The 57671-nt window shown below is 57.6% G+C and carries 52 protein-coding genes (1 of these 52 running past the window's edge); 30 read left to right on the plus strand and 22 right to left on the minus strand.

From position 1 onward, the window contains the following. Nucleotides 1-175: 175 nt before the first annotated feature. Nucleotides 176-778: a transcriptional repressor LexA gene (lexA, locus tag JNM42_RS07290; protein WP_294268023.1), complete on the plus strand. Its 603-nt coding sequence runs from the start codon at nt 176-178 to the stop codon at nt 776-778. Nucleotides 779-792: 14 nt separating this feature from the next. Here lexA and JNM42_RS07295 read toward each other — a convergent pair whose 3' ends face one another. Next, nucleotides 793-1437, minus strand: coding sequence for an ankyrin repeat domain-containing protein (locus JNM42_RS07295; RefSeq protein WP_294268024.1), 645 nt, complete (start codon nt 1435-1437; stop codon nt 793-795). A gap of 156 nt (nt 1438-1593) precedes the next feature. Between JNM42_RS07295 and JNM42_RS07300 the strand changes: the two genes are divergently transcribed. The 4 genes from JNM42_RS07300 (at nt 1594) to ftsB (ending at nt 5878) form a co-directional block, all read left to right on the plus strand. Next, complete coding sequence (locus JNM42_RS07300) at nt 1594-3228, plus strand: CTP synthase (protein WP_294268025.1); 1635 nt, start codon at nt 1594-1596, stop codon at nt 3226-3228. Beyond that, on the plus strand, nt 3225-4061 hold the full coding sequence (gene kdsA, locus JNM42_RS07305; protein WP_294268026.1) for a 3-deoxy-8-phosphooctulonate synthase: 837 nt from the start codon (nt 3225-3227) through the stop codon (nt 4059-4061). Before JNM42_RS07300 ends, kdsA begins: the two co-directional genes overlap by 4 nt. A 103-nt stretch (nt 4062-4164) precedes the next feature. After that, nucleotides 4165-5448 (plus strand): phosphopyruvate hydratase, encoded by a 1284-nt coding sequence (gene eno / locus JNM42_RS07310; protein WP_294268027.1) that lies wholly within the window; start codon nt 4165-4167, stop codon nt 5446-5448. Nucleotides 5449-5530: 82 nt separating this feature from the next. Next, nucleotides 5531-5878, plus strand: a complete 348-nt coding sequence (gene ftsB, locus JNM42_RS07315) for a cell division protein FtsB (protein ID WP_294268028.1) — start codon at nt 5531-5533, stop codon at nt 5876-5878. 20 nt (nt 5879-5898) lie between these two features. Here ftsB and JNM42_RS07320 read toward each other — a convergent pair whose 3' ends face one another. Continuing rightward, the gene (locus JNM42_RS07320) at nt 5899-6579 is read right to left on the minus strand and encodes an SIMPL domain-containing protein (RefSeq protein ID WP_294268029.1); all 681 of its coding nucleotides are present in this window, start codon (nt 6577-6579) and stop codon (nt 5899-5901) included. A 215-nt stretch (nt 6580-6794) separates the two neighbouring features. Between JNM42_RS07320 and JNM42_RS07325 the strand changes: the two genes are divergently transcribed. Both JNM42_RS07325 and JNM42_RS07330 read left to right on the plus strand, forming a co-directional pair. Continuing rightward, on the plus strand, nt 6795-7265 hold the full coding sequence (locus tag JNM42_RS07325) for a peroxiredoxin (protein WP_294268030.1): 471 nt from the start codon (nt 6795-6797) through the stop codon (nt 7263-7265). After that, complete coding sequence (locus tag JNM42_RS07330; protein WP_294268031.1) at nt 7262-7756, plus strand: peptidylprolyl isomerase; 495 nt, start codon at nt 7262-7264, stop codon at nt 7754-7756. The genes JNM42_RS07325 and JNM42_RS07330 overlap by 4 nt, the downstream gene beginning before the upstream one ends. 69 nt (nt 7757-7825) lie before the next feature. Here JNM42_RS07330 and JNM42_RS07335 read toward each other — a convergent pair whose 3' ends face one another. The 3 genes from JNM42_RS07335 to JNM42_RS07345 are packed head-to-tail and all read right to left on the minus strand — an operon-like array spanning nt 7826 to nt 12158. Further along, nucleotides 7826-8743 carry a hypothetical protein gene (locus tag JNM42_RS07335; protein ID WP_294268032.1) on the minus strand — a complete coding sequence of 306 codons (918 nt, stop codon included), beginning with the start codon at nt 8741-8743 and terminating at the stop codon, nt 7826-7828. Then, nucleotides 8740-11304, minus strand: a complete 2565-nt coding sequence (mutS, locus tag JNM42_RS07340; RefSeq protein WP_294268033.1) for a DNA mismatch repair protein MutS — start codon at nt 11302-11304, stop codon at nt 8740-8742. Before mutS ends, JNM42_RS07335 begins: the two co-directional genes overlap by 4 nt. Before the next feature lie 44 nt (nt 11305-11348). Continuing rightward, the gene (locus JNM42_RS07345) at nt 11349-12158 is read right to left on the minus strand and encodes an inositol monophosphatase family protein (protein ID WP_294268034.1); all 810 of its coding nucleotides are present in this window, start codon (nt 12156-12158) and stop codon (nt 11349-11351) included. 78 nt (nt 12159-12236) lie between these two features. Between JNM42_RS07345 and JNM42_RS07350 the strand changes: the two genes are divergently transcribed. From JNM42_RS07350 to JNM42_RS07410, 13 genes are all read left to right on the plus strand, one after another. Then, a complete protein-coding gene (locus JNM42_RS07350; RefSeq protein WP_294268035.1) occupies nt 12237-13016 on the plus strand; it encodes an RNA methyltransferase in 780 nt (259 codons plus the stop codon). 104 nt (nt 13017-13120) lie between these two features. Continuing rightward, nucleotides 13121-13873 (plus strand): serine O-acetyltransferase, encoded by a 753-nt coding sequence (cysE, locus tag JNM42_RS07355; RefSeq protein WP_294268036.1) that lies wholly within the window; start codon nt 13121-13123, stop codon nt 13871-13873. Between the two features lie 57 nt (nt 13874-13930). Next, on the plus strand, nt 13931-14422 hold the full coding sequence (gene iscR, locus JNM42_RS07360) for a Fe-S cluster assembly transcriptional regulator IscR (RefSeq protein ID WP_294268037.1): 492 nt from the start codon (nt 13931-13933) through the stop codon (nt 14420-14422). A gap of 5 nt (nt 14423-14427) precedes the next feature. Next, nucleotides 14428-15585 carry a cysteine desulfurase family protein gene (locus JNM42_RS07365; protein ID WP_294268038.1) on the plus strand — a complete coding sequence of 386 codons (1158 nt, stop codon included), beginning with the start codon at nt 14428-14430 and terminating at the stop codon, nt 15583-15585. Between the two features lie 29 nt (nt 15586-15614). Continuing rightward, nucleotides 15615-16823, plus strand: a complete 1209-nt coding sequence (locus JNM42_RS07370; protein WP_366504421.1) for an IscS subfamily cysteine desulfurase — start codon at nt 15615-15617, stop codon at nt 16821-16823. Between the two features lie 91 nt (nt 16824-16914). Then, the gene (gene iscU / locus JNM42_RS07375; protein ID WP_294268040.1) at nt 16915-17298 is read left to right on the plus strand and encodes a Fe-S cluster assembly scaffold IscU; all 384 of its coding nucleotides are present in this window, start codon (nt 16915-16917) and stop codon (nt 17296-17298) included. A 30-nt stretch (nt 17299-17328) separates the two neighbouring features. Further along, entirely contained in the window at nt 17329-17652 is a 324-nt protein-coding gene (gene iscA / locus JNM42_RS07380; protein WP_294268041.1) for an iron-sulfur cluster assembly protein IscA, read from the plus strand. 134 nt (nt 17653-17786) lie between these two features. Next, a complete protein-coding gene (gene hscB, locus JNM42_RS07385) occupies nt 17787-18314 on the plus strand; it encodes a Fe-S protein assembly co-chaperone HscB (protein WP_294268042.1) in 528 nt (175 codons plus the stop codon). 30 nt (nt 18315-18344) lie between these two features. Beyond that, nucleotides 18345-20249, plus strand: coding sequence for a Fe-S protein assembly chaperone HscA (hscA, locus tag JNM42_RS07390; protein WP_294268043.1), 1905 nt, complete (start codon nt 18345-18347; stop codon nt 20247-20249). Next, nucleotides 20246-20587, plus strand: a complete 342-nt coding sequence (gene fdx / locus JNM42_RS07395) for an ISC system 2Fe-2S type ferredoxin (RefSeq protein ID WP_294268044.1) — start codon at nt 20246-20248, stop codon at nt 20585-20587. Before hscA ends, fdx begins: the two co-directional genes overlap by 4 nt. A gap of 11 nt (nt 20588-20598) precedes the next feature. Next, nucleotides 20599-20793 (plus strand): Fe-S cluster assembly protein IscX, encoded by a 195-nt coding sequence (gene iscX, locus JNM42_RS07400; protein ID WP_294268045.1) that lies wholly within the window; start codon nt 20599-20601, stop codon nt 20791-20793. Further along, the gene (locus tag JNM42_RS07405; RefSeq protein WP_294268046.1) at nt 20790-21179 is read left to right on the plus strand and encodes a DUF2237 domain-containing protein; all 390 of its coding nucleotides are present in this window, start codon (nt 20790-20792) and stop codon (nt 21177-21179) included. The genes iscX and JNM42_RS07405 overlap by 4 nt, the downstream gene beginning before the upstream one ends. A gap of 175 nt (nt 21180-21354) precedes the next feature. Beyond that, the gene (locus tag JNM42_RS07410) at nt 21355-21777 is read left to right on the plus strand and encodes an Hsp20/alpha crystallin family protein (protein ID WP_294268047.1); all 423 of its coding nucleotides are present in this window, start codon (nt 21355-21357) and stop codon (nt 21775-21777) included. Nucleotides 21778-21818: 41 nt separating this feature from the next. Here JNM42_RS07410 and JNM42_RS07415 read toward each other — a convergent pair whose 3' ends face one another. Both JNM42_RS07415 and JNM42_RS07420 read right to left on the minus strand, forming a co-directional pair. Beyond that, nucleotides 21819-24002, minus strand: coding sequence for a bifunctional diguanylate cyclase/phosphodiesterase (locus tag JNM42_RS07415; RefSeq protein ID WP_294268048.1), 2184 nt, complete (start codon nt 24000-24002; stop codon nt 21819-21821). After that, nucleotides 23995-24897 (minus strand): HDOD domain-containing protein, encoded by a 903-nt coding sequence (locus JNM42_RS07420; protein ID WP_294268049.1) that lies wholly within the window; start codon nt 24895-24897, stop codon nt 23995-23997. The genes JNM42_RS07415 and JNM42_RS07420 overlap by 8 nt, the downstream gene beginning before the upstream one ends. Nucleotides 24898-25302: 405 nt before the next feature. Here JNM42_RS07420 and zapE point away from each other — a divergent pair, with 405 nt between their 5' ends. Together zapE and JNM42_RS07430 are read left to right on the plus strand one after the other, a co-directional pair. Further along, nucleotides 25303-26415, plus strand: a complete 1113-nt coding sequence (gene zapE, locus JNM42_RS07425) for a cell division protein ZapE (RefSeq protein WP_294268050.1) — start codon at nt 25303-25305, stop codon at nt 26413-26415. 45 nt (nt 26416-26460) lie between these two features. Next, entirely contained in the window at nt 26461-27315 is an 855-nt protein-coding gene (locus tag JNM42_RS07430) for a secretin N-terminal domain-containing protein (protein WP_294268051.1), read from the plus strand. Between the two features lie 22 nt (nt 27316-27337). Here the strand turns inward: JNM42_RS07430 and JNM42_RS07435 are convergent, their stop codons facing one another. The 5 genes from JNM42_RS07435 to prfB all read right to left on the minus strand — a co-directional run bounded on the left by JNM42_RS07435 (nt 27338) and on the right by prfB (nt 33439). Beyond that, a complete protein-coding gene (locus JNM42_RS07435; RefSeq protein WP_294268052.1) occupies nt 27338-28249 on the minus strand; it encodes a GGDEF domain-containing protein in 912 nt (303 codons plus the stop codon). A 107-nt stretch (nt 28250-28356) separates the two neighbouring features. Continuing rightward, the gene (locus JNM42_RS07440) at nt 28357-29628 is read right to left on the minus strand and encodes an aminotransferase class I/II-fold pyridoxal phosphate-dependent enzyme (protein ID WP_294268053.1); all 1272 of its coding nucleotides are present in this window, start codon (nt 29626-29628) and stop codon (nt 28357-28359) included. 147 nt (nt 29629-29775) lie between these two features. Then, the gene (locus tag JNM42_RS07445; protein ID WP_294268054.1) at nt 29776-30537 is read right to left on the minus strand and encodes a glycine zipper 2TM domain-containing protein; all 762 of its coding nucleotides are present in this window, start codon (nt 30535-30537) and stop codon (nt 29776-29778) included. Nucleotides 30538-30766: 229 nt separating this feature from the next. Further along, nucleotides 30767-32281: a lysine--tRNA ligase gene (lysS, locus tag JNM42_RS07450; protein WP_294268055.1), complete on the minus strand. Its 1515-nt coding sequence runs from the start codon at nt 32279-32281 to the stop codon at nt 30767-30769. 53 nt (nt 32282-32334) lie between these two features. Next, a protein-coding gene (gene prfB, locus JNM42_RS07455) for a peptide chain release factor 2 (protein ID WP_294268056.1) occupies nt 32335-33439 on the minus strand; the annotation gives its coding sequence in 2 pieces (ribosomal slippage) (nt 32335-33357 and nt 33359-33439; 1104 coding nt in all). Nucleotides 33440-33633: 194 nt separating this feature from the next. Between prfB and JNM42_RS07460 the strand changes: the two genes are divergently transcribed. Continuing rightward, nucleotides 33634-33855, plus strand: coding sequence for a hypothetical protein (locus tag JNM42_RS07460; RefSeq protein ID WP_294268057.1), 222 nt, complete (start codon nt 33634-33636; stop codon nt 33853-33855). A 31-nt stretch (nt 33856-33886) separates the two neighbouring features. Here the strand turns inward: JNM42_RS07460 and JNM42_RS07465 are convergent, their stop codons facing one another. From JNM42_RS07465 to JNM42_RS07500, 8 genes are all read right to left on the minus strand, one after another. Further along, a complete protein-coding gene (locus tag JNM42_RS07465) occupies nt 33887-34246 on the minus strand; it encodes a GIY-YIG nuclease family protein (RefSeq protein ID WP_294268058.1) in 360 nt (119 codons plus the stop codon). A 22-nt stretch (nt 34247-34268) separates the two neighbouring features. Then, nucleotides 34269-35168 (minus strand): recombination-associated protein RdgC, encoded by a 900-nt coding sequence (locus tag JNM42_RS07470; RefSeq protein WP_294268059.1) that lies wholly within the window; start codon nt 35166-35168, stop codon nt 34269-34271. A gap of 549 nt (nt 35169-35717) precedes the next feature. Further along, nucleotides 35718-36353: a TonB family protein gene (locus JNM42_RS07475; RefSeq protein ID WP_294268060.1), complete on the minus strand. Its 636-nt coding sequence runs from the start codon at nt 36351-36353 to the stop codon at nt 35718-35720. Between the two features lie 11 nt (nt 36354-36364). Beyond that, entirely contained in the window at nt 36365-38446 is a 2082-nt protein-coding gene (locus JNM42_RS07480) for a TonB-dependent receptor (RefSeq protein WP_294268061.1), read from the minus strand. Nucleotides 38447-38887: 441 nt separating this feature from the next. Next, on the minus strand, nt 38888-39352 hold the full coding sequence (gene nikR / locus JNM42_RS07485) for a nickel-responsive transcriptional regulator NikR (RefSeq protein ID WP_294268062.1): 465 nt from the start codon (nt 39350-39352) through the stop codon (nt 38888-38890). A 126-nt stretch (nt 39353-39478) separates the two neighbouring features. Next, nucleotides 39479-40198: a DNA polymerase III subunit epsilon gene (gene dnaQ, locus JNM42_RS07490; RefSeq protein ID WP_294268063.1), complete on the minus strand. Its 720-nt coding sequence runs from the start codon at nt 40196-40198 to the stop codon at nt 39479-39481. Between the two features lie 24 nt (nt 40199-40222). Next, on the minus strand, nt 40223-40690 hold the full coding sequence (rnhA, locus tag JNM42_RS07495) for a ribonuclease HI (protein ID WP_294268064.1): 468 nt from the start codon (nt 40688-40690) through the stop codon (nt 40223-40225). Further along, nucleotides 40680-41405, minus strand: coding sequence for a class I SAM-dependent methyltransferase (locus JNM42_RS07500; RefSeq protein ID WP_294268065.1), 726 nt, complete (start codon nt 41403-41405; stop codon nt 40680-40682). Before JNM42_RS07500 ends, rnhA begins: the two co-directional genes overlap by 11 nt. Nucleotides 41406-41432: 27 nt before the next feature. Here JNM42_RS07500 and gloB point away from each other — a divergent pair, with 27 nt between their 5' ends. Continuing rightward, nucleotides 41433-42194 carry a hydroxyacylglutathione hydrolase gene (gene gloB, locus JNM42_RS07505; protein ID WP_294268066.1) on the plus strand — a complete coding sequence of 254 codons (762 nt, stop codon included), beginning with the start codon at nt 41433-41435 and terminating at the stop codon, nt 42192-42194. Nucleotides 42195-42345: 151 nt separating this feature from the next. Here gloB and JNM42_RS07510 read toward each other — a convergent pair whose 3' ends face one another. Then, nucleotides 42346-43308, minus strand: a complete 963-nt coding sequence (locus JNM42_RS07510; RefSeq protein ID WP_294268067.1) for a diguanylate cyclase — start codon at nt 43306-43308, stop codon at nt 42346-42348. A gap of 190 nt (nt 43309-43498) precedes the next feature. On the opposite strand from JNM42_RS07510, the gene JNM42_RS07515 reads away from it, so the two are divergent. The 6 genes from JNM42_RS07515 to JNM42_RS07540 all read left to right on the plus strand — a co-directional run bounded on the left by JNM42_RS07515 (nt 43499) and on the right by JNM42_RS07540 (nt 56996). Continuing rightward, nucleotides 43499-46933, plus strand: a complete 3435-nt coding sequence (locus JNM42_RS07515) for a DUF748 domain-containing protein (RefSeq protein ID WP_294268068.1) — start codon at nt 43499-43501, stop codon at nt 46931-46933. Between the two features lie 138 nt (nt 46934-47071). After that, nucleotides 47072-48418, plus strand: coding sequence for a DNA recombination protein RmuC (gene rmuC / locus JNM42_RS07520; RefSeq protein WP_294268069.1), 1347 nt, complete (start codon nt 47072-47074; stop codon nt 48416-48418). Then, nucleotides 48415-48858, plus strand: a complete 444-nt coding sequence (locus JNM42_RS07525; protein WP_294268070.1) for a DUF3293 domain-containing protein — start codon at nt 48415-48417, stop codon at nt 48856-48858. The genes rmuC and JNM42_RS07525 overlap by 4 nt, the downstream gene beginning before the upstream one ends. 70 nt (nt 48859-48928) lie before the next feature. Next, nucleotides 48929-51328 carry a serine/threonine protein kinase gene (locus JNM42_RS07530; RefSeq protein ID WP_294268071.1) on the plus strand — a complete coding sequence of 800 codons (2400 nt, stop codon included), beginning with the start codon at nt 48929-48931 and terminating at the stop codon, nt 51326-51328. Nucleotides 51329-51709: 381 nt separating this feature from the next. Then, entirely contained in the window at nt 51710-56254 is a 4545-nt protein-coding gene (locus JNM42_RS07535; RefSeq protein WP_294268072.1) for an EAL domain-containing protein, read from the plus strand. A 52-nt stretch (nt 56255-56306) separates the two neighbouring features. Continuing rightward, a complete protein-coding gene (locus tag JNM42_RS07540) occupies nt 56307-56996 on the plus strand; it encodes a glutathione S-transferase (protein ID WP_294268073.1) in 690 nt (229 codons plus the stop codon). Between the two features lie 238 nt (nt 56997-57234). Here the strand turns inward: JNM42_RS07540 and JNM42_RS07545 are convergent, their stop codons facing one another. Further along, a protein-coding gene (locus JNM42_RS07545) for an outer membrane protein assembly factor BamD (protein WP_294268074.1) crosses the window boundary here: on the minus strand, nt 57235-57671 show its 3' portion. 358 nt of this gene lie beyond the right edge of the window; the window shows 437 of its 795 coding nt (coding positions 359-795); its start codon lies beyond the right edge, outside the window; the stop codon is at nt 57235-57237.

Here is a 57671-nt window from a genome sequence, read left to right on the forward strand (position 1 = left end):
TACAACAAGCGGTCGTGACCGCACCGGTGACGTACCGGGATGTGGTGAAAAAGGCTTGACTGTTTGCCTCACTGGCATATCATTCAATACTGCTTATTTATCCAGTACTCGCGATAACTGGAGCTAAGTGGATACCCCATACGAACATACAGTTAATGAACAGGAGGCCGCTGCCATGCTCAAACTCACCCCGCGACAACAGGAAATTCTCGATTTCATCAGGAACACCCTGGAGGTTCTCGGCGCGCCACCAACGCGGGCTGAAATCGCCAATGCCTTCGGTTTTGCTTCACACAATGCGGCTGAAGAGCATCTCAAGGCGCTGGCCAGGAAGGGGGTGATCGTTCTCGAGCCCGGCTCGGCACGCGGTATCCGGCTGGTCGAACAACTTGGACTGCCGCTGATCGGCAGCGTGGCGGCCGGCAGCCCGATCCTCGCGGTGGAAAACGTTCAGGGGCGTTATGCGCTCGATGCCAGCCTGTTCAAGCCGCGCGCTGATTTTCTGTTGCGCGTGCGCGGTCTGTCGATGATCAATGCCGGCATTCTGGATGGTGACCTGCTGGCCGTACATCGTTGCAGTGAAGCCCGCAACGGTCAGATCGTCGTCGCCCGACTCGACGACAATGTAACCGTCAAGCGCTTTCGCCAGTTCGGAAACATTGTCGAACTGATTGCCGAGAATCCCGATTTCGACCCGATCATTGTCGATACGCGTGAGCAGTCCGTGGAGATTGAAGGCATTGCCGTCGGGCTGATTCGCGGAGGTGCTGCGATGTAGGGCTGACGCTCTGCTTAGTCGGTGTATTCCTCAAGCAGGGCGCTAGTTTGAGGATGTTTGTTCTGTTTTGCGTAGAACAGGGGTGTTTTTCCATGTGCATCCTTGCTATCCGGGTCGGCACCGCTCTCGATCAGGAATTTCGAGAGCCTGGGCTGCCCGGTAGCGGCGGCAAGGTGAAGTGCGGTCTGGCCGGCATCCGATTTGATATTGATGTCCGCATTTTTCTCCAGCAACAATTCGACCTCCTGCCTGCCGCCCGATAGCACCGCTGCGTGGAGTGGTGCCATGCCGATACGGTCCCTGGCATTGATATCCGCACCACTGCCAATCAGGAGTTCGGTAGTTTTCGGGCGTCCGTAAAACGCCGCCATGTGCAGCGGCGTTCTGCCCAGCGCATCTCTGGAGTTGATTTCAGCGCCGGCTTCCAGCAGCGCCTTGATCGTCGCCAGATCGCCCTGTATAGCGGCTTTGGCGAGGGGGGATTCGGCTACCGGTGGTGCTTCACTATTGACCGGGGCGCCGACATTTTCATCCTGCCTGTTGCATGCGATGATGTTCAGCGCAAGTCCGCCAAAAGCAATCACTGCTGCCAGTCGGAAGACTTCTGCGAGGCGGTGCGTACGGCCGTCGGCGCGAAAAGTTTTGTCAAATCGTTTCATGGGTGTCCAAGTGTTGCGCTTTGTCTTTAATCAGGCGTTAATCATAAACGATTGTAAGCAGGATGACAGACGAAGCTGTTCCGGCATTCCAGCTACAGCTTTTTGGCACTTCCTGTTTTTCGGCTACAATTCGACTTTCCCGCTGCAGATATATCCATGACCAAATACGTCTTCGTCACCGGCGGTGTGGTGTCCTCCCTCGGAAAAGGTATCGCCGCCGCATCACTGGGTGCGATCCTCGAATCCCGTGGCATCAAAATCACCCACATCAAGCTTGATCCCTACATCAACGTTGATCCTGGAACGATGAGTCCGTTTCAGCACGGCGAGGTGTTCGTTACCGAGGACGGCGCCGAAACCGACCTTGATCTGGGACATTACGAGCGCTTTACCAGCGCCAAGATGAGCCGGCGCAACAACTTCACCACCGGCCAGATTTACGAGACGGTGATCAAAAAAGAACGGCGCGGCGAATATCTCGGCAAGACGGTGCAGGTCATTCCGCACATCACCGACGAGATCAAAGCGCATATCCGGCGGGGTGCCGAAGGCGCCGATGTAGCCATTGTTGAAGTCGGCGGCACCGTGGGCGACATCGAGTCGCTCCCTTTTCTCGAAGCCATTCGCCAGATTGGCTTGCAGGAGGGACGCAGCAACGCCTGCTATATGCATCTTACGCTGGTGCCCTACATCCCGACTGCGGGCGAACTGAAAACCAAGCCGACCCAGCACTCGGTGAAGGAGTTGCGCGAAATCGGTATCCAGCCCGATGTTTTGCTCTGCCGCGCTGACCGCCATATACCGGAAGACGACAAGGCGAAGATTGCACTCTTCTGCAATGTGCAGCGCGAGGCGGTGATCGAGGCGCTCGATTCCGATTCGATCTACAAGATTCCGGCCATGCTGCATGACCAGATGCTCGACGAGATCGTTTGCCACAAGCTGAACATTCTGGCCAGGGCCGCTGACCTCACGGTGTGGAAGAATCTGGTCAATGCGCTTGAACACCCGGAATACTCGATTAACATCGCATTTGTCGGAAAGTATGTTGACCTGACCGAGTCGTACAAATCGTTGACCGAAGCGCTGGTTCATGCCGGGATTTACACCCGAAGCAAGGTCAGGATCAACTACATCGACTCCGAAGAAATCGAGAGCAAGGGCTGTGATTGTTTGCAGGACATGGATGCCATTCTGGTGCCGGGTGGTTTTGGCCGGCGCGGCACCGAGGGCAAGATTGAAGCGATTCGTTACGCCCGCGAAAAAAAGGTACCGTATCTGGGCATCTGCCTCGGCATGCAGCTTGCTGTCATTGAATATGCCCGCGATGTGGCTGGCATGACAGGTGCGCATAGCACCGAGTTCGACCAGGAGTCGCCCTTTCCGGTGATCGCCCTGATTACCGAATGGCAGGATGTTTCGGGCAAGCTCGAAAGGCGCGACGAGAACTCTGATCTCGGCGGCACCATGCGCCTTGGCGGTCAGATTTGCCATCTTTCTGAAGGTACTCTGGCGCGTGAGATTTACGGCAAGGCCGATATCGTCGAACGGCACCGCCATCGTTACGAAATCAATAACAACCTGCTTGGCGCGCTTGAAGCCAAAGGCTTGATTGTGTCCGGACGGGCGCCGGTCACCCATTTGTGCGAGATGGTCGAATTGCCCAAAGCGATACATCCATGGTTTGTCGGCTGTCAGTTCCACCCGGAATTCACCTCGTCACCGCGCACCGGCCACCCGCTGTTTACCTCGTTTGTCCGTGCGGCAATCGACAGCAAGGCCTGGGCATGAGGCTGTGCGGTTTCGAGGCCGGGCTGGAGCAGCCATTGTTTCTGATTGCCGGTCCGTGCACTGCGGAGTCTTTGGCGCTTTGCGTCGATGTTGCCGGGCAGATGAAAGAAATTTGCGCCCGACTGGGCGTGCACTATATTTTCAAGGCCTCCTACGACAAGGCCAATCGAAGTTCCGGCCAGTCGGCGCGCGGACCGGGGGTCGAGGGTGGCCTGCACATTCTGGCGGAAGTCCGTCGGCAGATCGGCGTGCCGGTGCTGACCGATGTTCATGCCGAGGAAGATATCGCGTCCGTCGCGTCCGTCGTTGATGTGCTGCAGACGCCGGCCTTTTTGTGCCGGCAAACCGATTTCATTCATGCCGTGGCTGCCTGCGGCAAGCCGGTGAATATCAAGAAAGGTCAGTTCCTGGCACCGGGCGACATGAAGAATGTCGTCGCCAAGGCAAAGGAAGCCAATGGTGGAGCTGATTCCATCATGGTTTGCGAGCGTGGCGCCACATTCGGCTACAACAATCTGGTTTCCGACATGCGCAGTCTGGCCATCATGCGCGAGACCGCTTGTCCGGTCGTATTTGACGCAACGCATTCGGTGCAGTTGCCGGGCGGGCAGGGTACCATTTCCGGTGGTCAGCGCGAGTTCGTACCGGTGCTGGCGCGAGCAGCGGTGGCGGTGGGCATTGCCGGGCTGTTCATGGAAACCCATCCGTGCCCTGAAAAGGCCTTGTCCGATGGTGCCAACAGTTGGCCGCTTGATCGCATGGAAAGCCTGTTGCAAACGCTGGTCGCGCTGGATCGTCTGGTCAAGAGCACCGGTTTCGAGGAAATGCGATAATCTCAACTGTTATCTGACGCGCGACAACCTGGGAGACCAGGGTCATAGCGGTGTCGGGTCATCGATAGTTTGCAGTAATTATCTTTAAGCCAAAGGAAGATTTATGAGTTCTGTCGTTGATGTCGTTGCCCGTGAAATTCTTGATTCTCGTGGCAACCCCACGGTCGAATGCGATGTGTTACTGGAATCTGGCGTCATGGGGCGTGCCGCCGTGCCTTCCGGCGCGTCCACCGGTTCGCGCGAGGCCATTGAACTGCGTGATGGCGATGCCACGCGCTATCTTGGCAAGGGCGTCATGCAGGCCGTTGAAAACGTCAATACCGAGATCGCCGAAGCGATCATCGGCCTTGATGCGCAAGAGCAGGCGTTTATCGACCAGACGCTGATCCAGCTTGATGGTACCGAGAACAAGGCCCGTCTGGGTGCCAACGCCATGCTGGCGGTGTCGATGGCTATTGCCAAGGCCGCTGCCGAAGAATCCGGTCTGCCGCTCTATCGCTATTTCGGTGGTTCCGGCCCGATGCAGATGCCGGTGCCGATGATGAACATCATCAACGGTGGCGAGCACGCCAACAACAGTCTGGATTTCCAGGAATTCATGATCCTGCCGGTCAGCCAGAATTCCTTCCGCGAAGCACTGCGTTGTGGTGCCGAGGTCTTTCATGCGCTGAAGAAATTGCTCGACAAGAAAGGCTTTTCAACCGCGGTCGGCGACGAAGGCGGCTTTGCCCCCAATCTCGGCAGCCATGCCGAGGGATTGCAACTGGTGGTGCAGGCCATTGAAGCGGCGGGTTACTTCCCTGGCGAAGATGTGCTGATCGGCCTTGATTGCGCAGCGTCCGAATTCTACAAGGATGGAAAATACCATCTGGCCGGCGAAGGCTTACAACTCACCTCTGCGCAACTCGTTGATTATCTGGCGAATCTCGCTGATACCTTCCCGATTATTTCGATCGAGGACGGGATGGCCGAAGGCGACTGGGATGGCTGGAAGCTGCTGACCGAGCGTCTGGGCAAGAAAATCCAGATCGTCGGCGATGACGTTTTTGTAACCAATACACGAATCTTCAAGGAAGGTATCAAGCAGGGCATTGCCAATTCGATCCTGATCAAGATCAACCAGATCGGCACGCTTTCGGAAACCTTCGCCGCCATTGAAATGGCCAAACGCGCCGGTTACACCGCCGTCATTTCTCATCGCTCAGGCGAAACCGAAGACAGTACCATCGCCGACATTGCCGTCGGCATGAATGCCTTGCAGATCAAGACCGGCTCGCTGTCGCGTTCGGACCGTATCGCCAAATACAACCAGTTGCTGCGCATCGAAGAAGACCTTGGCGACACGGCCGGTTATCCCGGTCGCGAAGCGTTCTACAACCTCAAGTGAGGAATGAGGCGTGAGGAGTCAGGTGAAAAGCCGGCGCAACGTTCGTCGCCTTTCCTCCTCACCCTGATCGCTGGCTGAATTTATGCGCTGGCTCTCTGTTGTGCTGGTCGCCGTGCTTTTGCTGTTGCAGTATCCGCTGTGGCTGGGCAAGGGCGGCTGGTTGCGGGTCTGGGATGTCGACCGTCAGTTGCACGAGCAGAAAGAAGTCAACAAAAAGCTCGAAGTGCGCAATGCAGGGCTGGATGCCGAAGTACGTGATCTCAAGCAGGGATACGACGCCATCGAAGAGCGCGCGCGTTTCGAACTGGGTATGATCAAACAGGATGAGGTCTTCGTCCAGATCCCGGAAAAATCCCTGCCGGAGAAATCGATGCCGGAGAAATCGATGCCGGAGAAACTCCCCGAGAAACCTGCTTCTGAAAAAAAATAGAAATAGCAGGTTGTCGAACCCTATTCGAGTTCGATTTGTCCGGAGACAGTTGCACTGACCTGCGACTCGCCGGCTTCCATCGGCATCGGGGCCGCGTCCGCTACCATGGCTTTGGCCGCGGCACGGAACATCGGCTGAACGAATCTTCCGCTGGTATTCACCGAGAGCTGCTTGATGCGATAGGGTTTGCCCAGGGCGTCTGCAATCACCTTGGCGCGCGCCTTGAAAGCCGTGATGGCGTCAAGCATTGCTTCGTTTTCAGCCTTCTTGCGGGTTTCGGGAGAAGGTTGCAGGACTAGATTGGAGACAGCGAGCGAGGTCTGGAGTTTGCCAAGCAGTTCGGACAAAGCGGCGCTGTCGCCGGATTCCAGCGAAAGCTCCGAACGCATGCGCCACGCTTCGATCTTTCCGCCTTTCGAGTAGATCGGGTAAGTATTGGTGCCGCCGCTCTGCGTTTTTACGCCGGGGTAGGCCCTGGCGGTTTTCAGGGCGTCCGCGATCAAACTGTTGACCTGTCTGGACAACTCGCCCGGCGTTGTTCCGGTGGCTTCTGCCGAGACCGTCACATGAACCAGATCGTTGACGGCGGGGCGGCTAGTTTCGGCTGAAAGTTCAACGATCATCGGTGCTGCAAATGCCGGTACGGCGAGTATCAGGGCCAGCACGGGTAGCGTGCGCATTGATCGTAGAAGGGGTGTCATGAATTTTCCTTGTCTGGATACTCGAATCATTTCCGTTGCCTGCAGTCTATGGTTAGGTTTGATAAATTGCTCTGAAAGAAAAGCTTGCGTTTCCGTGTGGCTATTGTAGCGTGATGAAGGCTTCGATTTCTTCTAGTCAGATGCAGGAAGCTTGGTTAGAATCCGACTGCCCCTTTCGCTTTGCTGTGGATGAGTTGGTTCATTGAGGAGTCAAAATGCTGAAAGTTGGTCAGGCGGCACCGATGTTCGTCCTCCCTGATGCGGATATGGTGCCCATTGATATTGCCCAGTTTCAAGGCAAGAATAATGTCATTCTATTTTTTTACCCGAGAGATGACACACCGGGCTGTACGCTTGAAGCAACCGATTTTTCCGATCATGAGGATGAGTTTTTGCGTCACGATTGCACCGTCATCGGCATCAGCCGTGACGAGTGCATCAAGCACGCCGAGTTTCGCGACAAGCATGGTATTTCCGTTAGCCTGTTGTCGGATTCCGAGGGCGCGGCGTGCAAGCAGTATGGTGTGTGGCAGGCGAAAGAAGTTGATGGTGTCAAAAGACACGGCATCGTGCGTTCGACTTTCGTCATCGACAAACAAGGCATTCTCCGCATCGCGCTTTACGGAGTCAATGCCAAAGGCCACGCGCTGGATATTCTTCGCGTGGTGAAGGAACTCAATTCATGAATAGGCAAGTTGTAAGAAACACCGTCGTTACCCTCGACTACAGTGTAACCGACCCCGATGGTGAACTCGTCGATGCCGGTCAGGAACCGCTGGTATATCTGCACGGCGGTTACGATGATATTTTCCCGTTGATTGAAGAAGCCGTTCAGGAGAAAAGGATTGGTGAGTCGGTCGTTGTAAAAATGCAGCCGGACGATGCTTTCGGCGAGTACGATGCCGAACTGGTCCAGATTGAACCTCGTACAGGTTTCCCCGAGGAGTTGCAGGTCGGCATGCAGTTCGAGGGCGTACCGGACAGTGGTGACGAGGACGATGTCATGATCTATCGCGTTACCGAAATTGCCGATGACAAAGTGGTGCTCGACGGCAATCATCCGTTGGCCGGTATGGCCCTGGTGTTTACCTGTACGGTGACTGATGTGCGCCCGGCCAGTGCGCAGGAGATCGAGCACGGGCATATCCACGAGGGTGATTGCGAGCACGACGACTGATCGGGAAAAGTGTCCGGCAACAAGGCAGAACAATGGCCGAGTTCCTGTTCAACACCAGGTTCTGAACAATCAGTTTGTCTTGTAAGGCCGCGCTTCGAAGTGAAAGAGCGTCGGGGACTCACTGTCGATGATGACTTTCACCCACCCCATGACGGGATAGCCAAAGCTTTCGACGCGGGTGAAATTGGCGATTGGCTCTTTTTTATCAGGGTGGCGTAAGGGATGGTCAATACGATGCCAGTGCGTGTCGCCGTGCAGGAGCAGTACCTGGCCCGGGAAGGCTAGCGTTTCGCTACGCAGGACATCAAGCAGTTCGCGATAGCCATTGTGGGCAAAGCCGGCAGTGAAGTGTTTGAAGCCGGGGTTGCCTTGCATGACGATGACGATGCCTGCGGATTTTTCGCGCCGTGCCTGGGCAAATCCCTGTTTGAGCCAATCGATCACCTTCGGATTGCGCGACCGGTATTCATCGCCCGGCTCCTTGCTCACGCCAAAATTGTTGTTCGGACCGGGAACATTGAGCGATACGAAGAGTACCGGCCCCAGCCGCCAGCGAAGATGTTCCGGGAATGCAGCGGATTGCCGTTCGACCGGTATCCTGGTTTTTCCAAGGGAGAGCGGCTCGGCGAAGAAGATCTCGCGCAACTTGCCCAGGCGCTCCAGTTCAGCGTAATGACCGGCATCCAGCAGTGTGCAGTCCGTCCACTCGTTGTCGCCAGGAACGAAGATGAACGGTAGCCTGGAGGCATTGAAAAGAGCATGGCGATCAAGAAAAATCTCGTCGCTGCATCGTTCATTGCTGCGCTTGAAATCTCCGGCATGGACAATGAGCTCGAGGTGTTCGGCGCCGATGTTGTCGATCATCGAGGGCAATTCGTGCCGCTCGTAGTCGCTGTAGGGTACGTCGCCGATCAGGGCAAAGCGCCAGGTTTCGGCGTGCACGCCGAAAGCCATAAGAAAACCAAGTGCAGCCAGAAGACCTTTCAACGGTACAGCGCCTTGAGTTCGTAGAGTGCGTCGAGTGCCTGCTTCGGCGTCAACTCGTTGGGGTCGATGGTGGCCAGGTGTTCCAGGACCGGATCCGGCTTCGCTTCAGCCGGCTCCGGAATCGATGCAAAGAGATCCGGCTGCAGCGGATTGATCGACGCGCGCTGCTCGAATTCACGCAATTGTCGTCGTGCCGCCTTGACCACCGATGCCGGAATGCCGGCCAGCGCGGCCACCTGGATACCGTAGCTCTGATTGGCCGGGCCTTCCTCGACGGCATGCAGGAAAACGATACGTTCGCCGTGTTCAACCGCATCGAGATGCACGTTGGCCAGATCGGAGTATTCGTTGGCGAGCAGGGTGAGCTCGAAGTAGTGCGTGGCGAACAGCGTCAGGGCGCGGTTTTTTTCGAGCAGATGGCGGCAGATGGCGAACGCCAGCGCCATGCCGTCAAAGGTCGAGGTGCCGCGCCCGACTTCATCCATCAGCACCAGGCTGTACTCGGTGGCATGGTGCAGGATGACCGCCGATTCAGTCATCTCGACCATGAAGGTCGAACGTCCGGAAGCGAGATCGTCGGAGGCGCCGATGCGCGTGAATATCTGGTCGAGCGGGCCGAGGACGACGCGCCGGGCCGGTACGAAACTGCCAACGTGCGCCATCAGGGCGATCAGCGCCGTTTGCCGCATGTAGGTCGATTTGCCGCCCATGTTCGGGCCGGTGATCAGCAACAGGCGGCGCATGTCGTCCAGCCTGGTATCGTTGGCGATGAAGGACTCGCCGCCAGCCAGTTCACCCTCGACGACCGGGTGGCGACCGCCTTCGATCAACAGTCCGGGTTCTTCGGAAAACAAGGGCCGGCTGTAATTGCGCGTCAGGGCGATATCGGCGAAACAGGCGAGCAGATCGGTATGGGCCACGGCGCGGGCGATGTGCTGCAATTGCGGCAGATCGGCCTGCAAGCTTGCAAGCAGGCCCTCGTAGAGCACCTTCTCGCGCGCCAGCGCGCGCTCCCGGGCGGACAGTGCCTTGTCTTCGAAGGCCTTGAGTTCGGGCGTGATGTAGCGCTCGGCGTTTTTCAGTGTCTGCCGGCGGCGGTAGTCATCCGGTACCCTGGCGGCGTTGGCGTTGGTAATCTCGATGTAGAAACCATGCACGCGGTTGTACTCGACCTTCAGGTTGGCTATGCCGCTACGCTCGCGTTCGCGCGCTTCGAGTCCGACGAGGAAGCTGCCACAGTTGTCGTTCAGAGCGCGCAGTTCGTCGAGATCGGCATCGAAGCCATTGGCGATGACGCCTCCGTCGCGGATCAATGCGGCGGGTTCCGGCAGAATGCTGCGTTTCAGAAGGTCAAGTACGGCAGCAGGCGTGGCCAGCTCGGCGTGTAGTTCGGCAAGCAGCGGCGCCGGCGAGGCATTCAGCGGTGCGCGCAGTTCAGCTAGCCGGTGCAGACTGTCGCGCAGGCCGGAGAGATCTCGCGGGCGAGCGCTGTAAAGCGCTATACGACCGGCAATGCGTTCGATGTCGGCAAAGCCGCGCAGCGCCAGACGCAACTCACGCAGGGATCGGCCACCGTCATCGAGCAGGATTTCGACTGCCGCATGGCGCGCTGCCGGAACGGCCGGGTCGCGGAACGGATGGTGCAGAGCATGGCGCAACAAGCGCGCGCCCATCGAGGTGATGCAGGTATCGAGCAGGCTGCACAGCGTCGGCGACGGCTGGCCGCGCAGTGTTTCGGTGAGTTCGAGGTTGCGCCGGGTCGCCGTGTCGAGACCAAGAAAAGTGCCGTCGCGTTCGACGTTGAGAGCCTGCACATGCGGCAGGGCACGAGTTTGCGTCGCCTGGGCATAGCGCAACAGGGCTCCGGCGGCAGCAATCCCCGAGCGCAAGCCCTCGGCGCCAAAACCGGAGAGCGACGCCGTGCGGAAATGCGTGCACAGCTCGCGCGTCGCGGCTTCACTGTCGAAATGCCAGTCCGGCTGGCGGGTGAGCGCGGCCTCCGGAGTGAAGGGCAACTGGAGGCTTTCGGCGATGACGATTTCAGACGGGCGGATGCGATCAAGTGTGCTTGCAAGTTTTTCGAAACTGACTTCGGATACTCGAAACTCGCCGCTCGCCAGATTGAGCCAGGCCAATCCGGTGGCTTGCCGGTTTACGGCCACGGCCAGCAGCAGAATGTCGCGTTTCTCGTCGACTAGCGCGGCGTCGGTCAGCGTACCGGGGGTGACAATGCGTGCCACGGCTCGTTCGACCGGCCCCTTGCTGGTTGCCGGGTCACCAATCTGCTCACAGATCACGACCGATTCGCCGAGTTTGACCAGGCGGGCAAGGTACTGTTCGACGGCGTGGTAGGGCACACCGGCCATCTTGATCGGCGTGCCGGCGCTTTGCCCGCGCGTGGTCAGCGTGATGTCGAGCAGGCGAGCGGCTTTCTCGGCATCATCAAAGAACAGCTCGTAAAAATCGCCCATCCGGTAAAACAGCAGCAGACCCGGATGCTGTGCCTTGAGGCGCAGGTACTGCTGCATCATTGGGGTGTGGTTTTCGAGATCATCAAGCATGTTTTTACCTGAAGACGGGTTGGCGGATGAGCCCCTCTTCTGGATCAGGCTTGCAGCGCCGGTGTGCGGTAGCCGTCGATGACTTGCAGGAGCTGCGAGAAAACCTTGGGCGTGCCGGCAATGACGTTGCCCGTTTCCAGATAGTTCTGGTTTCCGGAAAGGTCGCTGACCAGACCGCCGGCTTCCGTGATGAGCAGGCATCCGGCGGCAATATCCCAGGGCGACAGACCGAATTCCCAGAAGCCGTCGAAGCGGCCACAGGCCACGTAGGCCAGGTCGAGCGAGGCCGCACCGGGGCGGCGAATACCGGAAGTGCGTTGCGTGAGCTCCTTGAAAATGCCGATGTAGGCGTCAAAGTGGTCGAAAATGCGGTACGGGAATCCGGTGCCGAGCAGCGCGTCTTCCAGCTTCAGGCATTTGGTGACGCGAATGCGGCGTTCGTTGAGGAAGGCGCCACCGCCTTTGCTGGCCGTAAACATTTCATTGCGCGTGGTGTCGAAAACGACGGCCTGATTGGGTTGTCCCTTGTGCGTCAGACCAATGGATACGGCGTACTGAGGGAAGCCGTGGATGAAATTGGTTGTGCCGTCGAGCGGATCGATGATCCACTGATACTCGGCGCCAGCGCCTTTGCCGGCGGTGTGTCCCGACTCTTCTGCTAGAATCCCATAGTCAGGATAGGCCTCGCGCAACACCTCGATAATGGCGGCTTCAGCGGCTTTATCCACTTCCGTGACATAGTCGCTTTGCTGCTTGGTTGTTATCTTGAGGTGTTCAATATCATTCGCGGCGCGGTTGATGATCTGGCTGGCGCGGCGAGCGGCCTTGACCATGATATTCAGAGCTGGATGCATAGGTGTCTTTAACAATCCGACGGGCGGCCAGTGCTTGCTGGTTCCGCCCGGTTCGTTTGAGGAATCGCGTATTCTAATATGAACCAGACTGCAACGTTGCCTTCTCCGTCCTTGCCCGGGGATAACCGGCTCGAAAAAATCCGCATCGTGCTATCGCACACCAGCCATCCGGGCAATATCGGTGCGGTAGCGCGGGCAATGAAAACAATGGGCTTGTCGCGCCTGACTCTGGTTAATCCGAAATGTTTTCCTGACGACGAAGCCATGAGACGCGCGGTTGGGGCAGACGACATTCTGCAGCGAGCGACGGTCTGCCGTAGTCTTGATGCCGCATTGGCCGATACGGTCATTGCTTTTGCCGTTTCGGCGCGTCATCGCAACCTGGGTCCGGCGCCCAGGTCGGCGCGCGAGGCCGCCCCCGAGGTTCTGGCATTGACCGGCAGTGGCGAGGTAGCACTGGTTTTTGGCAACGAGACGGCGGGTCTGTCCAATGCCGAAGTACAGCGTTGTCAGCGAACGGTTTTCATTCCCGCCAATCCTGATTACACCTCGCTCAACCTCGCTTCGGCGGTTCAGTTGATTTGCTACGAACTGCGTATGACGGCATTTGACGGTTCTCCTCCGGTATTCACCAAGGTGATTCCCTTCGCCTCGCAGCGCGCCACCAACGACGAAGTCGAGCGTTTCCACGCGCACCTTGAGCGCGTCATGATCGCTGCCGGATTTCTCGTTCCGCAGCAACCAAAGCGGTTGATGCCCAAGCTGCGCCGTCTTTTTGCCCGTGCGGAACTTGAGCGCGACGAGATCAACATCCTGCGCGGTATCCTCGATGCCGTGGAAAAAAGGATGGGCCATTGATCCGGTGGCTATGAAGCGCCGAGCAATAATGTTGTAATAAATGTTGATAGAATCAGTCGGGTATTCTAGAATTACCCCTTCGATCATTATGGAAAACAAATTTCATGTTTAGCCGTCTGCGCGAAGATATCCGCTCGGTTTTTGAGCGCGATCCCGCTGCCCGTACCTCGTGGGAAGTGCTTACCTGCTATCCGGGCGTGCACGCGGTGATCCTGCACCGTTTGTCACACTGGCTGTGGGGTCATCAACTGCGCTGGCTGGGGCGTCTGGTTTCGCATCTTGCGAGGTTTTTTACCGGCATTGAAATCCATCCGGGTGCTACGATCGGACGCCGTTTCTTTATCGACCACGGCATGGGCGTGGTGATCGGCGAAACTGCAATCGTCGGCGACGACGTGACGCTATATCATGGCGTGACGCTCGGTGGTACCTCGTGGACCAAGGGTAGACGCCACCCAACGCTGGAAAATGGCGTCGTTATTGGCGCGGGCGCGCAAGTGCTGGGGCCGATTAGCGTCGGCACCGGGGCCAAGGTCGGTTCCAATGCCGTGGTTGTCAAGAACGTTCCGGCCGGAACCACCGCCGTAGGCAATCCGGCGCGCATCATCGACACCGAGCAAGCCCAGAAGCGCGAGGAGAAGGCCGGTCAGATGGGCTTTTCAGCGTATGCCCTGGCCGGCAATCAGGACGATCCGCTGGCCAAGGCCATTCACGGCCTGCTTGATCATGCCGTAGATACTGATCGCCGAATCGACGTACTGCTCAGGAAACTTGAAGACAGCGGGGTCAGTCTTGAAGACGAACTCGCTACGGCTGACAAGTTCGATCCTAAGTACCTGAGTAAAATAGTTGACTAATTTACGGAACTTTTCATATAGTTGACAGAACTAATCAACTATTAACCAGGAGGCACTATGCGACTGACAACCAAGGGACGTTTTGCAGTCACCGCAATGATCGATTTGGCGCTGCGCAGTAGCGATGGCCCGGTGACACTGGCTGGCATCAGCGAACGGCAGAAGATTTCGCTTTCCTATCTCGAACAATTGTTCGGCAAATTACGCCGCTACAGTCTGGTTGACAGCGTTCGCGGCCCTGGGGGCGGCTACTGTCTGGCGCGTCCGGGAGGACAGATCACCGTCGCCGACATTGTTCGTGCCGTTGATGAGCAACTTGATGCAACGCAATGCGGCGGCAAGGAAAACTGCAAGGACGAAGAGCGCTGCATGACGCATGAACTGTGGGCCACACTGAACTTGAAGATGTACGAGTATCTGACCTCTGTGACGCTGGCCGACCTTGCCGACAAGCAATTGAAGAAGGTTGGCGGCGATGTGTCGGTGCTCAAGGATGCGCGGCGCTTCAGTGTTAGTTCGCGCGCCAAGCCGATGGCCGCAGTTGCCTGAAAACCATGTTCGCTCCGGTCTATCTTGATTACAACGCGACCACACCGCTTGAACCGGCGGTTCTGGAAGCGATGCTGCCCTGGCTTTCACAGCAGTTCGGCAATGCATCGAGCCGGCATGAGTACGGTCGGGCGGCGCGGCGGGCAATCGATGAGGCACGTAGCAAGGTGGCTTCGGCAATCGGCGCCCATTCATCGGAAGTCGTATTTACCAGTGGCGGGTCGGAAGCGAACAACCTTTTCATCAAGGGCGCGGCGGCGTGCATGAAACCCGGCCTGCTGGCGGTAAGCGCGATCGAGCATCCGTGTGTGATCAAACCTTCCGAACAACTGGTCAGGCGCGGCTGGCGGCTGCAAAAGCTGGCGGTTGATAGCAACGGTCGAGTCGATGCACAGAATTACCAGACGGTTCTGACACAAAAGCCGAAGCTGGTCTCGGTGATGATCGCCAACAACGAAACCGGGGTGCTGCAGGATATTGAGACGCTGGCCGCTCAGGCCAGGGCGACGGGCGCCTGGTTTCACACCGATGCGGTGCAGGCAGTGGGTAAGGTTGCCGTCGATTTTCGCGCTTTGAACGCTGCCGGTGTTCATGCGCTGACCCTTTCGGCACACAAGATCGGCGGGCCAAAAGGCGCGGCCGCCCTGGTGCTCGATAAACGTGTCGAGCTTGAGCCATTGATTGCCGGTGGTGGTCACGAACGGGGATTGCGTTCAGGCACCGAAAACGTGGCAGCAATTGTCGGATTTGGAGTCGCCTGTGAATTGGCCGTACAACAACTGGCAACGGCGGCGCCACACCTGACCGCCTTGCGCGGATTGCTGGAAAAGGGCCTGCGTGCCATGGAAGCAACGCTGTTCTCTGCCAGTGCCGAACGCTTGCCGAATACGGTTTATTTTGCCTTGCCCAAGGTGGATGGCGAAACGCTGGTGGGTCAGCTTGATCGTGCCGGTTTTGCATTAGCCAGTGGCGCCGCGTGTTCGAGTGCCAACCCGGAGCCATCGCATGTATTGCGCGCCATGGGCGTTGCACCTGAACTGGCACGTGGCGCGGTGCGCATCAGCCTGGGTTCGGCCAGCACGGTAGGGCAAGTGAATGAATTTTTGAATACGTTACAGATAACGCTGTCAAAACTGCAGCGCCTGACCGCCATTGCGATCTAACCCTTGAACCTTATGGAGCGAAAGAAATGCTGAAACTGCCGATCTATCTCGATTATTCGGCAACCACGCCGGTTGATCCGCGCGTTGCGGAAAAAATGATTCCCTACCTTGTCGAAAAATTCGGCAACCCGGCGTCGCGTTCGCATTCCTTTGGCTGGGAGGCTGAAGCCGCAGTGGAAGAAGCGCGTGAACAGGTCGCGAAGCTGGTCAATGCCGACCCCAAGGAAATCGTCTGGACTTCAGGCGCCACCGAGTCGAACAACCTGGCGATCAAAGGGGCTGCGCACTTTTACTCGGGTAAAGGCAAGCACGTCATCACCGTCAAGACAGAGCACAAGGCGGTACTCGATACCTGCCGAGAACTTGAGCGCGAAGGTTTTGAAGTGAGCTACCTTGATGTCAAGGATGACGGCCTGCTTGATCTCGATGTATTCAAGGCTGCGCTTCGCCCGGAAACCATTCTGGTCTCGGTGATGTTGGTCAACAACGAAATCGGCGTCATCCAGCCGATCGCCGAAATCGGCGAAATCTGTCGTGCAAAAGGCATTATTTTTCACGTTGATGCGGCGCAGGCGACGGGCAAGGTACTGATCGATCTGGCTACACTCAAGGTTGATCTGATGAGTTTTTGTGCGCACAAGACTTACGGTCCGAAAGGTATCGGCGCGCTGTACGTACGTCGCAAGCCTCGCGTCCGTCTCGAGGCGCAGATGCACGGTGGCGGCCACGAACGCGGTTTCCGCTCAGGCACACTGGCAACGCACCAGATCGTCGGCATGGGCGAGGCTTTCCGACTGGCGCGTGAGGAGATGGGCGTCGAGAACGAGCGTGTCCGCATGCTGCGTGATCGACTGCTCAAGGGCTTGTCTGATATCGATCAGGTGTTTATCAATGGTGATATGGAGCAGCGCGTTCCGCATAACCTGAACATCAGCTTTGCCTACATCGAAGGTGAGTCGATGCTGATGGCGATCAAGGATCTCGCGGTGTCGTCAGGCTCGGCCTGTACGTCCGCCTCGCTTGAACCGTCTTACGTGCTGCGTGCACTGGGTCGCGAGGATGAACTGGCGCACAGCTCGATCCGCTTCACTCTCGGTCGTTTCACCACATTGGAAGAGATCGACTACGCCATCAAATTGTTGCACGAGAAGATCGGCAAGTTGCGCGAACTTTCACCGCTGTGGGAGATGGTGCAGGAAGGCGTCGATCTGAGCACGGTTCAGTGGGCAGCACATTAAATCGGTAAGGCGAAAGGAGAGAAGAGTCAGGTGTTAAGCCCGTACGATCTTCTCCTTATCCCTGACGCTTTTCTTTTCTCTGGAGATTAAAATGGCATACAGCATAAAAGTTCTTGATCACTATGAAAACCCGCGCAACGTGGGTTCCTTCGGCAAGGAAGAAGAAGGTGTGGCAACCGGCATGGTTGGCGCGCCAGCCTGCGGCGACGTGATGAAACTGCAGATCAAGGTCGGCAGGGACGGTATCATTGAGGACGCCAAATTCAAGACCTACGGCTGTGGTTCGGCCATTGCCTCGTCTTCGCTGGTCACCGAATGGGTCAAGGGCAAGACCATCGATCAGGCGCTGGGCATCAAGAATACCCAGATTGCCGAAGAACTGGCTTTGCCGCCGGTGAAGATTCACTGTTCGATTCTCGCTGAAGATGCGATCAAGGCGGCAGTGGCCGATTACAAAAAGAAGCACGCTGCATAAAGACAATTACTGAATAGAAGGAGGTTTTCAATGGCGGTTACGCTTTCCGAAAAAGCGGCGAAACACGTTGCCAGTTATCTGGTCAAGCGCGGCAAGGGAATTGGTCTGCGCCTTGGCGTGCGCACCAGTGGTTGCTCGGGCGTGGCGTACAAGCTCGAGTTTGCCGATATGGCCGATCCTGATGACATCGAATTCGAGTCACATGGCGTAAAGGTGCTGATTGATGCCAAAAGCCTGCCTTATCTTGATGGCACTGAACTCGACTACACGCGAGAGGGCTTGAGCGAGGGTTTCAAGTTCAATAATCCCAACGTCAAGGACGCCTGCGGTTGCGGGGAAAGCTTTAACGTTTGATGTTTGGCGGGGGTTGCCCCGAGCCTGCCGTACTGTTCGTTCGGTCTCGCAGGGTTTTCCTTGGGGCTTCTGCGGTCACGGTGCAGCACCCCGGTTTTGCTTTAGTCATGTGCGGGAAGACCGCCAATATCCGAATGAATTTCAACGACGACCACTTTGCTCTTTTCGAACTGCGTCGAACTTTCAGGCTCGACATTCCTCTGCTTGACCGGCGCTACCGCGAGATTCAGGCACAGGTTCATCCTGACAAGTTCGCGCAGGCCGGCGACGCCGAGCGACGACTTTCGTTGCAGTGGGCAACGCGCGCCAATGAGGCGTATCAAACGCTGAAAAATCCCTTGTCGAGGGCGCAGTATCTGTTGCGAATTGCTGGCCAGGATGTGGGTGCCGAGAATAATACCGCCATGCCAGAAGACTTTCTTCTGGAGCAGATGGAGTGGCGTGAGGCCGTTGCCGAAGCGCGTCTTGGCCGTGAGCAGGGCGAGCTTGAGCACCTGCATCTTCGCTTGAAACAGCAGATGACTGGCCGCTATGAGCAACTCGCTGTCCTGCTTGATGATCGGCACGATTATCCTTCGGCGGCCGATCTTGTTCGACGGCTGATGTTTCTCGAGAAACTACTGTTTGAAATTGACGACGCCATGGCCGCACTTGAAGCGTAAAGCAGTAAATAACCCAGGATCAAGGAATTCATGGCACTTTTGCAGATTGCTGAACCCGGAGAGTCAGCCGCGCCTCACCAGCACAAACTTGCGGTCGGTATCGATCTTGGCACCACCAATTCACTCGTGGCCACGGTTCGTAGCGGACTCTCGGTGGTTATCAGCGATGAGTTGGGGCGTCCGCTGCTTCCTTCGGTTGTGCGCTATTTCGCTGACGGCAGCAGCGAGGTTGGATACGAGGCACAGGCAAGTCAGGCAATTGACCCGCGCAATGTGATTGCTTCGGTCAAACGCTTCATGGCCCGTGGTCTCAAGGACATCGCCCATCGCGAATCGATGCCTTACGATTTCGAAGATGCCCCCGGGATGGTTCGTCTGCGCACCGTGGCGGGCGTGAAGAGTCCGGTTGAAGTATCCGCCGATATTCTCCGTACTTTGCGTTTGCGCGCTGAAGCCGCGCTGGGTGGCCAACTCGTCGGCGCGGTCATCACCGTTCCGGCCTATTTTGACGACGCCCAGCGGCAGGCGACCAAGGACGCCGCCAGGCTGGCCGGGCTTCCCGTTCTGCGTCTGCTCAACGAGCCGACGGCGGCGGCCATTGCCTATGGCCTGGATAACGCGGCCGAAGGGGTTTATGCCGTCTATGACCTGGGAGGCGGGACGTTCGATATCTCGATTCTGAATCTGTCCAGGGGCGTTTTCGAGGTCATGGCTACCGGCGGCGACTCGGCGCTGGGCGGTGACGATTTCGATCAGCGTATCTTCTGCTGGATAATCGAAGCCGCCAAACTCAAGCCCCTGTCCATCGAGGATGCCCGCCTGCTCCTGACGCGTGCCCGCGAAGCCAAGGAGTACCTGACGCCGCATGGCGTTGCGCCGATCAGCGCTCGCCTGAACAGTGGCGAAGTGGTCGATCTGAAACTGACCACCGAAATTTTTACCGAGATCTCACAAACGCTGGTCGCCAAGACTATTCAGCCGGTCAAGAAGGCGTTACGCGATGCCGGATTGTCGGTCTCCGACATCAAGGGCGTAGTCATGGTCGGCGGGGCTACGCGCATGCCGCAGGTTCAGCGCGCCGTCGGAGAATTCTTCAAGCAGGTACCCCTGAACAACCTTGATCCGGACAAGGTGGTCGCCCTTGGCGCGGCAACACAGGCTAATTTGCTTGCCGGTAACCGTGCCGCCGGTGACGACTGGCTGCTGCTCGATGTCATCCCGCTTTCGCTTGGGCTGGAAACCATGGGTGGCCTTGTAGAAAAAATCATACCGAGAAATTCAACGATTCCGGTTGCTCGCGCTCAGGAATTCACCACCTTCCGTGACGGCCAGACGGCACTGGCGGTGCATGTGGTGCAAGGCGAGCGTGAGCTTATTACCGACTGCCGTTCGCTGGCGCGCTTTGAACTGCGCGGCATTCCGCCGATGGTCGCCGGTGCGGCCCGCATCCGCGTGCGCTTCCAGGTTGATGCGGACGGTTTGCTTGCCGTTTCGGCCAGCGAACTGATTTCCGGAGTTGAAGCGAGCATCACGGTCAAGCCTGCGTACGGCCTCTCTGACGACGAGATCGCCGGCATGCTCAAGGATTCCATGGTCCATACCCGTGACGATGCGCTAAGGCGTGCGCTGAAGGAGGCTCAGGTCGAAGCGCAGCGCCTGATCGAAGCCGTAGTGTCGGCAATGAAGAGCGATGGTGATCTGCTCACGGATGAGCAACGCGTGAAACTTGAGTCATGTATCGCCGTCTTGCAGACGACGGCACTCGGCGATAATCGCCGGCACATTACCCTGGCCATGGACGATCTTGAAGCCGAGACCAAGGATTTCGCTGCACGGCGCATGAACAGATCGATCCACAACGCATTTGCTGGAAAGAGCATCAACGATCTTGAGGGTGGCCAGGATTCTTCGAAGAGCCTGGGAGAACCCGCATGACACAAATCATCGTTCTGCCGCATGTCGAGCTTTGCCCGGAGGGTGCGGTGATCGAGGCCAGGGCAGGGGAGTCCGTCTGCCAGAATCTGCTCGAAAACGGCATTGCCATCGAGCATGCCTGCGAAATGTCCTGCGCCTGTACTACGTGCCACGTGATCGTTCGCGAGGGTTTTAATGCGCTTGAACCCTCCGAGGAGCTTGAGGACGATCTGCTTGACAGAGCCTGGGGGCTGGAACCGAATTCCCGCCTGTCGTGTCAGACCATGGTAAATGCAACCCCGCTGGTGATCGAGATTCCGCGTTACTCGATCAACATGACCAAGGAAGGAAAACACTAGGAGATGCTGCGATGAAATGGACTGATGTCAACGATCTCGCCATCGAGCTTGCTGAAGTGCATCCCGAGGTCGACCCGCTGAAGATCAATTTTGTCGATCTGATGAACTGGGTTATCGCCTTGCCCGATTTTGACGACGATACCAGGCACTGCGGCGAAAAAATTCTGGAGGCGATCCAGCAAGCCTGGATTGATGAATCAACATGAAACCTGAAGAGTTCGGCGGTATTCAGCGCAATGTTCTTGGCGGGCCGCTCGGTCGATGCAGTGACAAACCACTGACCGGTTTTTTCCGTGACGGCTGCTGTAATACGAGCGAGGAAGATTTTGGCAGCCACACCCTCTGCGTCGTGCTGACCGACGAATTTCTTGAATTCTCCAGGGCACGCGGCAACGATCTGTCAACGCCGCGTCCCGAGTATGACTTCCCCGGTCTTCATGCCGGCGAACGCTGGTGCCTCTGTGCCGCCCGCTGGCGGGAAGCCTTGCACTTTGGAAAGGCCCCGCGCGTCGTGCTCAATGCCTGTAATGAAGCGTCACTGGAGATCGTCAGCCTTGACGATCTGAAGCATTTCGCGATTGATCTGAACTGAAACCCAGGGATCAACGCCGGGTCAGGCAGACAACTCAGCCGGACTTGTCAGGGCATTGATCAGGGGGCGGATAACCGAGACGCCGACCGGCTGCAAGAACTCTCTTGAAATCTTTGCCGGGCTACCCCATATGGCTTGCATACGGGGAACCCCCCGGATTTTACAGGAGAATGAAATGGCTAATATTTTGCGCTATCACCCAGTCGATGATGCGTTTGACGATCTCTTTCGCGGCTTTTTTATGCGTCCGGTACGCTTTGAAGGGCAGCAGGAAGTCCAGATCAAGGTTGAAGTCAGCGAAGATGATCAGGCTTATACCGTTCATGCCGAGATTCCCGGTGTGAAGAAAGAGGACATCCATGTAACGGTCGAAGGCAGCCAGGTATCGATCAGCGCCGAAGTCAAAAACGAAAAGGAAGTCAAGGAAGGCAGCAAGTTGCTGCGTAGCGAACGCTACTACGGCAGGGTGTCGCGTTCGTTCGCGCTGGGACAGGATGTCGATGATTCAGCGGTTGCAGCGAAGTACGTCAACGGCTTGCTGGAGTTGCATTTGCCCAAACGCGCTGTCGCGAAAACGAAGCAAATTTCAATTCAGTAGGCAGGAAATCAGCGCCTGGCGAAGTGTACAGGGCGGCGCCGTCAATCAAGTGACAGGCGTCGTCCTTCCCTTACCAGGCGTTCAAATTCTTCAGCGGCGATCGGTGGGCTGAACAGATAGCCTTGCAGTTGGTCACATCCCAGTCCCCGCAGGAAGCTCATTTGTGCCAGGGTTTCAACGCCTTCGGCGACGATTTCCTGCCGCAATTGCTTGCCCATGGTGACGATGGCCTGGGCGATGGCACAGTCGTTCTCGTCGTCAGGAACGCCGACCACAAAGCTGCGGTCGATTTTCAGCGTGGTAATCGGGAACTTTTTCAGGTAGGCGAGGCTGGAGTAACCGGTACCAAAATCATCCAGCGAGAGATTGAATCCCAACGCTACCAGTTCGTTCATGATCGGAATGACTTTTTCCGGTCCGCGCACAAGCAGGCTTTCGGTGATCTCCAGTTTGAGCAACTCGCAAGGCAAATGATGACGCTCGATCGTGGCTTGCAGCCGTTCCGGAAGTTGATTGTCAAACTGACGTGCTGAAATATTGACTGCAATCGGGATCGGTTCCAGCCCGGAATCCAGCCAGATCCGGATCTGGTGGCAGGCCTCGTCGAGTATCCAGCTCCCCAGTTCAAGGATCAGGCCGGTTTCTTCAGCCAATGGAACAAATTTGTCCGGCGGGATCATGCCGCGCTTAGGGTGATACCAGCGAATGAGCGCTTCGGCGCCAACGATTCGACCGCTACGCAGGCTGACTTTGGGCTGATAGTGCAAGATCAGTTGATGACCGCTCAATGCGTGGCGTAATTCGCCTTCGAGTTGCCATTGTTCTTTGGCGCGGAGGTTCATTTCCGGGCTGTAATACCGGAAGCCGTTTTCGTTGTTCCGCTGCACACGCTGCATTGCGATATCGGCAAAGCGTTGCAACGCGCCTGCATTGAGGCCGTCTTCCGGATAGATCGCTATGCCGATGCTGGCACCGATATGGAGGGCATGCGACCCGATCACGAAGGGTTTTTCGAGACAGGACAGCAGTTTTTTTGCCACAAGGCCACTGTGCTCACGTTTCTGGATACTGGACAGAGCCACAACAAATTCATCGGCGCCGATCCTGGCCAGCATGTCTTCCTGGCGCAGCACATTCCGCATACGCTGCCCAACCTGGCGCAATAACGCATCGCCGACTTCATGACCGAGTGAATCGTTGACTGAATTGAATCGGTTCAGGTCGATGACCAGCAGGGCACAATGATCCTTGTTACGGCGTGCCACAGCCAGCGCCTGTTCGACAAGCTGATGGAACAAGTTTCGATTGGGCAGTCCGGTCAGACTGTCGAAATTGACGATTTGCTGCATGCGTTCCTCGACGGCGCGTATGGCGCTTATATCGGAGAACATCGAGAAAGCATGCGAGACAAAACCATCGGCGTTGCGCGCGACACCGATGGAAACCGATTGCGGAAAAAGGTCGCCATTCTTTCGTCGTCCGATGATTTCACCCTGCCACGCATCTGCACCGTGCATTGCGGCATGCATTTTTGCCCGTAAATCGGTGCCGTGAACACTGGAACGCAACAGATCAGGAGTTTCGCCGATAGCTTCTCCTGCTGAATAGCCGGTAATGCGGGAGAATGCCGGGTTAACCGAGACAATACGCTCGCTGGCATCGGTAATCAGAATGCCCACTTCGCTATCTTCGATGATTCTTGCATGCAGACGATGCTTTTCCTCGGGCGAAAGTCGATCGGCAATCTCCGATAGATGGGCCTCCATGGCGACCGCTTCGTTGTTATCGTCAAGGATATGCTGCAAGGTCATATTGGCGCGAAAAGTCTCTCCGGATTTTTTGCGCCGCCGAACTTCCATCAAGGGGCTGCCGTGGTCGAGGAACAATTCAAATATTTTACTGATGTGCGCATCCGGCTCATCGGCGTAGAGAAACAGGATGTGCTGGCCAATCGCCTCGTCCGGTGTATAGCCGAACAGCATCTCTGCACCCCTGTTCCAGCCGGTCAGATAACCGAGCATGTCCATCGTGATGACCGGCTCATGCTGCCATCGATCAAGGTTTGCTGCAGGGGGTGATGTTTCTGCTGCAGTCTCGGGTCTGTCAGTCTCCAGCGAGCGCAGTGCCTGCTGCAATTCAATGAGTGTCCGCGAAAGATCCTCGCCGCCCAGATCGTGTGCCTGGGAACAAAGATCAAGGCAGCGTTGAACACGCGAATCAGGCATGAACAGCATCCTGCTGGTCAAGGATGACTCCCAGCATCCACCGATAGGCATCGAGACTGAGCAGGTTGTACTCGGCTATCGACAGGTTCAAGCCGCCCAGCAGGCCAATCAGCCGGGTTTCGTCAGCGCTTTCCGAGCATTCGACAGCCTGCAGCAGGCGCCCCAACTCGCCTTCATGGTGCAGCACTGCGCTGGCCAGTGATTCGTTCAGGTGCAGCGGGTTCAGAATCCCGGCCAAGGGTAAACCAAACAAAATTCCAAGCAGCGAGAAAATGCCGGCCATGAAAGCATATTCCTGTTCCGCGCGATCAAATCCGCCGGCTTTGGCCAGTAATTCCATGGTACGTGCGCGCACGGCTACCCGCGCCAGCAACATGGCGGAACGATAATCGTCACGGCTTGCTGCGAACAGCATCAGGTTCAGCCAGCGCTTCAATTGTTGGCGTCCAAGAATCAGGATCGCCTGCGCGAAGCTCGAAATAGTCCTGCCTACGCCCACACCCAGCGAATTGACAAGGCGTAGAAGATGGTAAGCCAGCACCGGATCCTGCCGGAAAACAGCTTCAATCTGACAGGTATCGGCATCCGTCGCTACCAGTTGCAGCAGTTTAAGCGACAATGATCGTGAGGCGGCCTGACTTCCCGACCTGGTAGCCGGCGGGGCAAGATACCAGTCACCGCTCAGCCAGTGAGCCGCAGGCGGAAGCACGGGCTTGGTCTGCTCGCTGGAGAAATGAGTCATCTCTTCCGGCGGCATCCTGCACCCCGCATCCAGCAAAGCTTTCAGCAACTCCGGGGGCATGCGCTTGGCGAGGTCAGCGCAAACAAGGCAGGGGAATGCGCTTGCAACTGCAGAAAAACTGTTTTCCTCGATCAGCAGCTGCAGGGCGTTCATGTCGCCTGCGCCAACATCAAGTTCTATTCCGCCCGGATTCAGTTTTCTATCAGCCAGTAGTTTCATGAATAACAACGGCGCTATGCTCATGACGACCCTCGATAGACTATTTTTGAAGCAGGTGCAAACCGTCTTCTGCATCTGCCAATAATTGTTTATTACTAACGGCAGCAATCGCCAGAACTCAAGGGTATTCAACGTTATTTAATCAAGGCGCCTGAGTCTCACGCCCTGAGGTTGCGTCTTCGCAACTTTAATGCACTATTGGCATGCCCTTTTCGTTCTCGATGTTTTAGAATCAGGTCAGCGCACCGTGTTGTGATCAGTATTCGCGAATGGAAAGTGCCACAGACTCCGTAGGGCGACAGCCAGAGGGGTAACTCACTGTTTAGCCGAGTGTAATTTATGCCACATCGAGTTTTAAGAGTTCCTGAGCGCGGTATGCTCGATGCCTACGAGGCGGTGCTGGCCGGACGAGGTTTTTCGGCTGATTCGGCACAGCGTGCGGCTGCCGAAAGGCTTCAGCTTCTCTACTATCAGCTGCTTTCCTTCAAGGTGGGTCGTCGCAGCGCCCTGCGTCGGGCATTTTCTCCTCCTGCCGTACCGCGCGGCGTTTATTTCTGGGGCGGCGTCGGGCGTGGCAAGAGTTTCCTGATGGATTGCTTCTACGATTCGGTGCCCTATGTGCGCAAACGACGCATTCACTTTCACGCCTTCATGCAGGATGTTCATCGCCAGTTGAATGCCTTCAAGAACGAGAGCGACCCGCTGACGAAAGTCGCCGAACGCATTGCCGCTGAATGCCGGCTGATATGTTTCGATGAGTTTCATGTCTCCGATATAGCCGACGCGATGATTCTTCGTCGCCTTCTCGACGCACTGTTTTCGCGCGGTGTGGTTTTCGTGATGACCTCGAATTACCCCCCGGACCGGCTTTATCCGAATGGTTTGCAGCGTGAGAATTTTCTGTCGACCATCGCCTTGATCAAGTCGAAAGTGGATGTGCTGGAGGTTGATTCCGGCGTCGATTATCGCTTGCGTACTCTGGAGCAGGTTGAAATCTATCATTACCCGGTCGATGCTAAGGCCGAAGCGAGAATGGCTGATTATTTCGTTGCAATGGCGGGCGGCGAAGGAATTCCAGGCAGCAGCATCGAGGTGCTTGGCCGTAGCATTCCGATCCTGCGTCAGGGCAATGACCTGATCTGGTTCGATTTCAAGTCGCTGTGTGGCGGTCCGCGCTCTCAAAATGATTATCTTGAATTGGCCCGCGCCTTTCACACGGTTCTGCTGTCCGGCATTCCGAAGATGTCTGCGAGCATGTCTTCCGAGGCGCGTCGTTTTACCTGGCTGGTGGATGTGCTTTATGACCACAAGGTCAAACTGATCGTCACGGCAGATTGTGAGGCCGAAATGCTCTATACCGAGGGTACGCAAGCCAGTGAGTTTTTCCGCACCGTCAGCCGTCTGACCGAGATGCGTTCGCGGGAGTACCTTGCTCTGCCACATCTGGCTTGAAGGTCCGGCGGGATCAGGGGCAAATTGTAGTTTGAGGAGTATTCCATGCACCGAATGCTGATTCTAGTCTGGCTTTTCTTGTCGGGACCGGCTTTTTCCCAGCAGGTGATGGAGATCATAGCGCTCAGGTATCGCATGGTCGAGCAGGTATTACCCTCGCTTCAGCCGTTGGTCGAACCGGGTGGTGCCTTGTCCGGGATGAACAACCAGTTGATTGTTCGTGCCTCGCGCAACAATATCGAACAGATCAAACAGGCGCTTTCGGCCATTGACGTTCCTACCCGCCGCTTGATGATCCGCGTCAGCCAGAACCGTGATGCCGTGAGCCGGCAACAGGGTGCCGGGCTATCGGGCAGTGTCGGTGTTGGCAACAATGTACGCATCATTCAGCCCTCAAGCAGCATCCAGGGCAGTACGAAGATTGAAGTGCGCGGCGGTGATTCGAGAGCAAATGCACAGGTCTACGATTCACGCAGTAGCCGTGACCTACAGGCCAGTCAGTCGGTGCAGGTTGTCGATGGTGGCCGGGCTTTTATCCAGATCGGGCAATCTCTGCCTTTGCCGCTGCGCCAGGTGGTGCTCGGCCCGAACGGCCTGGTGGCTACCGATAGTGTGGTCTATCGTGACATCGGTCAGGGGTTTTTTGCGGTGCCGAAGCTGGTGGGTGAAAGGGTGACGCTGGAGATCAGTCCGCAGTTTGATTCGCCTGGCGATCAGGGATACGGCAGCGTCAATACGCAACGCTTGTCGACCACGGTTTCGGGGCGTTTGGGCGAGTGGATCGAACTGGGCGGAAGCAGCCAGCAGGCATCGGGGAGTGACAGCCGAAACCTGGGCTCGGGAAGCAGCGAAATGCGCGATAACCGCAGCGTATGGCTGCGGGTTGATGAATTGCCCTGAAATTCAACCCGGGACTGCAAGTCTAAAGAATATCGGTATCCAGACAGAAGCGGTTGCGTCCGGCCTCACGGGCGTTGATGAGCAGCGATTTGCTGCGCTCGATCAGAGCCGCCGAGTTTTCCCCAGTGTATTCGGTGATGCCACCGCTAATCGTCACTTTCAGGCCGGCATTGGCAAATTCATGTGCTTCGATCAGTACGCGCAGGCGTTCGAGTCCGATCATGGCATCCTTCAGGGAGACATTGGGCAGTACCAGCAGAAACTCGTCTTCACCGATGCGTCCGGCGATATCGATTTCACGCAGGCTTTTGCCGAGCAGATTTCCGATGCCGGCCAGCACACTGTCGCCGGACGCTTGTCCTTGTTCGGCACAGAGGGGGAAATATCGGTCAATATCAACCTGTGCCAGTGTGAAAGGCGTTCCGTAGCGGCGTGCCCGGTGGATTTCGTTTTCCAGCAGGTGCATGACATATCGCTGGTTGAACAGGCCGGTCAGCGGGTCGCGAATTGAAAGTTGTTTGACCGCGCTGTGCAGGATTCTCTCAGCGTTGATGTCTTTCAGCGTCAGCAGCACCCGGCGGACGCTGCCGTTTTCAGAAAACACAGGAAGCGCATTAACACTGAGCCAGGTCGTGTGTGCATCTCCATTGCTCAGCCCCATGATGCGCTCAAGAACGGGGCGTGCTGTGCGCAGTACCGACTCAAGCGGTAGTTCGTCGGAGGAAATCGTCTGGCCGTTTTCGTTCTTCCAGATGGGGGGCGTGTTTCCCAGCAACTGGCTGGCTATTTTGTTGTTCAAGCACGGCGATGCGTCATCGGCAAACACCACCAGGCCGACGCTCAGGCTGTCGAGCAATCCCGCATAGCGCCTGATTTCTTCGTCCTCGGCGTAACACGCATTCGGCAGTGGGGAACAGTATTCCACAGCGTTCATCGGTATCAGGCTCGCTCATGATTTACCAAATACGCAAAGCGTAATGCAGAAAAACCAATGAACGAGCAAAAAACCGCCTACAGGCGAGAATTGACTGACGAACGGGTTTATGCGGCGGCCAGTGCCTGATCGAGATCGGCAAGCAGGTCGTCAATGTGCTCAATGCCGATCGACAGACGGATCATGTCTTCGGAAACACCGGCCTTGAGCATTTCGTCCGGCCCGAGTTGACGGTGGGTGGTCGATGCCGGATGGCAGGCCAGCGACTTGGAATCGCCGATGTTGACCAGTCGGGTGAACAGTTGCAGAGCATCCTGGAAGCGGCCACCACCCTCACTGCCGCCCTTGACGCCAAAGGTGAGAATGCCGGAGGCAAGCCCACCCATGTATTTTTGCACCAGGGCGTGATCCTTGTGTTCGGGCAGGCCGGCGTAATTGACCCACGAAACCTTGGCGTGACCCTTGAGGAATTCGGCGACCTGCTGGGTATTCGCGCAGATGCGGTCCATGCGCAGTGGCAGCGTTTCCAGACCCTGCAGGATCAGGAAGGCGTTGAAAGGTGAAATGGCGGCGCCCATGTTGCGCAGTGGAACGACGCGAGCACGGCCGATGAAGGCGGCCGGACCAAGGGCTTCGGTATAGACCACGCCGTGGTAGGAAACGTCCGGTTCATTGAGGCGCTTGAACTTGGCCTTGTGCTCGGCCCATGGGAACTTGCCGCTGTCGACAATGATGCCGCCGATCGAGTTGCCGTGGCCCCCGATATACTTGGTCAGCGAATGCACGACGATGTCGGCACCATGCTCGAAAGGACGGCACAGATAGGGCGAGGGTACCGTGTTGTCGACGATCAGCGGGACGCCATTGCGGTGCGCGATTTCTGCGAGCTTTTCAAAATCGGTGATGTTGCCGAGCGGGTTGCCGACCGATTCGCAGTAAATCGCCTTGGTCTTGCCATCGATCTGTTTTTCAAAGGTGGCCGGGTCGCTATAGTCGGCAAAACGCACGCCAATGCCATATTGCGGCAGCGTGTGGGCAAAGAGATTATAGGTGCCGCCGTATAGCGTCGAGGCTGAAACGATGTTGTCGCCCGCTTCGGCAATGGTCATGATGGCGTAGGTAATGGCGGCCTGACCGGAAGCCAGTGCCAGACCGGCAATACCCCCTTCCATTGCGGCGACGCGCTTTTCGAGCACGTCCTGGGTCGGGTTCATGATGCGTGTGTAGATGTTGCCTGGCACCTTGAGATCGAAAAGATCGGCACCGTGCTGCGTGCTGTCGAAGGAATACGAAGTCGTCTGGTAGATCGGCACGGCCACTGCTTTGGTTGTCGGTTCGGGACTGTAGCCGGCGTGGACGGCAAGGGTTTCGAGTTTCATGGGGGGCTCCAGAACAGTGTTGGAAACAAGGTACGGATATTAGCATCTGCAATGCAAGTCAACTAAACCAGAATTCATTGAAATATTCTGCCACGGGACAAGAAAAAAGCGCCCCGCAGGGCGCTTCAGTGCAATTCCGACACCGCTTTACATGCGAGTCAGTTGCCCGTTGTTTATGCGGACGCGATCACCACGCTGCAACGCGGGTGGCTGGGCTTCCGAGAAAACGCGAATATTGCCGTCGTCGAGGCGAACGGTGATTTCATAGTGCTTCGAGCTACGCACATTCTTTTCTATCTCGTTACCGGCATAGGCACCACCAACGGCACCGACAACGGCACCGACCGTCTTGCCTCGACCGCCGCCGACCTGATTGCCCAGCAGCCCGCCGACAACGCCGCCGCCAATCGCGCCAAGCCCCGTACCTTCGCCATCCTGCTTGACCTCACGAACACTTTGTACAGTGGCACAGTCACGACAGACGCCGGAATATTGCTGTTGCTGAGGACCGTTCTCGACAATGACGCCGCTGTCGTTCATCGGGTAGTTGCCCACCGGTGTTGCGCCACGATTATTGTAGTTGGGCGGTGATTCATAGGCATAGGTGTTTTCGTCGGGTCTGGGGGTTTTTCGCGGTGGCGGCTGGCGAACCGGAGCAGCTTTTTCGGGGGCTGCGGCCTTTGCCACGGGGGCTGTCGGCGCTGCAAGGGGCGCAGGAGCAGTCGGCGCCGTGGGTGTCACAGCAGGTGGAGCAGTCGGGGCAACGGCCACCTGTGCTGTCGGTGCAGCACTGTTGGTATGGCCAGGGATCCAGCCGGCAAAGGAGGCAATAGCCGCCAGGCTGGCAATCGATACCGTGGTGGCGGCAACGATGATCATCGGGTGGGTGCTACGGGGCTGGTTTTCCATGTTTCGCCTCACTGATTTATTGATGGTGAGCGATAAACGCCGCTGTCCGGCGTTTAGCAGACGCCTGATACAAACAAATACAACTGATCACCCGGGTTATACAGGTGAAGACGCGTAAAGTATGAAACGCTTTGACTTTGATAGCAATGCACTTCCTTGTGCCGCCGCCTGCGGCGAATCACTCAGGGCGCACCCCAGGAGTACTTCTTCGTGATACGCCTGCGGCGTATCACTCAGGGCGCATCTGGGGGAAGAGGATGACGTCGCGGATGTTGGCCGAATCGGTCAGCAGCATGACCAGGCGGTCGATGCCGATGCCGCAGCCGCCGGTTGGTGGCAGGCCGTATTCGAGGGCGCGGATGTAGTCGGCATCGTAGAACATGGCTTCCTCGTCACCGGCGTCCTTGGCTTTGGCTTGCTCCAGGAAGCGTGCCGCCTGATCTTCCGGATCGTTCAGTTCGGAGAAGGCGTTGGCGATCTCGCGACCGACAATGAACAATTCAAAACGCTCGGTGATTTCCGGATTTGCATCGCTGCAACGTGCCAGCGGACTGATCTCGGCAGGATAATCGATGATGAAGGTCGGATCCCACAGATCGGCTTCGCTCGTTTCCTCGAACATCAGCAGTTGCAGGGTGCCCAGCCCCATGCCGGTCTTGACTTCGACCTTCATTGCAGCGAGTTTCTGCTTGAGCCATTCGGCATCGTTCAACTGTTCGAGCGTGTATTGGGGATGGTACTTGCGAATCGCTTCGACCATCGTCAGCCGGTCGAACGGCCTCGACAGGTCGAGCGTACGCCCCTGGTATTCGAAGATTTCGGTACCCAGCGCGTCACGCGCCGCGTGGCGCAGCAGTCCTTCGGTGAAGTCCATCAGCTTGCGGTATTCGGAGTACGCCTCGTAGAACTCCATCATGGTGAACTCGGGGTTGTGGCGCGGACTCATTCCCTCGTTGCGGAAATTGCGGTTCATTTCAAAAACCTTCTCGAAGCCGCCAACGACCAGTTTTTTCAGGTACAACTCGGGCGCGATGCGCAGGAAAAGCTCCATATCCAGCGCGTTGTGGTGCGTCTTGAAGGGACGCGCTGAGGCACCGCCGGGAATCGGGTGCATCATCGGCGTTTCGACTTCGAGGAAGCCGTGGCCCGTCATGTAGTTACGGATCGACTGGACGATCCGGCTACGAGCCGCGAAGGTAAAGCGCGACTGCTCGTTCATGATCAGGTCGAGATAACGCATGCGGTATTTCTGCTCCTGATCGGTCAGCCCGTGGAATTTCTCGGGCAGCGGGCGCAGCGATTTTGAAAGCAGACGGATATCCGAGCACTGGACGGTAAGTTCTCCAGTCTTGGTACGAAACAGGGTACCGATGGCGCCGATTATGTCGCCGATGTCCCAGCGCTTGAAGGCGGTGTAGGTTTCCTCGCCGACCTTGTCGCGCGCGACATAAAGCTGGATGCGCCCGGAGAGATCGGAAATGGTGATGAAGGAGGCCTTGCCCATGACGCGCTTGAGCATGATTCGACCGGCGACCTTGACCTCAACCGGTGCAGCCTCGAGTTCTTCGCCGGACTTGGAAGCGTAGACCTCGGCAATCTTGCCGGCGGTGTTTTCCCGCGAAAAGTCATTCGGGTAGGCCTTGCCGGTCGCACGCCATTCGGCGAGCTTGGCGCGGCGCTCGGCAATGATATGGTTTTCATCATGAACGGGATCGTTGATCGGAGGGCTGGTCTGTTCGGACATGGTCTGTCTCGCAATTAATGTGATGAAAGGTTTTAACGACGTAAGTACAGGGATCAGACGCCCTGTTTCAGGCTGGCTTCGATGAACTGGTCGAGATCGCCGTCAAGCACGCTCTGTGTATGGCCGACTTCGACGTTGGTGCGCAAATCCTTGATGCGCGACTGGTCAAGCACGTAGGAACGGATCTGGTGGCCCCAGCCGATGTCGGTCTTGGCGTCTTCGAGTTTTTGCTGATCGGCCTGGCGCTTGCGGATCTCGGCTTCGTACATGCGCGACTTCAGCATGGCCATCGCTTCGGCGCGGTTGCGATGCTGCGAACGGTCGTTCTGGCATTGCACGACGATGCCCGACGGGAGGTGTGTGATGCGCACTGCCGAGTCGGTCTTGTTGATGTGCTGGCCGCCGGCACCCGAGGCACGGTAGGTGTCAACGCGCAGATCGGCCGGGTTGATGTCGATTTCAAACGAATCGTCGATCTCAGGGTACACGAAGATCGAGCAAAAGCTGGTATGACGACGGGCATTCGAATCGAATGGCGATTTGCGTACCAGGCGATGGATCCCGGTTTCAGAGCGTAACATGCCAAAGCAGTAGTCACCGGAGAGTTTGATCGTTGCCGTCTTGATGCCGGCGACGTCGCCCTCGGATTCTTCGAGAACGTCGACGCTGTAGCCCTTGCGCTCGCCGTACTTGATGTACATGCGCAGCAACATCGACGCCCAGTCCTGAGCCTCGGTACCGCCGGCACCGGCTTGTATGTCGATGAAGCAGTTGAGCGGGTCGGCCGGGTTGTTGAACATGCGGCGGAATTCAAGCCTGGCGACTTCCTTTTCGATTCCGTCGACATCGGCGGCAACCGCATTCAGCGTATCGTCATCGCTCTCTTCCCTGGCCATCTCGAAAAGCTCGCCGGCATCCTTGAGGCCTTCGCCTACGCGGTCGAGAGTCAGGACAACGTTTTCCAGTGATTTCTTTTCCTTGCTGAGTTCCTGTGCGCGATCCGCGTTGTCCCAGACTTTCGGGTCTTCGAGTTCGCGGGAAACGGCGCTTAACTGATCAAACTTCTGATCGTAGTCAAAGATACCTCCGCAACTCGATGGCCCGCTGAGCGAGGTCGACGAGTCGGTTTGCGATGATATTGAGTTGCTCGGCTTCCATGATTGTTCCGACCACTGAAATAAACCGCTCATTATATACGCAGCAAGGCCAGGTCTTGAAGGCTACAGCGTTCGCCCGTTCGCCGGCTTCCAGGTTTTATGGAGCCTGCAATTTGCTGGATGAATGCACAGTATGGCTATTTCAAGCGTCCGTAGTAGCCTTTGCGCATTGATTCCTTCCGACCGATATCCATCATGGCACGAAAAAAATCCGTCTGGCTTCCGCAAATTGGCACCGTTGCGAGCTACATTGGCCGTGCCGGCAAACTGGCGCGTGGCGGTTACAACGTCCGGGTGGTGGCCGAAACCTGTGCCGATCGCATGCTGGTGGAAGCCATCGGACGCAGCGGTTTGCCGATAAGATTTACGGTCAAGCGTGAAAACCTTGCTCCGCTGCAGCCGGGATTGTTCGATTAAGCTTATTCAACAAGGGAAATAAGCCCTGTGCTCACCATTCAGGGCTTTCTTCAGCGGCGGCGGAGGCGATGGATTCAGGCGTGCGGGGAATCAAACCGGCGAGGAATTTACGTTTAGCCGAGGCCTTGAGTTGCTTGATCCGGTATTCGGCCTTCGCTGCGTTGGAGTGGTCCGGGTATTCAATGCTGGCGAGCAGTCGGGCCGGCGGGTGGGCGCGCGTATAGCGGGCGCCCTTGCCGCTGGCGTGCTCGGCGTAGCGCGCAGCAACGTCGATGGCGATGCCGGTGTAGATACTGCCGTCCAGGCATTCGATCAGATAAAGGAACCACGAGGTTTGCCGGGGTGCGCTGGCATCTTCAGTGACTGATGAATTCGCCTGCACCTTGATCATTTGAAGGCTTTTGCGCAGTTGCTCAGCTTTCGCTGGCCAGTTCGCCACCCAACGCTTCGAGCAGATCATCGAGCAGGCGCGCGACCTCGCCGGTCATCAAGGTGAAATCGATGTCGAAACGTTCGTCCTCATTTTCCGCCTGTCCATCGGCTTCTTCCTTGAGAATGTCCAAAAAGCCGAGGCGCTTGATCTGCAGGTTTTCATTGAGCACAAAGGAGATACGCTCACCCCAGGTCAGCGCCAGTCGTGTCACGATCTTGCCGGCCGCAATATGCTGGCGGATTTCCTCGCCTTCCAGCGTGTGCTTGACGTAGCGCACCGTCGCCTTTTCAGCCGAACGCAATTCCAGATCCTGGTCGATGGTGAATCCACCCGGCGCCTCGCCATCGGCTACCCAGCCGGTCATCGCCGCCGAAGGCGATTGCGTTGTCTTGAGCAGCCTGACCGGCAGGCTGTCGACCGCTTTGCGCAGATGTTCGAGAAACTCCTCGGCCCTGGCCGGCGCTGCGGCATCAATGACCAGCCAGCCGTTGACCGGATCGATCCAGCCAAAGGTGGTGCGGCGGCGAATGAAGGCACGCGGCAGCAGTTCGCTGGTCATCGCATCGCGGAGTTCACGCATCTCCTTGCGACCAACGCGACGGCCTTCGTTCTCCTCGATCGCTGTCGCCCGCTCGTCGGCAAATTGCCTGACCACCGAGGCCGGCAGCAGCTTTTCCTCGATACCCAGCGCCAGCAGCCACTGCCGGTTGACGGCATGGACGAGCGTGCCAGCGGCGCACGGCGGAACCCAGCCGATGCTCCGCGAATCGCCTGCGCTGCAGGGAGGCAGGGTCAGCGTGGATAGCTGTTCTTCAAGTTTGCCGGCATTGCCGGCCCAGCTTTTTGGCAGACGGTAGATCTGGAGGTTTCTGAACCACATGGGGCAGACTCAAAAAAGAGAGGGATTATAGGGCTGAATGCCGTGCTTAATGGATCGTTTTCTTACTTCCAGAGCACTTGATTTATTGCGAGTGTTGAATGTGGGCTGTCGTGTAGTTCATAATGTCGGTATGAATGATCCACAACCTATTGATCCGCGTCGCCGGATTCGAGAACTTCTTGCCATCCCGGAGCGGGATCGCACCGATGAGCAGTGGGATGAACTGAACGAACTCGAAATCCGTACGGCCCCTGGAAACCGTGAGTCAGACCGAACGCCGGAGCGGCCGTCGGATATGCGTCCGGGCATTTCCGGACAGGGTCGTCGCCCTGAACGCAACAAGGGGGTAAATAACAATAGCCCGCGGCCGGATGGTCGGCCACAGGAAGGAAGGCTCGATGGTCGTCCGCCCAAACGACAACATCGGCGCCCTAAACGTCCGCTCGAGACCCCCGGAAATAGCTGATGGCTTGACACCTTGACAAAACCTGAGTTCGAAAAGCTCGGGTTTTTTATGGATAGTGATCGTATTGTTGTGTGCAAAGATATTCAGTTCAGGCGAAATACGAGCGGGATGCGAACCCAGGCTTCGACAGCCTGTTCACCCCGGCGGGCAGGGACGAAACGCCAGCCGCGCACGGCGTCCATGGCCGCCGTGTCAAGGGCGGTATCGCCGGAACTGGTCGCCAGCTTGAGTTCCCTGGCCTCGCCCCCCACACCCACCCGGGCATCGATGAAAACCGCTCCCTCGATACCCCTTCGGCGTGCCGAGGCCGGGTAGGGCGGCGGCGGATTGGCGAGGTAGGCGGCATTGAAACGGGGCGGCTCGAACACGGCCGGCCCAGTGGCTGCGGCTACGACCCCGGATGCCTGAGCGGATGGCAACGCTTCAGGCGCAGCGACAGGCGGCGCTGAGGTAGTGAACGATGACGTGGGGGCGGCCACCGCCAGCACCGCCGGTCGCCGTGGGGCCGGCAGGGGAACGGCTGGTTTCGGAGCGGCGGCTACTGCCCGCGGCTCGGGTGCGACTGGAGCCATTTCCGGCAATCCCGCCACGGGCCCCTGCAGAGTGGCTACGATGACCGGTAAGGGTGGCGGCGTCCATGGCCTGGGATACAGTGCCGCCACCGCCGCCACATGGACGGCAATGGAAGCAAGGAGGGCGTAGCGTAGCAGGCGATCCATCAACGGCAGGTTCAGAAGCGATGTGACAAGGTGAGGCGGAAGGTGCGCGGTTCGCTGGGGTGAATGTGGCGGTCGAACACCGGTGCAATTTCGTTGGGTAACTGCGAATCGTACCAGTATTCGATGTCGTTCACCTCGCGGTCGAATAAATTGTAGACGTCAATCCACACCCGGGTCTGCTTGTCGATCTTGTAGCCGAGGCGCATGTTGGTTAGCGACGAACTGGATGAGCGCACGGAATTGTCCTCGATCAGTGGCCGCGAGCCAAAGTAGCGCAGGCGAACCGAGCCGAACCAGGGGCCGAGGTGGTCGACGGTGACACCGAGATTAGCCGTGGCCATCACGGCGCCCGGGATGTAATTGCCGTCCACGCTGTTTTCGCTGAAACGCGCATGCGACCAGGCCAGATCGGCGTCGAAGGCCAGCCAGTCAATCGGTACGTAGAAGTTGGTCCATTCAACGCCATAGCGGCGTGACGGGCGCGAAGGCTCGGTGGTCCCGGCATCGCCGACGAACAGCAGTTCGGAATCCATATTCAGTTGCCACAGGGCCAGTGTCGTCTGCCAGCCCTTGAGCGGTTCGCTGCGCACGCCGATTTCGTAACCCGTGGTGCGCACCAGGGGGTTGACCGAATCGACAGGTGTGACGCCATCGGCCGGATCAAGCTTGATGGTTGTTCCACGGGCGTCGTTGGAATGGAAACCCTGGCCATAATTCAGATAGAGTTCAGTTCTTCGCCACGGTCCAAGAATCAGGGAAAATTTCGGCGACAGCATCTGGTCGCTGGCCTTGCCGGAGTTGGCGGCAAGGCTGGAATCGACATCGAAACGGTAGGTATCGCCACGCAGGCCGAGGATGGAACGTAGCCACGGCGTCCAGCGGGTTTCGTTCTGTGCCCAGAGGGCCAGGTTCTTCTGGGTAACATCGTCTTCGCGTACGGTGCTCAGCGTGTTTCGCGCCTGGGTGTTGTAAAGTCCTACCGGCCGCAGACGGTCGATACGCCCGTAGACGCCAAAGGAATTTTCCACCGGCAAGCCGCCCCAGTTGGCAAAGAGCGAATGCGAAGCGGCAAAACCGGCATTCTTACGGCGCTCGGACTGCTTGAACTGATCCCCCGTGTTGCAGGTGCCGCTGTTGGCAAAGTCGTTCAGGCAATACTGGAAGTTGGACCACAGATCGAGGTCTGATTTTACCCACCAGGCATTGGCCTTGCTATGGCTGTCCTGTCCGCGCGCCGCCCATTCGCCGGAGAGGCTGTAACGGTGCGTCTCGCCGCCGGTAGTCCGGTCGAGGGTACCAAAACGATCGATCAGGCCGCTGTCGATGGCCCGTTCGGCCACCTGGTCGGTGGAGGTCCACTGGCCGCGATAGGCCATGGCGGTTACGGCGAAACCGTCATTGCGGTTGCCCTGACTGTAGCTCAGCACACCGTTGAGCTTGCGATAGTTCTCATCGACGACCCACGGGCCGTCGTTGTGAAACCATTCGAGGGCATAAAGCAGCCGACCGCTGCCGACTTCCGGTGATCCCGCGAGCAAAGCGCGGGCGTATCCGTTCTGACCCACGGTCGCCAGGGCAAGGATTCCATCGATCTGGCGGAAGTAGTCAATACGGGCGCTTCCGGCCGACGCGAAGTCGCCCTCTTCTGCGAAGTACGGTCCTTTGCGGAACGCCATGCGCTCGACCAGTTCGGGAATCAGGAAGTTGAGATCGGTATAGCCCTGGCCATGGGCGTGCGAGGGCATATTGACCGGCATGCCGCCGACAAAGGTAGCGAAATCGGTCCCGTGGTCGAGGTTGAAGCCGCGCAGGAAATACTGGTTGGCCTTCCCGTCTCCGGCGTGCTGGGTAACCATCATTCCCGGCACCATTTCCAGCACCTCCCCCGGACGCAGGATGGCTACTGCCCCGATGCGCTGGCTGGAAACCACGCCCTCGCTCCCGGAAGCAGCAGCCCCCAGCAGATTCTCACTCTGGGCGCGGACCTCGATCGGTGAAAGCAATTGCAGATCTTCCGCTACCGCATGATCCGGCATTAAAACCGCCAGACCCACGGCAAATGACAGCCATCCTGAATTCAGACACCTCTTCATGACTCCTCCTTAGTAGTATGAATATTATTAGAATAATCTTACCTGGCCAGGAAAAAAATGCCGGCGAACCGGCATTGCCTGCAGTTTCTTTTTGAATTGGTAGCCGTCGTTTGGGGCAGGCATTGTTCTAAACATCCCAGGCAACCCTGGTCTTGGTGGCCAAATGCATCAAAGCGCCTTTAATAGACGGACTGGAACGGCCATTGTCATGGCTTGGAACGCCACAGTTCGCCGGATGCCTGAATTGAACATGGTGCCTGTTAGCAAAAACAGCAGGGTCAACAACGCTTGCGTTCGCCAGTCGTTGGCGAGGGTTTCAGTAAAATAGTGTGAACATAATAATAGTTATCATACATCCAGCTCTTGCAGATGAACAAAACTATTCATATATTTTGCCGAGAAGGCTTGTCGAGTAATTCAATGACTTACGAAAAGACCTACTCAGCAGGCCGGGCGGTAGTGAATATGTGCTTCACCCGCCTCGTCATGGGCGTGGTGGTGTTCGGCCTGCAGCGCGATTAAATTCAGATGCCCATGACGTACGCCGCTTTCCGCAATCAGGGAATCGGCAAAACGCCGGACATCGGCGGTCAGGCCTTTCAGAATGACTGTTTCCAGGCAGTTTTCGTGGTCGAGATGGCTGTGCATGGCCGCCACCGTCAGATCGTGATGATCGTGCTGCAAACCCATCAGCCGCTCGGCCAGTTCGCGTTCGTGATGGTTATAGACATACGAGAGATTGGCAACGCAATGACCGGCTGGCGGGTCGCGCTGGCGGTCTCTCTCAATGGCGCCACGGATCAGGTCACGCACCGCCTCCGAGCGGTTGCTGTAACCGCGTGCGGCGATCAGCTCGTCAAACTGCCTGGCCAGAGTATCGTCAAGCGAAATCGTGAAGCGTTCCATGCCACTTTCCCCCTGAAAAAAAGCCGCCTGGCGGGCGACAGCGCTAGTCCCAGATAGCTGATGCTGATATTTCGAGAGCAACAAATATCTATCGTAAAGGCAAGCTAGTACAGCGAGTGCATTGAATCAAGTCGCTGACTCGCCCGCAAGCCAAAGGCATTTCCCCCGGCTTTCCTTCTGGATTTCCGCAAGCAGGATCTCATGCTGGGCTAGTTCATCTGCACTGGCGCGCATCACGAGTTGCGACCTGCGCTGGCCGCCGTTGTTCGCTTGTTCAGCGCTTTCGGTCTGGCCGAAGTTATTGTTGACGAGTTCCATGATCAGGCTTTCCTGACCCCGCGTCATCGCCATATAAACTTCGGCAAGAATCTCGGCATCGAGCAAGGCACCGTGCAGGGTACGGTGCGAGTTGTCGACCGCGTAGCGTTCGCAGAGGGCATTGAGGTTGTTCTTCTTGCCGGGATGCAGATCCTTGGCCATGCGCAAGGTGTCGTGTATGCCATGACACACGGTGTCAAGCGGTGCCAGGTCGAGCCGGGCGAGTTCGGCATTCAGAAAGCCGACATCGAAAGCGGCGTTGTGGATGATCAGTTCGGCGCCACGAACGAAATCGAGAAATTCAGCAGCAATATCGGCGAAGCGGGGCTTGTCCTGGAGAAATTCGAGGCTGATGCCGTGTACCGAGAGCGCACCGGCGTCGATCTCACGCTCCGGGTTGAGATAGCAATGAAAGTGCCGATCGGTCAGGCGCCGGTTGCGCATTTCGACACAGCCGATTTCGATGATGCGGTGTCCGAGCTTGTGTTCAAGGCCGGTAGTTTCGGTATCGAGGAATATCTGGCGCATGTCGGTTATTTCAGGTTCAAGGTTTTAATTGTGTGCATTCCTGCGCGCGCTCAGTAACTCATCGATGCCGCGATTGGCCAGCCTGTCGGCGCGTTCATTGCCGGGATGTCCGGCGTGTCCTTTGACCCATATCCACTTGATTTCATGTTGCCGGGCAAGGCTGTCAAGGTGTTGCCAAAGATCTGTGTTCTTGACTGGCTTTTTGTCGGCAGTGCGCCAGCCATTGCGTTTCCAGTTATGAATCCACTCGCTGATGCCTTTTTGCACGTATTGCGAGTCGGTGTGCACGAGTACCGTGCTTGGATGCTTCAACGCTTCGAGCGCGCGGATGACAGCGGTCAGTTCCATCCGGTTGTTGGTGGTGTCCGCTTCGCCGCCCCAGAGTTCCTTCTCAAGCGTACCGGTCTGCAGGAGAACGCCCCAGCCGCCCGGGCCGGGGTTGCCGCGACAGCCGCCGTCGGCGTAGATATTCAGGCTGGTATCATTGGTCACGTTGTTTGAATTCCTTTTGGGTCAGGGCCGCGAGCGCCTTGCGCGGCAGCTTTTCCTGGCTCCAGGGCGGCAGGATGAGGCGCATGCCGCGCACTCGTTTGACAGCGCGCAGGAGATAGACGCCGCCGGCAAAACTCCACCAGCGGTCGCCGGCAGCTTCCATGAAATGCCAGCGCTTGAGCCAGCGCTCCTGTTCACAGGGTGGAGCGTAGCAGCCAAAATTGCCGCGATCAACTTCGAAGCTGAGCAATTGCAGCCAGTCCTTGAGGCGCAGTACCGAGATGTAGTTGCCATTAATCGGGAACGCATCGGGGCGGTTGGGCAGACGTCGGCGCAAGCCCCAAAGCGAATGCGGGTTGAAGCCGGTAATCAGCAGTTGCCCGTCCGGGATCAGCACGCGCTCGACTTCACGTAGAATCTGGTGCGGATCGTCGTGGAATTCCAGGATGTGAGGCATTACGACCAGATCGATGCTGTTCGCCGAGAAAGGCAATTCCCTCAGGTCGCAGAGGACATCGACGGCTCCCGATTCGCCGGCAAGCTGGCGCAGGGGTATGCGGTTCTGCGCGAGCAGATCGAATTTCGGCAAGCCAAGCTGGAGCGCATTGTAGCCGAACAGATCGGCAACCATGACGTCGATCCTGGCCTGTTCCCAGGCCATCACATAGTGCCCTTGCGGCGAGTCCAGCCAGTTATCGATCCCGGGAATTGACATTATCCGCAGTTCATCCACAATCAGGCCATGTTTGACGTCATCAGAATTCCAGCTTTCAAGGATAACTACATCTGGCTGCTGCGCAAGGGTGCATCAGCGCTTGTGGTTGACCCCGGCGATGCCTGCCCCGTACTCGAGGTTCTTGCGCGGGATGGTTTGACGTTGGAGTCTATCCTTATCACGCATCACCATGCCGATCATCAGGGCGGCGTGGCGGGTTTGCTGTCCCATTTTCCGGCCAGGGTATTCGGCCCGGCGGCTGAGTCTATCACAGCCCTTACGCAGCCTTTGCACGGGGGAGAAACGATCCGCCTGGAATTTCTGGGCGTCGAGTTCAGGATTATCGCCGTTCCCGGACATACGCTGGGTCACATTGCCTACTATGGTTCCGGGTCCTTGTTTTGCGGCGACACGCTGTTTGGTGCCGGCTGCGGGCGGCTGTTTGAGGGATCGCCGGCCCAGATGCACGATTCCTTGACGCGACTGGCGGCCTTGCCCGATCTGACTGCCGTTTATTGCGCGCACGAATACACCGAAGCCAACTTGCGTTTTGCACTGGCCGTCGAACCCGGCAACAGCGATTTACGTAAGCGGGTCGATGAAGTGGCTGTGGCGCGCGCCAGGGGATGGGCGACAGTTCCTTCGACGATTGCGCTTGAAAAGGCGACGAATCCTTTTTTACGCTGTAGCGAACCTGAAATTGTCGCCTCAGCTCAGCGCAGGGTCGCGCAGGCGAAAAATGCTCTTGAAGTATTCACCGTGTTGCGCGAGTGGAAAAACGGCTTCTGAGCGCCTGAGAAGGATAAAAAATCCACCGCAAAGATGCAAAGGTGGAAAGAAATCGCAAAGTTAACACATTGTTTGCAAAAGAATTCTTTGCTTTACCTTTGCCACTTTGCGCCTCTGCGGTGGAGTTTAAACCATTTTTTATCACAAGCGCTCAGTTGTCCTGTGGGTCAAGCGAGCTCGTTTCGCAAACACGGTTTCGTCCCTCGTTCTTTGCCTTGAGAAGAGCCAGTTCAGCGGCAGCGACGATGTCCTGGGGATCGGTTTCCGGCATCGCCACGGCGGAAGCGACGCCGAAACTCGCTGTTAAATGCGCAAATGGTGTTCCGGGGTGGGCAATAGCCAACTGGCTGATGGCCTGCCGCATCTGCTCGGCAACAAACCTGGCGCCGTTAAGTGTGGTTCCCGGCAGAACGGCTACAAATTCCTCGCCGCCGTAGCGGGCGAGCAGATCGCCTCCACGATCCATGGTACCGGTCAAGGTCTGTGCGAGCTGACACAAGCGCTCGTCACCGCTCTGGGGTCCGTAGCTTTCGTTGTACAGCTTGAAGAAGTCGATGTCGCACATGACAATCGACAGTTCCTCGCCCTGGCGCATGGCGCGACGCCATTCGCGTAACAACACTTCGCCAAAGTGACGGCGATTGGCGATGCCGGTGAGACCATCGAGCGAGGTCAGCCGCTTCAGTTCCTGGTTGGCGCTGTCGAGTTTTCGGGTTAGTGCAAGCAGGTACTGGCGCATCTGGATAGTGCGCTGCATGGCACGAATCTTGGTTGAGAGAACGACTTCGCTGATCGGCTTGAGGAGAAAATCGTCGCCGCCTGCGGCAATACTCATCTCGATGTCTTTGTCTTTATCCTTGCTCAGGGGAAGCATGAAAAAAATTGGTGTCCAGTCTCCCGACGTCTCAAGCTGGCGAATCTGGCGGGCCACTTCGCAGCCCTCGAGGTCCGGCATGATGATGTCAAGCAGGATCAGATCCGGGCGTTCGGACTGAAACAGATCCAAGCCGTTAGCGGCGGTTTCGGCCGCAATGGGGGTAATGCCAATCGTTCGAATTTGCTCGCAAATAAGCTGCAGAGTGGCTTTATTATCCTCGATGACAAGCGCTTTCATCCTGATCCCAAAAGGAAAATTATGCGTCGATCTCCATTCTAGCCTGATTGGATGGATTGAGCATCCGGATAATTCGCTCACCGCTGGGGCGGGTTTCAAAGCATTTATTTAAAGCCTCTCAGTTGCCGGTTCGAAAATCGAGTGTTCGTGATAAATTCATGCTTTCGAAACATAATTACGGCGCGATATCATGATCGACAGTGCGAAACTTCAGACGGTTCTTCATTCCCAAAAAACAAAAAAATACGCATGGCGCTTCGTTATTGCGTTTTTTGTTATCGGCGTGCTCGGTTTCTTTGTCCTGCCGCCGCTGGTCAAATCGATGCTGCTTGAGCAGCTTGGCAAGGCCTTGCACCGACCTGTAACGGTCAATAGCGTCAGCATCAACCCCTACGCCCTGTCGGTGACCCTGGAGGGCGTCAGCATTCAGGAACGGGAAGGCGGCGATACTTTTGCCAGTTTCGACAGTCTGTATCTGAACCTTGAATCGACGTCCATTTTCCGCTTCGGTCCGGTCTTTGGAGAAGTTCGTCTGGAAAACCCCAAACTCAGGATCGTTCGTTTGCCGGACAACCGCTACAACTTCTCCGACCTGCTTGACGAGTTCATGGCCAGGCCCCGAAATGACGATCCGACCCCGCCTTTTTCGCTCAACAACATTCAGATTACGGGGGGAGTGATCGAGTTCGACGATCGACCACTCGACGAAAAACATGTCATCAGCGACATCAACCTGACGCTGCCTTTTGTTTCGAGCATGGCGTATGCCACCGACAGCTTCGTTGAACCGTCATTCTCGGCGCTCGTCAATGGGGCGCCACTGCATATCAAAGGCAGGAGCAAGCCTTTCGCCGACACGCTGGAGAGCGAACTCGCCCTTGATCTGAGCGATCTGCAGTTAGCCAAGTATCTGGATTACATTCCCTTCGATTTGCCGATCAAAGTTCAGTCCGGTGCGCTGAACACCAATCTCAAGCTTACATTTCTTCAGCAAAAGGACAAGCCTTCGACACTGCTTGTGTCTGGCACGACGGCCATCGCCAGCCTGGATGTCAAGGATACTTCAGGCTTCCCTCTGTTATCGCTCAAGCAGCTTGACCTGGTCATCGGCTCAGCCGACCTGCTCGGCCGCAAGTTCGTCATCGAGCGTATTGCCGTCGATTCGCCGGAGATTCATGCCCGCGTCAGCCGGCAGGGTACGATCAACTGGATCGAGTTCTTCCGCAAGGAACTGAAGCCCGGAAAACCGATGGCGCAAGCCGTCGAAAAGTCGGCACCTGCAATTCCTGTCGAATGGTCGCTGGGCGAAGCGAAGGTCAGCGGTGGCGCACTGCGCTGGCTCGACGAGTCGCACGGCAAGCCATTCAATGCCAGCCTCGAAGCCCTTGAACTGGATCTGCACAAGCTCGACAGCAAAGGTGAAACAGCGGCGGATTTTGATGCGTCCTGGCGGATGATTGCCGAGGAGTGGCTGAAGGTCGAAAGCCACACCATCAAGGGCGGAAAGCTTGATCTGGCCCGGCATGAGGTGCGGGTCGGCGACGCGCTGTCACGAGGAGTGCGCGTCCTGATCCGGCGCACGGCAGAGGGCAAGATCGAATGGCTACAGACGCCGGCACTGCGCGTCCTTGAGGCGTCGCAGACAGAGACCTCGGCGCCCTGGAAGATCACGGTGGACAAGTATGTCGGCGAAGATTTCGGTGTTCGTTTTGAAGACCGGGCCGTTTCCCCGGCGGCGACGCAGACGATCGATGGCTTCGGTATTGAAATGGAAAACCTGTCGACCGAGCCAGGACAGACAGCCAAACTGGCGGCTCGTTTCAAGCACAATAAAAAGGGCGAAGTCAGCCTGGATGGAACGCTAAAACTCTTTCCGCTCAATGCCGACCTGAATCTGGATATCAAGTCGCTTGAGTTGCTGCCGCTGCAAGCGTATTTCACCGAGAAGCTGAACATTTCAGTGACCCGCGGACAGGTGACGATGAATGGCAATGTGCAGGTGCGTCAGGAAATATCCGGCAAGAAGACCGATGCGCAGGTCCTGGCCGGAGGCTTCACCGGGCAGGCCACCATTGGCGACTTCTACGCCGTGGACAAGCTGAACTCGGCGGATTTTCTGCGCTGGAAGTCACTCTTCTTCGGCAAGGTCGATGCGCGCCTGAATCCCAACTCGCTTTCGATAGGCGAGATCGCACTTACCGATTTTTTTGCGCGTGTCATTGTCAGCCCGGAAGGCAAGCTCAACCTGCTGCAGATCGTGCGCAAGGAGGATGCTCCAGCCGTTGCCGTGGTTCCGCAGTCGGCTGAATCGGGAGAGACGCAAGGCGCAGCGCCGGCGACCGAGTCGGGTTCCGGCAAGGCCGTTGCGCCGGTCAATCCGGTGGCTGGGGCCGCTCCGGTCGTAGCCGAAAGCAAGCCGTTGATGCCGATCAAGATCGGCAAAATTACCTTGCAGGGCGGCAATGTTAGATTCAGCGACAACTTCGTCAAGCCGAATTACACGGCGAATCTGAAACAGATCGGTGGCCGCATTACCGGCCTGTCCTCCGAACCCGGCAGCATTGCCAGTCTTGAACTGCGCGGCAGTTACGATAACGTGGCGCCGCTCAATGTGAGCGCACAGATCAATCCGCTGTCGGCCAAACCCTATCTCGATTTGCAGGCGGATATCAAGGGCATCGAATTGACCTCGTTTTCCTCGTATTCCGGCAAGTACGCCGGTTACATGATCGAGAAGGGCAAGCTTTCCCTGTTCGTCAAGTACAAGATCGAGAATGATCAACTGGAAGCCGAGAACCGGATATTCCTCGATCAACTGACTTTCGGCGACCCGGTGGCAAGCCCGGATGCGACCAAACTGCCGGTTACGCTGGCTGTTTCGCTGTTGAAGAACAGGAAGGGGGAGATCGATCTCAATCTGCCGATTTCCGGTTCGCTCAATGACCCGCAGTTCAGCATCGGTGGCCTGGTCATCAAGGTTATTATCAATCTCTTTATCAAGGCGGTGACTTCACCCTTTGCCTTGATCGGCTCGATGTTCGGCAGTGGCGAGGAGCTGTCGAATGTCGAGTTCGACTACGGGCGGGCGACGATTACACCGGCAGCGCAAAAGCGCCTCGAAAATCTGACCAAGGCCCTCATTGACCGGCCGGCGCTCAAGCTGGAGGTTGAGGGGCGGGTCGATCTTGAGCAGGATCGCGAGGGTTTGAAGAGCGCACGCATTGAGCGCAAGGTGAGGGCGCTGAAACGCGAGGATTTGACGAAGAATGGCGTTGAAAGCGGCTCGGCCGAAACGATCACGGTCAGCGACGAGGAGTATCCTGCACTGCTTGAACGGGCCTACCGTGCGGAAAAATTCCCCAAACCACGCAACATGGTCGGCCTGGTCAAGGGTCTGCCGGTTGAGGAAATGGAAAAACTGATGCTGGCCAATTCAATCGTCGATGACGAGGATTTGCGCGAACTGGGAGAGCGCCGGGCGAAAGCCGTCCGCGACTGGCTGCTGGACCATGAAGTGCCTGCCGATCGGGTTTTCCTTCGACCAAGCAAGCTCGGTGAGGCCGGAGCCAAGTCGGGTGCAGACGAAAAAGCCAGGAGCAGCCGGGTTGATTTCACGTTGAAATGAGCCATCCGGTTCGCACCACTCGGCCAGCGCGAATTGGCACAAGGACTACAAATGTCGTGGTGAGCAGGTCGGGTCAGGCCGAATGGCCGTAACCCGACCTACACATTACAACGCGGCAGCCGAGAGAGAAGGAAAGGCATGAGCGAGTTCTCGTCATACGGGCTGGCAGCGATTGGCGTCGTCGTGCTGGTGCTGCAGCTCGTGTTGTTGCAGCGCGCCGGGCGCAGGGACGATTCGCTCGATCCCGCTTTCCGCTCGCTGGAAGGCGGTCTGGAGCGACTTGAGCGCGAATTGCGCCAGGAAATGGCGCGTGGGCGTCAGGAAGCAGCAAGCGCCGCACGCGGGGACCGCGACGAACAGTCACAGGCGCTTGATCGTCTGGCCAAAACACTGTCGGCCCAGGTAGGGCAACTCGGTACCGTGCAGGCACAGCAGCTCGAATCCTTTGCCTTGCAACTGACACGCCTGACGCAAAGCAATGAACAACGTTTCGAACAGCTTCGTCTGGCCATCGAGGCTCGTCTTGCCGCCATGCAGGCCGATAACGCAACCCAGCTTGAGGAGATGCGCAAGACCGTCGATGAGAAATTGCACGCGACGCTCGAGCAGCGCCTCGGCGATTCGTTCAAGCTGGTCAGCGAACGGCTGGAACTGGTGCACAAAGGGCTGGGCGAGATGCAGACGCTGGCCGCCGGTGTCGGCGATCTGAAGAAGGTACTGACCAACGTCAAGACGCGGGGTACCTGGGGCGAGGTGCAGTTGGAGGCGCTGCTCGATCAGGTGCTGACTGCCGAGCAGTACGAGAAGAACGTGATTACCCGACCGAACAGCAGTGAACGCGTCGAATTTGCCATTCGATTGCCGGGACGCGAAATGGGCGGCGACGAGAAACACCCAGTGTGGTTGCCGATCGACGCAAAATTCCCGATGGAGGATTATCAGCGTTTGATCGAGGCCCAGGAGCGCGCCGATCCGCTGGCCGTCGAGCTGGCGGCCAAGGCCCTCGAGATGCGCCTGCGCGACGAGGCGAAGAAAATCCGCGACAAATATGTCGAGCCGCCCCACACCACGGATTTTGCCATTCTCTACTTGCCGACCGAGGGACTGTATGCCGAAGTCCTGCGTCGCCCCGGTCTGGCCGACGGCCTGCAGCGCGATTTTCGCATCAGCATTGCCGGCCCGACGACGCTGGCGGCCTTGCTCAACAGTCTACAGATGGGTTTCCGCACGCTGGCTATCGAGCAGCGTTCATCGGAAGTCTGGATTGTGCTGGGGGCGATCAAGTCCGAATTCGGCAAGTTTGGCGAAGCGCTTGAAGCAACGCGCAAGAAGCTTGAACAGGCCACCCGAAGCATTGAATCCGCTGGCGTAAGAACACGCCAGATCGAGCGCAAGCTGAAGGGCGTCGAGGCGCTGCCGGTCATCGAGGCACAGGCGCTATTGGGCGCCCTGGAAGAAATCGAAGCGGCCGACGAAGAGACATGAGGACGGAAGCCCTCGATGTTGCATTTCGGGCGACGAGCTATCGGGTGGATACCGCCGAGGGCGTCTTTGACTTGCGCATCGGCAGGCCTGATCCTGCATTCGATGACGTTCTGCGCCGGCAGGGCGTTTCCTGCTGGGCGGTGCTCACCGCCTACAACCCCGGGGGCGTCCGTGATGACGATGGCAACCGGCAACGCCGGCTGCGCTTGCAGGAACGATTGCAGACCCTCGGCTGGTCTTTCTCCCTGGCTTGCAATCTCGCCGATGACCGGATGTGGCCTGAAGAACCGGGTTTTCTGCTCCTGCAGGTGAGTGAAAAGCAGGTGTGTTCTCTGGCTTCGGAGTTTTTTCAGTTGGCGTGTGTTTGTGGCGATGTCGGTGGCGCACCACGCCTGGTCTGGATTCAGGAAAGCGGTGACGATGCCGTAAGTCAGTATTAAAGACCGAAAAGTAGTTACTGTTTCTCGCTGCTGTAAGCGGGTAGTATCAATGCACGGGGTGATGGGTGGAATGAGCAATAAAATTGGGCGTTTCGAGATAGTCCGCGAATTGGGTCGGGGAGCGCAGAGCGTTGTTTATCTGGCGCGCGATCCGCATCTGCAGCGTGAGGTGGCGATCAAGACACTGCATTTTTCGCAACCCGATCCACAAAAGAATCGGCAACTGCTAAGCGAGGCCCGCCTGGTCAGTCAGTTGCGCCATCCGAATATCATTCCCATTTTCGAAGCCGGAGAAGAGCAGGGGGATGTCTATCTCGTCTTTGAGTTCGTGCCCGGCAAGAATCTTGGCGATTACCTGAAAGCCAGCGGTCGCCTGACTCCCGTAAAAGCCATCGCGATCCTCCATCCCGTGCTCGATGCGATTGCCCATGCCCACGCAGCGGGGATCCTTCACCGCGATCTCAAGCCAAACAATATCCTGATCGACAACGACGGCATGCCGCGCGTGATGGACTTTGGCATTGCTGCGCGTGTTGAGGCGCAGTCCAGTAGCGCTGAAGTCTATATGGGAACACCCTGCTATATGGCCCCGGAGTATATTGCCAATCAGAAAAGCAGCGAGCGTACGGATGTTTTTTCAGCCGGACTGGTGTTCTACGAATTGTTGACCGGGCAGCGAGCGGTGGAGGGCAACAATGTCTATGAAGTCATGAACCGGGTAGCCAACGAAGATATAAAGTTACCAAAGAATGCCGGCATCGAGCTTGATGACCAGCTTGCCAGCGTACTCTACAAATCCATTGCACGTGATCCGCAGCAGCGTTTTGGCTCGATCAAGGCTATGCGCGAGGCGCTTGATAGCTATCTCGAACCGGAAGATCCTGTTGCCTCGGCAGATGCAAAACAGAGCACCATCGATTTCCTGTTGCGGCGCATGCGACACAAAAGCGATTTCCCGGCGCTGTCGGAGTCGGTCAGCACGATCAACAAGATTACCGGCTCTGAAAAGGAAAGCGTTTCAAATCTGTCAAACTCTATCCTCAAGGATTTTTCGCTGACCAACAAGATTCTTCGCATGGTCAATTCGGTGTATTACCGGCAGGCGGGTGGTGGAAGCATCAGTACGATTTCGCGCGCCGTGCTGGTGCTTGGCTTTGATGCCGTACGCAATATTGCAATCACGGTCATGCTATTCGAGCACCTGCAAAACAAGTCTAACGCCACCCACCTCAAGGAGGAGTTCCTGCGTGCCAACCTGGCCGCCATTCTGGCCAAGGACATCGGCGAAAAGACCTCGTCGCGTGACGTCGAGCAAACATTCATCTGCTCGATGTTTCATAACCTGGGACGTCTATTGAGCCAGTATTACTTCCCGGATGAAAGCGAGGAAATCAAGCGCTTGATCGAACAGAAGCCCTGCAGCGAAGAAGCGGCGGCGGTGCAGGTGCTCGGCATTTCATTCGAGGATCTGGGCATCGGCATTGCGCGAACCTGGGGGTTTCCCAATCTCATCGTCAACAGCATGCGCAAACTGCCGGCAGGCAACGTGCGCAAGGCAAATACCGTCGAGGAACGCATGCGGGTTCTGTCGGCCTTTACCAATGAGCTGTGCACGATGATTTCCGAAGGCCAACCCGAGCAGCAGCAGTTGCACAGGGTCAAGGCGCGATTTGGCGAAAACATCTCGCTTAACGAGCAGGCCTTGCGCGAGACCATGGAAAAATCGTTTCTCGAAGTAGCCCAATTCGCCGGGATCATCGGCATCAATCTGAAACAGTCCGCATTTGGCCGGCAGATGAAAATGTGGAAGGCAAAGTCGGAGGCTGTCGCGCTGGTCGAATCGCCTCCCGCCACGAGCAGCGATAGCGCGGAAACGGTGCTTTCCGGACTCGTTCCGGCCGCCGTGCAAAGCACTCCACTCGTCGAGGACGAGGTGGGCACAGGCGCGGAGCTTGCCAATTGCGAGGTTATCCTGATGGCGGGAATTCAGGACATCAGCAATACCCTGGTCGAGGACTTCAAGCTCAATGATGTGCTGCGCATCATTCTGGAAACCATGTACCGCGCCAAGGGTTTCAAGCGGGTCGTCCTGTGCGTTCGCGACGCGCGCAGCAATTCGATGCTTGGCCGTTTCGGCTTTGGGCCGGATGCGTCCGAGAAGAGCAAGCGCTTCAACTTCTCGCTGACCTTTACGCCAGATATCTTTCATGCGGCCTTGTCCAAGGGGGTCGATATCCTGATCAGCGATACCAACGATCCGAAGATTTCCTCACGCATCCCGGAGTGGTACCGCAAGGGGATAAATGCCGGAACCTTTGTCATATTTCCCTTGTGCATCAAGGGTAATCCGGTCGCCCTGATTTATGCCGATTGTGAGCGTGCCGGCGAGATTGTCATCCCCGAGAAGGAATTGTCGCTGCTGCGCACCTTGCGCAATCAGGCGCTGCTGGCGATCAAGCAGTCAAGCTGAGAATCGAAAGCGACAAAAGCGAAGTACTGACTACGGATTCGACCAGCGCGTCGACTGACAGGGACGGACAGGAAAGGGATCCGGGCTGGTCACGGGACGACTCTCGCCGAAAGCTCAGGGCCGTATAATGCGAGCGGTACTGGGCACAGTTTCATGGCTGGCTGGAGGCGAATGCCTGTTATGCTCCCTGTCCGGTCGATTCTGCGGAACCGTGCGAGGATATGGCTGTCTCTGTCATTTGAAAGACCAGGCCAGGCCAGGCCCGATCGCAAGTAATCAGGCCAACCCGCGTGGAGTGAATCTGGGAGTCAATCTGGAATCGAACATAAAAAAATCGCTGCGCCAAGGAAACCGAAAGCGGTTCCCAAAGTCACAGCCGATGTGCTGACCCGGGAGAACAAGCTGGACGAGCGGCCGTTCATCGTCGGCATTGGCGCCTCCGCCGGAGGCCTGGAAGCCCTGAGCCAGCTCCTGCCCAACCTGCCGAAGCATCTCGGCCTGTCCTACGTCGTCGTCCAGCATCTCTCGCCGACCTACCGCAGCATGATGGCCCAGTTGCTCGGCCGCGAGACGACAATGCCGGTGAGGGACATCGAGGACGGCACCTTGCCCGAACCGAATACCGTCTACATCACACCGCCGAATCGCAATGTGACGCTGCATGGGGGGGCTTTCCGGCTCGTCGAGCCGGCTAAGGAGTCGATGCCGAAACCCTCGGTGAACCTGTTCTTTGCCTCGCTCGCCGAAGAAGCCGCCGAGTCGTGCATCGGTATCATTCTTTCCGGCACCGGCTCCGATGGCGCCCACGGCATTCACGCCATCAAGGCCGCCGGTGGCTTCACCTTCTCGCAGGATCCGAGCACCGCCAAGTACAACGGCATGCCACAATCGGCGATCGACACTGGCAGCGTCGACTGGATCCTGCCGCCGGAAAACATGGGCGCGGAAATTGGCCTGATCGTGCAGAACCGCGGGCGCATCCCGATGGCCACCCAGGCCGCCGATGCACCGGCAACGCTGAAGACCTTGCTCGCCAAGGTGCGGGCGCGAACCAAGGTCGACTTTTCGCAGTACAAGGAACCGACGCTCTGGCGGCGCATCGAACGCCGCATGGCCGCCAATCACGTCGGCACGCTGGGCGACTATCTGGTGCTGGCCGACGAGACGCCGGTTGAACTTGAGAAACTGTGCAAGGACATCCTGATCTCGGTCACCTCGTTCTTTCGTGACACCGAGGCCTTTGCCGCCCTGGGCAAGCTCGTCGCGCAGATTCTCGCCAACAAGCAACCCGGCGAGGACATCCGGGTCTGGGTGGCCGGTTGCGCCACCGGCGAGGAGGCCTACTCGCTGGCGATCCTGTTTGCCGAGCATCTCGGCAACAGCTTCGATCAGTACCGCATCCAGATTTTTGCCACCGACATCGACCTCGAGGCCATGGGCCGCGCTCGCCGCGGCGTTTTCGCCGCCACCAGCCTGGCGCACATGGACCGCAACCGGCTGAAGGCGCACTTCACGCCGCACGGCGATCGCTACGAAATCAACAAGAACCTGCGCGACGTCGTCATCTTCGCCCGGCAGGATCTGGTTCAGGACCCGCCCTTCCTGCGCCTCGACCTGGTCACCTGCCGCAATGTGCTGATCTACTTCCAGAGCGAACTGCAGGCCCGTCTGCTTTCGATGTTCCATTACGCGCTGGTGCCCGGTGGCCACATGTTTCTCGGCAAGTCCGAAAGCATCTTCCAGCAGGAAGGCCTGTTTGATGTCATCGACAAGGACGCGCGGCTTTTCCGGCGCGGCGGCGCGCTCGCCCGCCTGCCCGTGTTCAGATCCGACGCCCAGTTCCTGGCCGCGAGGTTCAAGCAAAAGCCGGAAGCCAACCTGGCGACGGGCTCCGGCTTCGAGCATGTGCTTCTTGAGGCCGCCGGCCGCCATTTCATCCCGCTCAGCATCCTGATCAACGGCAAATACGAGATCCGGCACATCCATGGCGATGCCAGCCGGTTCCTCAACATCGCAGCGGGCAAGCCGGCGTTTGACCTGATTTCACTGATCCGTCGAGAGTTTCGAACCGAGCTTCAAATCTTGCTGCGCCAGGCCCAGGTCAAGCACCTGGTGGCCTTTGGCCGTCCTCGCCACATCAAGGCAGTCGATGCCGTGCGTGGCGTGCGTGTATCCGTTCATCCCCTGCCGGATTCGGGGCACGATTCCCTTTTCATGGTCTGCATCGAATGGATTCAGCCGCGCAGCGCGCGAGCCATCACCGACAACGACGGCGTTGTCACCGACAAGGAGCTAGAAGACCAGTTGGCGGCAACGCGCGAGCATCTGCAGACGGTGGTGGAAGAGCTGGAAACCTCGAACGAGGAGATGCAGGCGCTCAACGAAGAGATACAGGCCTCCAACGAGGAAATGCAGGCCTCCAACGAGGAACTGGAAGCCTCCAACGAAGAGCTGCAATCGACCAACGAAGAGCTTGCCACAGTCAATGAAGAACTCCAGATCAAGACCGCCGAAACGCAGAAACTCAATATCGATCTGGAGAGCGTGCAGAACAGCTTCGACTATCCGCTGCTGGTCCTCGACCAGAACCAGGGCCTGTTGCGCTTCAACCACGCTGCAGCGCAGTTGTTCAGGCTGGGCCAGCCGCAGGTCGGGCGCAACATTCGCAACCTGTCACTGCCCTCCGACATGCCCGAGCTTGGGGGTGACATTCAGCACGTCATGGAAACCCAGGTCGCCGTCGATCGCCAGATCGTCAATGTCAACAAGCGCCACTATGCACTGCACATCACGCCGCTGCTGCACGAGCAGCATCGCGTCGCCGGCGCCATCCTGCTGTTTGCCGACAACACCACCTTCTACGAGACCGAAAAGAGCGCACGTGAAAATCAGGAACGCCTGCTGGCGGTAATGAAAAACTCGGTATCGCTGATGGCGGTCAAAGATGCCTCCGGGCGCTACCAGTTTGTCAATCCAAAGTTCGAACGCAGCTTTGGTTTTGATCCCGGTCAAGTCGTTGGCAAGACCGACTTCCAGATTTTCCCGCCGGCGGTGTCCGAGCTTTTTCGCGAAAGCGAACTTGAAGCAATGCGTCTGCGCAAGGATATAGAGCACGAAGAGTCACTTCACCTGGGCGGTACCGACCGGCATTTTCTGGTCGTCCGCTTTCCGCTCTTCGATGACGATGGGGCCATTACCGGGGTCTGTTTCCAGGCCACCGACATTACCGAGCGCAAACACGCCGAGGAGCAATTGCGGCTGGCGGCTCGCGTCTTCGATCGTGCCTCCGAAGGTGTCATGATCACCGACATCGAGCAGCGCATCCTGACCGTCAATGATGCGTTCACGAGCATCAGCGGCTACACGCGTGAAGAGGCGGTCGGCCAGACCCCGCATATTCTGCACTCCGGCAGGCAGCCACCGGAGTTCTATACGGAGATGTGGCAGAAGATCAACGCGTATGGGTGGTGGCAGGGCGAGATCTGGAACCGCAGGAAGAACGGCGACGTGTATCTCGAGTGGCTGTCGATCAACACCGTCAAGGACCAGGCCGGACGGGTCGTCAATTATGTGGCGATGATCAGCGACATTACCCACGCCAGGGAATCGCAACAGCGAGTCGAGTTTCTCGCCACCCACGACGAACTGACCGGTCTGCCGAATCGCACCTTGTTCAATGACCGTCTGCGCCTGACGCTGGCGCGCGCCGCGCGCGCTCACGAGCGCCTTGCCGTGGTCTTCCTGGACCTCGACAACTTCAAGGTCATCAACGACACCCTGGGTCATGACATGGGTGACGAGTTGCTGAAACAGGTTTCTGCCCGGCTGCTCGAATGCGTGCGTACCGAAGACACCGTGGCGCGCCTGGGCGGCGACGAGTTCGTCATCCTGCTCGAAGCCGCCGAACGCCATCAGGCGGCAATGACGGCGGATCGGATGATCCGGACGCTGTCCTCGAGTTATCTGCTCGGTGCGCAGGAGTGCTATATCAGCGCCAGCATCGGCATCAGCATGTACCCGGACGATGCCAGCGATCCCGTCGGGCTGATGCGCAACGCCGATGCCGCGATGTATCGCGCCAAGGATCATGGCAAGAACGCCTTCCAGTTCTTCACCGCCGAGTTGGCGGAGCAGGCCAGCCAGCGGCTGGACATGGAAACCGGCTTGCGTCGCGCCATCGAACGCCGTGAACTGTTTCTCGAGTATCAGCCGCAGATCAATCTTGCGAGCAACACCGTTGTCGGTGCCGAAGCGCTGGTGCGATGGAAACGCGGTGGTGAAATCATCTTGCCGACAAGCTTCATCCCGATTGCCGAGGAGAGTCACCTCATTGTCGCCATCGACGAATGGGTACTCGGCCAGGTATGCCGACAGATTATCGCCTGGGACAAGGTCGGGGTTCCGCAAGTCAGGGTCAGCATCAACATCTCGGCGCGACATTTCCGCAAGCCGGACATGGTCGCCGACATCCTGGCCATCATCAGCGAGCATCGTGTGGCCCCGCAGCGCCTGTGCATCGAGATCACCGAAGGCGTACTGATGGACACCGAGCAGGCCCTGAGCATGTTGCAGGCCCTGGTCGACTTCGGCCTGAAGATCAGCATCGACGATTTTGGCACGGGCTTCAGCTCGCTTTCCTACCTCAAGCGCTTTCCCATTCACGAGTTGAAGATCGACCGCAGCTTCGTCGACGGAATCGCCAGCGATGCCGATGACCGGGCAATTTCATCTGCCATCATTGCGCTGGCCGGCAACCTGGGGATGATCGTGGTCGCCGAAGGCGTTGAAGCCGGCGAACAGAACACCGAACTGAACGGTCTCGGTTGCGCACACGGCCAGGGCTATTTCTTCGCCCATCCGATGTCTGCGAAAGCCCTGGCGCATTGGCTGTTGCAGCGGCCCATGGATCAGTCGACGCGAGTCTGATCGATCTTGAATCGCTCGCTGAATCGGAAGCCTTGTGTGGATGCTCATAACCATGATCACTGTTCATCACCTCGAAACGTCGCGTTCGCAGCGCGTGCTGTGGCTGCTCGAAGAACTGGGCGTGCCCTATGAGATCGAGCTTTACCGGCGCGATCGGCTGACTCGCCTGGCGCCGCCGGAACTGAAGCAGGTACACCCGCTGGGCAAGTCGCCGGTGATCACCGACGGGGATCTCGTGGTGGCCGAGTCCGGCGCCATCCTGGAATATCTGGCGGAACGTTATGGCCAGCAGGGCAAGGGCGAGGCCGCCCGATTGCTTGCCACACCGGGCACGCCCGAGCACCTGCAGTTGCGCTTCTGGATGCACTTCGCCGAAGGCTCGCTGATGAACTGGCTGGTGATGAAGCTGGTCTTCATAAATATCCCGACGCAGCCGATGCCTTTTTTCGTCAAGCCGATTGCACGGCAGTTATGCCTGAAGATTCAGGAAAAACTTATCGACCCGAACCTGGAGACCAGCATGGCCTTCATCGAGTCGCACCTGGACCGACACACCTGGTTTGCCGGAGAGTACCTGACCCTGGCCGATTTCCAGATGAGTTTTGCCGTATCGGCGCTGCTGGGGCGCTCCAATGCCGCGCTGCAATGCCCGCGGCTGGCGGCCTGGCTGGCCCGGATCGAAGCGCGTCCCGCCTACCAGCGCGCGCTGGCCAAAGGCGGCCCGGTCCTGATGTCTGCCTGAGCGCAGATTATGGCCGGCGTACTCCGCCAGCCACGGAAAGGGGTTGGCGCTGCTGCGCACTTTGCGCAATCAGGCGCTGCAGGCGATCAAGCAGTCAAGCTGAGTACAGTCAACAGACTTCACCACCAAGACCCCAAGAACACCAAGGTGCACAAAGAGAAAACTCTTGTCTTTCTTGGTGAAACTTGGTGCCCTTTGTGTCTTGGTGGTGAAGGTTTTTTAGCCTGGTTTCTTGTTGCTACCAGAGCTTCCACCACGGTTCCTTGCGCTCCAGACCCCGCGTGTAATAGACGCTGTTTGGGTAGTTCTTGCGCATCACGCGCTCGACATCGTCGCGCAGGTCGTCCATGCCCATCAGGTCGTAGGCCTTGACCATGATGTACAGCGCTTCTTCGGTTGCCGGGGCTTCCGGGTAGTTGATCAAGGCATACTGGGCACGGTTGATGGCAGCCACGTAGGCATTGCGCTTCATGTAGTAGCGGGCGACGTGCACCTCAAGCGAGGCCAGCGCATTGACCAGATACTTCATGCGCAGAATGGCATCCGGGGTGTATTTGCTGTCCGGAAAGCGGATGACGAGTTCCTTGAAGGCATCAAAGGATTCGCGGGCGCCTTTCGGGTCGCGTTCGGTCATGTCCTGTTGGCTGATCAGCCCGAGAAGGCCCAGGTCTTCGT

The sequence above is a fragment of the Propionivibrio sp. genome (assembly GCF_016790145.1).
Lineage (GTDB): Bacteria > Pseudomonadota > Gammaproteobacteria > Burkholderiales > Rhodocyclaceae > Propionivibrio.

Bases quoted from the DNA above. Each gene is read 5' to 3' on its own strand.
- lexA (WP_294268023.1), top strand. From the start codon at position 176: ATGCTCAAACTCACCCCGCGACAACAGGAAATTCTCGATTTCATCAGG.
- JNM42_RS07295 (WP_294268024.1), bottom strand. From the start codon at position 1,437: ATGAAACGATTTGACAAAACTTTTCGCGCCGACGGCCGTACGCACCGC.
- JNM42_RS07300 (WP_294268025.1), top strand. From the start codon at position 1,594: ATGACCAAATACGTCTTCGTCACCGGCGGTGTGGTGTCCTCCCTCGGA.
- kdsA (WP_294268026.1), top strand. From the start codon at position 3,225: ATGAGGCTGTGCGGTTTCGAGGCCGGGCTGGAGCAGCCATTGTTTCTG.
- eno (WP_294268027.1), top strand. From the start codon at position 4,165: ATGAGTTCTGTCGTTGATGTCGTTGCCCGTGAAATTCTTGATTCTCGT.
- ftsB (WP_294268028.1), top strand. From the start codon at position 5,531: ATGCGCTGGCTCTCTGTTGTGCTGGTCGCCGTGCTTTTGCTGTTGCAG.
- JNM42_RS07320 (WP_294268029.1), bottom strand. From the start codon at position 6,579: ATGACACCCCTTCTACGATCAATGCGCACGCTACCCGTGCTGGCCCTG.
- JNM42_RS07325 (WP_294268030.1), top strand. From the start codon at position 6,795: ATGCTGAAAGTTGGTCAGGCGGCACCGATGTTCGTCCTCCCTGATGCG.
- JNM42_RS07330 (WP_294268031.1), top strand. From the start codon at position 7,262: ATGAATAGGCAAGTTGTAAGAAACACCGTCGTTACCCTCGACTACAGT.
- mutS (WP_294268033.1), bottom strand. From the start codon at position 11,304: ATGCTTGATGATCTCGAAAACCACACCCCAATGATGCAGCAGTACCTG.
- JNM42_RS07345 (WP_294268034.1), bottom strand. From the start codon at position 12,158: ATGCATCCAGCTCTGAATATCATGGTCAAGGCCGCTCGCCGCGCCAGC.
- JNM42_RS07350 (WP_294268035.1), top strand. From the start codon at position 12,237: ATGAACCAGACTGCAACGTTGCCTTCTCCGTCCTTGCCCGGGGATAAC.
- cysE (WP_294268036.1), top strand. From the start codon at position 13,121: ATGTTTAGCCGTCTGCGCGAAGATATCCGCTCGGTTTTTGAGCGCGAT.
- iscR (WP_294268037.1), top strand. From the start codon at position 13,931: ATGCGACTGACAACCAAGGGACGTTTTGCAGTCACCGCAATGATCGAT.
- JNM42_RS07365 (WP_294268038.1), top strand. From the start codon at position 14,428: ATGTTCGCTCCGGTCTATCTTGATTACAACGCGACCACACCGCTTGAA.
- iscU (WP_294268040.1), top strand. From the start codon at position 16,915: ATGGCATACAGCATAAAAGTTCTTGATCACTATGAAAACCCGCGCAAC.
- iscA (WP_294268041.1), top strand. From the start codon at position 17,329: ATGGCGGTTACGCTTTCCGAAAAAGCGGCGAAACACGTTGCCAGTTAT.
- hscB (WP_294268042.1), top strand. From the start codon at position 17,787: ATGAATTTCAACGACGACCACTTTGCTCTTTTCGAACTGCGTCGAACT.
- hscA (WP_294268043.1), top strand. From the start codon at position 18,345: ATGGCACTTTTGCAGATTGCTGAACCCGGAGAGTCAGCCGCGCCTCAC.
- fdx (WP_294268044.1), top strand. From the start codon at position 20,246: ATGACACAAATCATCGTTCTGCCGCATGTCGAGCTTTGCCCGGAGGGT.
- iscX (WP_294268045.1), top strand. From the start codon at position 20,599: ATGAAATGGACTGATGTCAACGATCTCGCCATCGAGCTTGCTGAAGTG.
- JNM42_RS07405 (WP_294268046.1), top strand. From the start codon at position 20,790: ATGAAACCTGAAGAGTTCGGCGGTATTCAGCGCAATGTTCTTGGCGGG.
- JNM42_RS07410 (WP_294268047.1), top strand. From the start codon at position 21,355: ATGGCTAATATTTTGCGCTATCACCCAGTCGATGATGCGTTTGACGAT.
- JNM42_RS07415 (WP_294268048.1), bottom strand. From the start codon at position 24,002: ATGCCTGATTCGCGTGTTCAACGCTGCCTTGATCTTTGTTCCCAGGCA.
- JNM42_RS07420 (WP_294268049.1), bottom strand. From the start codon at position 24,897: ATGAACGCCCTGCAGCTGCTGATCGAGGAAAACAGTTTTTCTGCAGTT.
- zapE (WP_294268050.1), top strand. From the start codon at position 25,303: ATGCCACATCGAGTTTTAAGAGTTCCTGAGCGCGGTATGCTCGATGCC.
- JNM42_RS07430 (WP_294268051.1), top strand. From the start codon at position 26,461: ATGCACCGAATGCTGATTCTAGTCTGGCTTTTCTTGTCGGGACCGGCT.
- JNM42_RS07435 (WP_294268052.1), bottom strand. From the start codon at position 28,249: ATGAACGCTGTGGAATACTGTTCCCCACTGCCGAATGCGTGTTACGCC.
- JNM42_RS07440 (WP_294268053.1), bottom strand. From the start codon at position 29,628: ATGAAACTCGAAACCCTTGCCGTCCACGCCGGCTACAGTCCCGAACCG.
- JNM42_RS07445 (WP_294268054.1), bottom strand. From the start codon at position 30,537: ATGGAAAACCAGCCCCGTAGCACCCACCCGATGATCATCGTTGCCGCC.
- lysS (WP_294268055.1), bottom strand. From the start codon at position 32,281: ATGTCCGAACAGACCAGCCCTCCGATCAACGATCCCGTTCATGATGAA.
- JNM42_RS07460 (WP_294268057.1), top strand. From the start codon at position 33,634: ATGGCACGAAAAAAATCCGTCTGGCTTCCGCAAATTGGCACCGTTGCG.
- JNM42_RS07465 (WP_294268058.1), bottom strand. From the start codon at position 34,246: ATGATCAAGGTGCAGGCGAATTCATCAGTCACTGAAGATGCCAGCGCA.
- JNM42_RS07470 (WP_294268059.1), bottom strand. From the start codon at position 35,168: ATGTGGTTCAGAAACCTCCAGATCTACCGTCTGCCAAAAAGCTGGGCC.
- JNM42_RS07475 (WP_294268060.1), bottom strand. From the start codon at position 36,353: ATGGATCGCCTGCTACGCTACGCCCTCCTTGCTTCCATTGCCGTCCAT.
- JNM42_RS07480 (WP_294268061.1), bottom strand. From the start codon at position 38,446: ATGAAGAGGTGTCTGAATTCAGGATGGCTGTCATTTGCCGTGGGTCTG.
- nikR (WP_294268062.1), bottom strand. From the start codon at position 39,352: ATGGAACGCTTCACGATTTCGCTTGACGATACTCTGGCCAGGCAGTTT.
- dnaQ (WP_294268063.1), bottom strand. From the start codon at position 40,198: ATGCGCCAGATATTCCTCGATACCGAAACTACCGGCCTTGAACACAAG.
- JNM42_RS07500 (WP_294268065.1), bottom strand. From the start codon at position 41,405: ATGTCAATTCCCGGGATCGATAACTGGCTGGACTCGCCGCAAGGGCAC.
- gloB (WP_294268066.1), top strand. From the start codon at position 41,433: ATGTTTGACGTCATCAGAATTCCAGCTTTCAAGGATAACTACATCTGG.
- JNM42_RS07510 (WP_294268067.1), bottom strand. From the start codon at position 43,308: ATGAAAGCGCTTGTCATCGAGGATAATAAAGCCACTCTGCAGCTTATT.
- JNM42_RS07515 (WP_294268068.1), top strand. From the start codon at position 43,499: ATGATCGACAGTGCGAAACTTCAGACGGTTCTTCATTCCCAAAAAACA.
- rmuC (WP_294268069.1), top strand. From the start codon at position 47,072: ATGAGCGAGTTCTCGTCATACGGGCTGGCAGCGATTGGCGTCGTCGTG.
- JNM42_RS07525 (WP_294268070.1), top strand. From the start codon at position 48,415: ATGAGGACGGAAGCCCTCGATGTTGCATTTCGGGCGACGAGCTATCGG.
- JNM42_RS07530 (WP_294268071.1), top strand. From the start codon at position 48,929: ATGAGCAATAAAATTGGGCGTTTCGAGATAGTCCGCGAATTGGGTCGG.
- JNM42_RS07540 (WP_294268073.1), top strand. From the start codon at position 56,307: ATGATCACTGTTCATCACCTCGAAACGTCGCGTTCGCAGCGCGTGCTG.